This is a genomic window from Parazoarcus communis, from assembly GCF_003111665.1.
Taxonomy (GTDB): Bacteria; Pseudomonadota; Gammaproteobacteria; order Burkholderiales; family Rhodocyclaceae; genus Parazoarcus; species Parazoarcus communis_B.
In genome coordinates this window covers 4,062,873-4,118,586 of sequence record NZ_CP022188.1, presented here as the reverse complement: position 1 = coordinate 4,118,586, position 55,714 = coordinate 4,062,873, and the positions used below count along the sequence as shown (strand labels likewise).

The following is a 55,714-nucleotide window of genomic DNA, read 5'->3' as shown; positions in this document are numbered from 1 at the left end:
CTGCGGTCGAAAAGCTTGGTCGTGGTACCGAAATCACGCTGCACCTGCGCGAAGACCAGGATGACCTGCTCTCATCGTGGAAGCTCAAGAGCCTGATCCGCAAGTACTCTGATCACATCGTGCAACCGATCGTGATGAAGAAGGAAGAGTGGGACGAGGAGAAAAAGGCCCAGGTCCTCACCGACGAAGACGAAACGGTTAACCAGGCCAATGCCCTGTGGGCACGTTCGCGCAACGAGATCACTGAAGAGGAATACAAGGGCTTCTACAAGCACGTCGGTCACGACTACGACGAGCCGCTGGCGTGGACCCACGCCCGCGTTGAAGGTCGCCAGGAATACACCCAGTTGCTGTACGTGCCGTCGCACGCGCCCTTCGACATGTGGGATCGCAATGCACGCCATGGCGTGAAGCTCTACGTGAAGCGGGTCTTCATCATGGATGACGCCGAGAAGCTGATGCCGACCTATCTGCGCTTCGTGCGCGGTGTGGTCGATTCGGCCGATCTGCCGCTGAACGTTTCGCGTGAAATCCTGCAGGAATCCAAGGACATCGACACCATTCGGGCAGGTTGCACGAAGAAGGTGCTTGGCCTGCTCGAGGATCTCGCGACCAGCGACGAAGCCGGTGATCAGGAAAAGTACGCAACCTTCTGGAAAGAGTTCGGCAAGGTACTCAAGGAAGGTGTGGGCGAGGATTTTGCGAACAAGGACAAGATTGCCGGCCTGCTGCGTTTTGCTTCCACCCACGCGGACACCCCTGAGGAAGTGGTCTCGTTCAAGGACTACATCGGTCGCATGAAGGAAGGTCAGGACAAGATCTACTACGTCACCGCAGAATCCTTCAATGCGGCGAAGAACAGCCCCCACCTTGAGGTTTTCCGCAAGAAGGGCATCGAAGTGCTGCTGCTGTCCGACCGTGTCGACGAATGGGCGCTGGGCAACCTCACCGAGTTTGACGGCAAGCAGCTGCAGTCAGTGGCGAAGGGTGGTCTCGATCTCGGTTCGCTGGAAGACGAAGCCGAGAAAAAGGAAGCCGAGCAGGCGGCCGACGAGTACAAGGAGCTGATCGAGAAGATGAAGACCAGCCTTGGCGAGCGCGTCAAGGACGTCAAGGTCACCCTGCGTCTGACCGACTCTCCCGCGTGCCTGGTAGCCGACGAGCACGATCTCGGCATGAACCTGACCCGTATTCTGAAAGCAGCAGGTCAGAGCGCACCGATGTCGAAGCCGATCCTCGAGATCAACCCGAAGCATCCGGCGGTGCTGCGTCTGAAGTACGAAGACAAGAGCTTCGACGATTGGGCGGCCGTGCTGTTCGACCAGGCTCTGCTTGCCGAAGGTGGCGCACTCGATGATCCGGCGACGTTTGTGAAGCGGATCAATCAGTTGATGATGGCAATGAGCGGTAACTGAGGGGCGTGCCGCCGCCCGTGAAACGGGTGTGCAGCAAATTCCGGGAAGAGGGCCGTCCGCGATGTTGCGGCGGCCCTTTTTTTGTCTCCGAACGCAACGCGAAACAGGCCTGGAATGACGCGCAAGTGCGGGTTTACGATACTTGTTGCGCGTGGGAGATGACGCAAAACTACGAGTACAAGAACAAACAATCAAACGCAGTTACTGCGCGCAGTTCGACGCGATTTCTGCATCAACGCCGGGATGGAGCATGAGCGAGTTCATACTCGAAACAAACGGCCTGACCAAAGAGTTCAAAGGGTTTGCCGCTGTGTCCGATGTCGACCTCAAGGTCAAGCGTGGTCACATCCATGCATTGATCGGTCCCAACGGCGCTGGCAAGACGACTGTCTTCAATCTGCTCACCAAGTTTCTTCCGCCGACCTCGGGCAAGATCCGCTTCGACGGCAAGGATATTACCCACGAAGCGCCTGCGGTGACGGCACGCCGGGGAATGGTGCGCTCCTTCCAGATTTCGGCCACCTTTCCGCATCTTACGGTGATGGAGAACGTGCGCATCGGCCTGCAGCGCAAGCTCGGCACCGAGTTTCATTTCTGGCGCTCGGAGAAGTCACTCGATGTGCTCAATGACCAGGCGATGGCCCTGCTGGAGTCGGTCGATCTGACCCAGTTTGCGGACACCGTGACGGCGGAAATGCCCTACGGTCGCAAACGTGCGCTCGAAATCGCCACCACGCTGGCGCTCGATCCCAAGATGATGCTGCTCGACGAGCCGACGCAGGGCATGGGCAACGAAGACATCAGCAGGGTGGTGGAGTTGATCCGCAAGGTGTCGGCCAATCGCAGCATCCTGATGGTCGAACACAACCTGTCGGTGGTCGCAAACCTGTGTGACCGCATCACCGTACTCACTCGCGGCAGCGTGCTTGCCGAAGGCACGTACGACGAAGTGTCCAAGAATCCGAGCGTGCTCGAAGCCTATGTCGGTTCCGACGACATGAACGACGCCCATCACTGATCCCGGCCCATCAATCTATGACCAGCGCCTTCAAGCCCCATCCCGAAATGCTGCGGATCCAGGATCTGCATTCCTTCTACGGTGAATCCCACATCCTGCATGGCATCGATCTGAAGGTGGCGCGTGGCGAGTGCATCACGCTTCTCGGGCGTAACGGCTCGGGGCGCTCGACTACGCTGAAGTCCATTCTCGGTCTGGTCGGGCGGCGCAGCGGGTCGATCATGGTCAATGGCAAGGAGGTCATTGACGAGCCGACCCACCGCATGGCCCGCTACGGCATCGGTTACGTGCCCGAAGAGCGTGCCATTTTTGCCTCGCTCAGCACCGAGGAAAACCTGATGCTGCCGCCTCAGGTGGCAACTGGCGGCATGTCGCTCGACGAGATATACGGCATGTTCCCCAACCTGCTCGAGCGCCGCACCAGTCCCGGTACCAAGCTCTCTGGTGGCGAACAGCAGATGCTGGCGATGGCACGTGTGTTGCGTACCGGTGCCAAGCTGCTGCTGCTCGACGAGATCACTGAAGGTCTCGCGCCGGTCATCGTCAAGAAGCTTGGCGAGGTGATCACCGAGCTCAAGAAACGCGACTTCACCATCGTGATGGTGGAGCAGAATTTCCGCTTTGCTGCACCGCTCGCCGACCGGCACTACGTGCTCGAACACGGCGAAATCATTGCCACCATCCCTGCGGCCGAGTTGCCGGAGAAGATGGACTGGCTGCACCAGACGCTCGGGGTTTGACTCGCGCGAACAACAAACAGGACGGAGACAATACAATGCACATGAAGAAACTGACGACGCTGGCCTGCGCCGCCGCAATTGCAAGCCTGTCGGGTGTTGCGAATGCACAGATCTCGGACGGCATGGTCAAGATCGGTGTGCTGACCGACCTGTCGGGTACCTATTCCGACCTGGCAGGCTCCGGTGCGGTGCTTGCCACCCAGATGGCAATCGACGACTTCATCGCCGAAGCAAAGCCCGATTTCAAGATCGAAATGGTTTCCGCCGACCACCAGAACAAGGCCGACATTGCGTCGACCAAGGCCCGTGAGTGGTTCGAGCGCGAAGGTGTCGATACCGCAACCGAACTGGTGACCACGTCGGTGGCGCTGGCGGTGATGAAGGTCGCCAAGGAAAAGAACCGCATCGCGCTGATGAGCGGGCCGGCTTCGACTCCGATCACCAACGAGCAGTGCAACGACGTCAGCGTGCATTACACGTATGACACCTACTCCCTGGCAAACGGCACGGCCAAGGCGGTGACGAAGCAGGGCGGCAAGACCTGGTACTTCCTGACCGCTGACTACGCTTTCGGTCAGTCGCTCGAGAAAGACTCCTCGGCAGTGGTCACCGCCAATGGCGGCAAGGTGCTCGGCTCGGTACGCCACCCCTTCCCGGCGTCCGACTTCTCCTCCTTCCTGCTGCAGGCGCAGGCGTCCGGGGCGCAGATCATCGGTCTGGCCAACGCCGGTGCCGACACCACGAACGCGATCAAGCAGGCGGCCGAGTTCGGCATCACGCCGAAGCAATCGCTCGCAGGTCTGCTGATGTTCATCACCGACGTGCATTCGCTCGGTTTGAAGAGCACCCAGACCATGTACCTGACGACGGGTTTCTACTGGGATCTCAACGACGCCACCCGCGCCTGGTCGAAGCGCTATTTCGACAAGCAGAAGCGCATGCCGTCGATGGTGCAGGCCGGTCAGTACTCGTCCGTGCTGCACTACCTGCGCGCGGTCAAGGCAGCCGGTACGGATGAGGCCGGCAAGGTCATGGCGCAAATGAAGAAGATGCCGATCAACGACTTCTTTGCCAAGAATGGTCAGATCCGCGACGACGGCCGGATGATCCACGACATGTACCTGGTGCAGGTGAAGAAGCCTGAAGAGTCCAAGTACCCGTGGGATTACTACCATGTCCGCCAGACGATCCCGGCAGCCGAGGCCTTCCAGCCGCTGTCTGAGTCGCGCTGCTCGCTGGTCAAGAAGTGATCGGTTCGCGCTGATTCATTAATCACATCGTACCCGGGGCGCCCAGCGCGTCCCGGTACGGGAGTCGCAAATGGAAATTTTCGGTGTTCCGAGCGCGCTGCTCGGCAGCCAGTTGCTGGTCGGCCTGATCAATGGCTCGTTCTACGCCATTCTCAGTCTCGGTCTGGCGATCATCTTCGGTCTGCTCAACATCATCAATTTCGCCCACGGTGCGCAATACATGATGGGGGCCTTCGTGGCTTGGATTGCACTGACGAAGTTCGGTGTCAATTACTGGGTTGCCCTGCTGTTGGCGCCGATCACGGTCGGTGCGCTGGGGGTACTCCTTGAGCGCACGATGTTGCGCAAACTGTATAAGCTCGACCACCTCTACGGCCTGCTGCTCACCTTCGGGCTGGCGCTGATCTTCGAAGGCGTGTTCCGCGACCAGTACGGTATTTCGGGGCAGTCCTATCCGGTGCCGGAACTGCTGGAGGGTGGCGTCAATCTCGGATTCATGTATCTGCCCATCTATCGGGGCTGGATCGTCATTGCTGCGCTTGCCGTGTGTTTTGGCACCTGGTTCATGATCGAAAAGACCAAGCTCGGCGCCTACCTGCGGGCCGGTACGGAAAATCCTCAAATCGTGCAGGCCCTCGGGATCAACGTCCCGCTGCTGATTACCTTCACCTATGGTTACGGTGTTGCCCTGGCCGCCTTTGCAGGCGTGCTGGCTGCGCCGGTCTATCAGGTCAATCCGCTGATGGGGTCGAACCTGATCATCGTCGTCTTCGCCGTAGTGGTAATCGGCGGCATGGGGTCGATCATGGGGGCAATCCTGACCGGCCTCGGTCTTGGACTGATCGAGGGACTCACCCGTGTCTTCTATCCCGAAGGCTCTGCGGTGGTGGTGTTCATCATCATGGTGATTGTCCTGCTGGTTCGACCTGCCGGCCTGTTTGGCAAGGCCTGACGCGGTTCCAAGGAATAGGCACATGAAGAATAACGATTCCGTTTTTACCCGCATCATGCCCTTTCTGTTCGGGCTGCTTTTTCTCATCGGTCTGGTGGCGCCGTTTGCGGTGTATCCAACCTTTCTGATGAAGATCCTGTGTTTTGGTCTGTTCGCCTGCGCATTCAACCTGTTGCTGGGATTTGCCGGTCTGCTGTCCTTCGGGCACGCGGCCTTTCTGGGGACGGCAGGTTACGTCTGCGGCATGCTGGTGCGCGATGTGGGTGTCACCCCAGAGATCGGGCTGATCGGCGGCACGGTGGCCGCAGGCCTGCTGGGCTGGTTGTTCGGTGTGCTGGCCATCCGGCGCACTGGCATCTACTTCGCGATGATTACGCTGGCGCTGGCGCAGATGGTGTACTTCGTCGTGTTGCAGGTGCGGGCGACCGGCGGGGAAGACGGCTTCCAGGGGGTCCCGCGCGGCAACCTGTTCGGCCTGATCGACCTGTCCAACAACATTTCGATGTATTACCTCGTGTTTGCGGTGTTCTGCATCGGCTTCTTCATCATCTACCGCACGGTGCATTCGCCCTTCGGCCAGATCCTGAAGGCCATTCGTGAGAACGAACCGCGCGCCATCTCGCTTGGCTACGACGTCAACAAGTTCAAGCTGATGGCTTTCATCATCTCCGCTTCGCTTGCAGGTCTCGCAGGTGCAACCAAGACCCTGGTGTTCCAGCTTGCATCGCTGACCGACGTGCATTGGCATACATCGGGTGAGGTGGTGTTGATGACGCTGCTCGGCGGTCTCGGCACCATTCTCGGGCCGCTGGTCGGGGCTGCGACGGTTGTCTCGCTGCAAACCGAGCTTGCCGACACCGTGGGTTCGTGGGTGACGGTGATCATGGGCGGGATCTTCGTGGTCTGCGTGATGCTGTTCCGTCGCGGTATCGTTGGCGAGATTCAGGCTCTGATACAGCGCGCCGGAATACGCTGATGCGCTGCGGGCGCCCCCGGCCGGTCGGATTTTTGCGACCGGCGGGGTGTGCCCGGGCAACTGAATAATGATGGAGTCCTTTCCTCCAGGCGGATTGGCAGTGGTCGTCGGCGCCAGCGGCGCGATCGGTGGTGCGCTCGCCGACGCGATCGAAAGCAGTGGTCGTTTTGCCGACGTGCTTCGTCTGGGGCGCACGACATCCCTGCCGCTCGACCTGCTCGACGAAGTGTCCATCGTGGCTGCGGCGCGTCAGGTGGGCGAGCATTCAGCCCCGCTCAGGTTGCTGATCAACGCATGTGGATTTCTTCACGACGGAGAGCGCATGCCCGAGCGGAGCTGGAGGCATCTCGATCCAGCCAGTCTGGCTCACAGCTTCGCCATCAATAGCATCGGCCCGGCCCTGCTGGTCAAGCACTTCATGCCCCTGTTTGCACGCGACGGCAAGTCGGTTTTTGCGGCGCTGTCCGCACGCGTCGGCAGCATCGGAGACAACCGGCTCGGTGGCTGGTATGGGTATCGGGCGTCAAAGGCTGCACTGAATCAGATTCTTCACACTGCCGCGGTCGAACTGGCCCGCAGTCATCCTCAGTCAATCTGCATTGCACTTCATCCGGGTACGGTTGAGTCGGGACTGTCTGCGCCTTTCGCCCGTAACGGGCTCGATGTTCAGCCGCCGGCGGTGGCCGCAAGCCGCCTGCTGGCGGTAATCGAAGTGCTCACCCCGACTGACTCCGGCGGGTTCATGGACTATCGGGGCGATTCGATCGTCTGGTAGCGGCACTGCTGTCTTCGTATCGATACAGCGCCTTCCTGCAATCTTTTGTCGCGACCGTGGCATGTTATGCATCCCATGATCTTATTCGCTGGTGTTCGGTTGAGCTCATCCACTATCCTTTGGTCATGAGGAGCGCCGTCTTGCTGCCCACTTGAGCAGCTGCAAGGCGCCGGTTTTGAGCTGGAGGCGCGTATGGTTGGAGCGATTCGCATGCATCGACGTGTGTTTTGCCTCGTAGCGGCCATGTGGGGGGCTGATGCGATTGCGTCCACCGGGCCGTTGGCGAAGCTTGTCGAGACAGACGTGCTTACCTTGCCCGTGCTGACGATGTTCAGCCTGCTCGTGATCGTATTCTGGTGGGGGCAGCGCAGGATCCGCCTTGAGCGTCAGCGCGCCGCAAAGAGCATGTCCGCCTGTGCCGAGAGCGAGCGCCGCTTCCGGAATCTGTTCGAGCACACGCCCGAGATCTCGGTACAGGGCTATGACCGCAACCGGCGCGTCATCTTCTGGAACCTGTTCAGCGAGAAGCTCTATGGCTACTCGGCACAGGAGGCGATTGGAAAGCGTCTGGAAGAGCTGATCATCCCGGACTGCATGCGTTCAGGTGTGATCGAGGCCGTGGACAACTGGGTGAATGGCGGAGAGGGCATTCCTGCCACTGAGCTGACGCTCAGACGGCGGGATGGCTCGCCGGTGCACGTGTTCTCGAGTCACGTCATGCTGCATGGGCGTGATGGAGAGCCCGAGATGTACTGCATTGATATCGATCTTTCTGCCCGCAAGACTGCCGAAGACCAGTTGCGCAAGCTTTCCCTTGCCGTCGAGCAGAGTCCTGAAAGCATCGTTATTACGGATCTCTGGGGCAGTATCGAGTACGTTAATCGCGCGTTCGAGCTCACGACGGGTTATTGCGCAGACGAGGTGATCGGGCAGAATCCGCGCGTGTTGAATTCCGGCAAGACGTCTCCCGAGGTGTACAAGGGCTTCTGGGCCACCCTGATGCGTGGCGAGAGTTGGCGTGGTGAGTTCATCAATCGGCGCAAGGATGGGAGCGAGTTTGTCGAACTGGCCGTCGTGGCGCCGGTGCGCGGCAAGGACGGCACCGTCACCCACTTCCTTGGGATCAAGCAGGATGTCACCGAGCAGAAACGGGCCGCGGCCGAGATCAACCGACTTGCCTACTACGACGGACTCACCGGGTTGCCAAACCGCTCGCTGCTGATGGACCGGCTCGGACTTGTGCTGGCTGTGTCGCGCAGGCAGCCGCGCCAGGATGCCTTGATCGTGTTCAACATCGATCGTTTCCAGACCCTCAACGATGCCCGTGGGCATGCGATGGGCGACCTGTTGCTGCAGGCGCTGAGCAGACGACTTTCTGCTCTGCTGCGCGAAGGCGATACGCTGGCCCGAATCGCGGGTGCCGATTTCGCGATTCTGCTTCAGGCGCTCGACATCCATCGCGAGGATGCGAGCCGGCGCGCGCTTTCAGTGGCAGAGAAGCTCCACGCTGCATTGCGTGAGCCGTTCGATCTTGGCAGCGAGACGGCCGTGATCACGGCCAGTCTCGGAATCACAACCTGTCCCGACGATACCGATGACACGCCGCTTGAGATCCTGCGTCGTGCGGATATCGCGCTTCATCGCGCCAAGGATGCGGGGGGCAACCAGAGCGCCTTTTTCGAAACCGCGATGGGCGACGTCGCACGGCAGAAATTCCGCACAGAACGGGAGCTCAGACGAGGCATTCCGGCGGGCGAGCTGCGCTTGTATTTGCAGTCTCAGGTCGACGAGAGGGAGATCATTCAAGGGGCCGAAGTTCTCGTGCGCTGGGAGCATCCGGAGCGCGGGCTCGTGCCGCCGGGGGTCTTCGTGCCGGTCGCGGAGCAGTCAGACCTGATCTGCGAGCTTGGCGTGTGGGTGCTCGAAAACGCCTGCCGTCTGATGGCTGAGCACGGTTCGGAGGGACGCAAGCTGAGACTGTCGGTTAACATCAGCCCGCGTCACTTCAGACAGCCCGATTTCGTGCCCTGGGTCTGCGAACTGCTGTCGATCCATGGCGTCGACCCGTCCTGGCTTACGCTTGAGGTCACCGAGGGTCTGATGATCGAGGATATCGACGGTGTGGTCGCCAAGATGCGGGCATTGACTGCGTTCGGCATCCGCTTTTCGGTCGACGACTTCGGGACGGGGTACTCGTCGCTCGCCTACCTTAAGCGCCTGCCGCTGCATGAGTTGAAGATCGATCGCACCTTCGTGCAGGATGCGCCCGAGAACAGCGACGATGCTGCGCTGGTCGAAACCATCCTGGCTGTTGCCCACAGCCTGCATCTTCAGGTGGTGGCCGAAGGGGTGGAGACCGTTCGGCAAGCGGCCTTTCTCAACGCGCGTGGTTCGATGATTCATCAGGGATATCTTTACGGCAGGCCGCAAGCCGCGTCGGAATGGATTCCGCAGTGGCTCAAACAGCTCGAGGGTGTCTTGCCTTAGAATGCGGCGGCTGAACAGATCGCCGGAACGGAGCCTTGACCAACAGCAAACACGAAGCAGACGTCGCAGCGCGGCGAATGGACCGCGCGCAGGGCAGGGGCGGGGTGTTCGAACTTCCGAGTCCCTTCCCCGGCGAGCCGGGAATTGTCCGCTTGCTTGAGCCGGCATTCAGTCAGGCGGAAGAATTGAGCGAGCGTCTCGTCTCCGGTGAATACCGGAAGCCGTTCGTCCTCGAACATGAAGGTATGTGCGCGCTCTATTTCGGCTCGCTGCGCTTCCAGCAAAGCGCCATGCAGATGGCTGCGCCACATGCGCTCGAGGTAGCTTATACGCAAGGCATGATGGCGTTCCTGCTGTTCAATCCGCGACCGCGGGCGATGACCCTGCTGGGCCTTGGCGGAGGCTCCCTCGCGAAATTCTGTTATCGCCACCTGCCGGCGACTTCGATCACGGTTCTCGAACTCGACCCCGACGTAATCGCGTTTCGCGATGTCTTTCAGGTGCCGCAGGACGATTCACGCTTTCGCGTCGTGTGCGCCGATGCAGTTGATCATGTCGGCGCGGGTGCGGAGCGCTGCGATGTGCTGATGGTTGATCTGTTCGACGAGGATGGCGTTGCCGGCGCGCTGACCCGTTCCGGCTTCTATCGGGATGCGCGCGCGATGTTGTCCGGAAGCGGCGTCATGGTGATGAACATTGCCGGCGACAAGGCCTCCTACGCCCCTCATGTGGCGCTGGTTCGAGAAGTCTTCGACGACAACGTGATCGCGATGTCGGTGCGCGAAGACGGCAACTACCTGCTCTTCGCATTCAAGAACGCCGGGTTCGAGCCGCGCTGGAAGTGGATGAAGTCCATTGCCCGCGAACTGCAGGGGCGGATGGGCCTGGATTTTCCGCGCTTTGCCCAGCTCCTCGAACGGGGCCAGGCAATGCGTCTGGCGCAGCGCATGTCCTACTGACGTGGCGCGCCTCGGTGGCGCGCCGGCGTGTCACTGCTCTGTCGCGGGTTTGGTGTCCTGGGGGCTGGTGGTGTCGTGCGGCGCGGCTGGCTTGGTGCGGGCGTGATGGCGACTGGCCTTGTGCTCGGCATTACGCAGCAGTGAGTGCGCAATCGTGTGATAGATCGGCAGCGGACATACCGACTTCGAGACCGCATTCGCGACCACGGCTGTTGCCATCAGCGGGAGCAGCATCTCGTGATTGGCGGTCATCTCCATGACGATCACCAGCGAGGTAATCGGGGCCTGCGTCATCGCTGCAAGGAAGGCCACCATGCCGAGTACGAGTATCGCTGGATCCTGCCCGTCACCGATGAAGGGCGCCAGGTCTGCGCCCAGGCCGGCGCCCACGGCGAGTGCAGGTGCGAAGATGCCGCCCGGGATGCGCGCCACAAAGGCAAGCCAGATCACCGCCAGCTTCGCAATCATGAAGTAGGCGGGCAGTTGCGCCGTGCCTTCCAGCGCAGCCTTGGACTCGGCGTAACCTGTACCGTAGGTAAGGCCGCCGGTGGCCAGTCCGATGAGCGCGGTAGCGAGTCCGCAGCCGGCAGCGAATGCGACCGGGCGTGACACCGAGAATTCGCCGATGCGCCCGGGTAACTGGCGCGAGGACGCAATCAGCAGGCGCGAGAAGCCTCCGCCCAGCAGTCCGCCAAGCACGCCGCAAAGCAGCACCAGCCACGCACCGTCAGGCCAGCTGACCGAGGCCGGTGTTTGTCCGAAATAGGTGTAGTTGCCAAGTACCGCAAGTGACATCAGACCTGCGAAAATCACCGCGATCAGGGTTGTGCTGTTGGCGCGGAATGGGTGGTGCCGACAGATTTCCTCGATGGCGAACATGATGCCGCCCAGCGGGGTGTTGAATGCTGCCGCAATGCCCGCGCCGCTGCCGGCAATGATCAGGTCGCGGCTGGATGCGATCCTGCCAAAGCGCTTGCCGGCGAGCATGTGCATGGCAGATGCGCCGACCTGGACCGAGGGGCCCTCGCGACCGATTGAGGCGCCGGAGAGCAGGCCGCCAAGGGTCAGGAACACTTTTGCGATGGCGATCTTGAAGGACAGGAATTGCCGTCGCAGCTGGCCGTCATCAGTGAGCGACGCGGCGATTGCCTGCGGAATGCCGCTGCCTTCGGTGCCGGGAAAGAAGCGACTGGAGACCCAGGCCATCGCGGCGAAACCAGCCGGTGCTATGAGGAGGGTCAGCCAGGGGCTGACATGCATCAGCGACTGGTGGTAACCAATTGCCAGTTCGGCGCCAATGGCGAAACCGATGGCAATGATGCCTGCAAGCAGTGCGGCGCCGACAAGCAGCAGCCTTTTGCGCCAGCGTCTGATTGAGAGCCAGGGCAGCGCGTAGCGACGGCTGCCGCGAGCGATATGCTTGAAGGCTCGGTGAGGGATATTGTGCGGCTGTTCCGGGGGGGCGTCGGGGGGCGGCATTTTGGGGGATGAAGAGGTCGTCTTTGCAAAGACCGGCCTGAGTTTGAAAAAAACAGCTGAACCTTATTCACTTTGAAGCATTGTTTCGAGCGAAAAGCTCACCTTCCGCGGGCAGCAAACCCGCAAGATGGTTACGATACGCGAGACCGTCCCTGTCTGCGAATTTTTTGACAATCATTGTTTGAGAAAATATAGTCGGAGCCAATATTGATGCCCCAGCCACAGAATCCCTTGAATAAATCTGCTGAAAAACCTGCAGAGAAGAATCGTCAGGTCACACCCTTGTCCGTACTACAGCGTTTTCGCGTGCTGATCCGCACCGCACAGCGTCATTCTCAGTGGATTGAGCGCCAGAGTGGTGTAACCGGTGCCCAGCTCTGGGCCCTGCAGGAGCTGAGCGAGGTTCCCGGACTGCGGGTTGGTGAACTGGCCAACTGCATGGCACTGCATCAGTCGACTGCGTCGAACATGATTGACCGCCTCGAGACCGGCGGGCTGATCCGCAAGGAGCGTACGAGTGCAGACCAGCGCGTCGTGCGACTGTATCTGACGGATGAGGGTGAAGCACTCCTCGCAAGAGCACCGTCACCCGCACGAGGCATTCTGCCCGAAGCCCTGCGGCGGCTTGATGAAGACGATCTTCTCAGACTGCAGACCGAACTCGATGGTTTGCTTCACAAGATCAAGGTGCTCGATGACGGATTCGGCATGCAGCCGCTACCCTTCACCGAATAGCAAATACCCGGGCCGGCGGGTTTTCCGGCCAACCGTTTCGCACTAGTGCGGACAGCAGCTTGAGGGCGGCCCCGAAGGGGTCGCCCCTTTTTTTTGTCCACTTTCCTGCCCGCTTGTTGATGGCGGATGAATGGTTTTTGATCAACATCAAGAATGGCCCGCTTAGTCGGCACGGTGGCCGATGTCTGAGGTAGAGTTCCGCGCTTGTTTCCCGCTTTCTGCGGGCTCTACTTTTGCGGGGCACCCGGATCATGGCAGTTGAGCTTTACAACGACGGCAAGCATGTGTGTTTGGCTTTCTACGATCTTGTCGACGAAGAGGCCGACCACGCGGTGCAATGCAACCAGTTTCTGATCGTGGATGGAGATCATGGCGCCCTGATCGATCCGGGTGGCAACATGACCTACAACGGTTTGCTGATGGGCATGCAGCGCTACTTTCCGTCGCGCAATCTGGACTACATCCTGGCCTCGCATGCTGATCCGGACATCATCGCGTCCCTGAACAAGTGGATGGTTACCACGCGCTGCCGGGTGCTGATTTCCAAACTGTGGGCGCGCTTCCTGCCGCACTTCACGACCGGACGGGACTATTCGGATCGAATTATCGGAATTCCCGACGAAGGCATGGTGGTGCCGCTGGGCGAGAGCAAGATCAAGGCCGTTCCCGCACACTTCATGCACTCCGAAGGCAACTTCCAGTTCTACGATCCGGTCTCAAAAATCCTGTTTACCGGAGACATGGGCGCATCGCTCATCGATCACGACGTGGCACTGAAACCGGTGACGAACTTCGACGAACATATTCCCTTCATGATCGGCTTTCACCGCCGCTACATGATCTCGAACAAGATCTGCCGCTTCTGGGTGAACATGGTGCGCCAGCTCGATGTCGAGATGATCGTGCCGCAGCACGGTGCGCGCTTCGAGGGCAAGGTGATGGTCAACCGCTTCCTCGACTGGATCGAGAACCTGCAGTGCGGTGTCGATATCATGACGCAGGATAACTATCGCGCACCGTGATGCTGCCGGTGCTGCAGGGTTTTTGCCCTGACGGCGGCACCGCTTCAGTGTTTTTTCGATAGCGACTGCATCGTCCGGGTCAGGCCATCCAGGGTCATCGGAAACATTCGTTCGCCCACGAGTTGGCGAATCAGCTCGATGGACTTGCGGTAGTCCCAAAGGCGCTCCGGTTCCGGGTTGAGCCAGGCTGCTGCGGGGTAGGCATCGAGCAGGCGGCGTAGCCATGCAGCGCCCGGTTCGGCGTTCATGTGCTCGATCGACCCGTGCTGGTGCACGATTTCGTACGGACTCATGGTGGCGTCGCCAACGAATATCAGCTTGTAGTCGGGGCCAAAGCGATGAATGACGTCCTGCAAGGGGATGCGTTCGGTGTGGCGACGCGTACTGTCGCGCCACACGGTTTCATAGACACAGTTGTGAAAATAAAAATACTCGAGATGCTTGAACTCGCTGCGACAGGCTGAAAACAGCTCTTCGCAGACCTTGACGTGGTCGTCCATCGATCCGCCGACGTCGAGAAACAGCAGCACCTTCACTGCGTTGTGGCGCTCGGGCCGCATCATCAGGTCGAGCCAGCCTGCATTACGCGCGGTGGCGGCGATGGTGCCGTCGAGATCCAGTTCCTCTGCCGCGCCTTCACGGGCAAAGCGACGCAGGCGACGCAGTGCGACCTTGATGTTGCGCGTGCCGAGTTCAATGCTGTCGTCCAGGTTCCGGAATTCGCGCCGGTCCCACACCTTGACCGCCGTTCTGTTGCCGGCCGATTCTCCGCCGACGCGGATGCCTTCCGGGTGTGTGCCGTTATTGCCGAATGGCGAACTGCCGCCGGTCCCCACCCATTTCGACCCGCCCTGATGACGGCCTTTCTGTTCTTCAAGACGTTTGCGGAATGTCTCCATCAACTTGTCCCAGCCGAGTTTCTCGAGCTTGGCCTGTTCTTCGGGGGAGAGGTGCTTCTTCATGGCAGCCCGAAGCCATTCCTCAGGGAGGTTGGCGTCGAGACCGGGCAGGGAGGAGACTTCCCGGAAGTAGGTCCCGAATGCCTGGTCGAAGCGATCATAGAGCGCTTCGTCCTTGATCAGGCAGGTGCGCGACCACAGATAGAAGTCGTCCAGAGAATGACCGCAAACGCCCTCGCGCAAGCCTTCGAGAAGGCTCAGAAACTCGCGGGTGGAAACCGGTAGGCGGCTGGCCTTCAGATGGAGAAAGAAGTCGATCAGCATTACGCCTCGGCCTGCTGTATCTCCAGCGCCCAGGCGAGCGCTTGCAGATGGAACTCGGCAGCCTCCTCCGGGGTTGTCTGGCTGCGCTCGGCCGCGCTGCGGATAGCCTCGGCATCGGCACGTTCGCATGCCTGGGCCAGCATGAGTTGCGGTGCGTAGGGCCCTTCACTGCGCATGATGGCCGCTTCGATCTCGGGTGCAACGGCAAGCGATGTCATTGCACGTTCCATCGGCACCTGCAGCACGACATCGATGAGCGACAGCAGTCCGGTCAGAAAGAGGGACTCGCGTTCGGGCGCACTGAGCCTTGAGCCTGTCAGTTCCATCATCCGGGCGCGGACGAGCGCGGTCTCAAGAACGGCCGAAGCACGCCCTTCCTTGTCGTCCGTGCTGCACATCAGCAACATCACCCAGCGGTAGAGTTTGTCGCGGCCGAGCAGAATCAGCGCGCGCTCGATCGAGGAGACGTGCTCGGACAACCCGTTCGCCGCAGAGTTGATGTATCGCAGCAGGCGGACCGCCAGTGCGGCGTCCTGCTTCAGAAGCGTGACGATCTCGTCGGTCTCGGCCTGCTTGCGCAGCTTGCCGGCCAGCATTGCCAGGCGTGTGAAATTGGGACCGAGATTGTGGTCTTTCCAATCCTCACGGCTGGTGATGAAGGGGCCTTGGAAGAGGCTGGCACCCAGCTTGAAGCAGAAGTTGAAGTCTTCCAGGCCGGGCAGTTCGCGCACCAGCAAGGTGGCCCGGGGAGCGCGTTCGACAATGCTTGCGGTCAGCGCGAGGGCTGCTTCGGCGGTGAGTTGCGGGGCACGGACGATAACGACGTCGGCTTCGGGTAGCAGGTCGGCAAAGCCTGGTTCGGATACCGGGTCGGGCAGGCCGATGCGATATCCAATGGCACGCAAACGGCGGATCGTCGCCAGCAGGGCATCGGGCGCCGGTGTGCCCGCGTCGGGCAAGCGGGTCAGGACAAGGACCGTATTGGCCGCCGGCAGGTGCAGGATGCATTCGTGGTCAATGAAGGAGTCGGGGATGTCGATGTATGCCGACCGCGGCCCGAGCAGCTTGCCAATGTCGGCATGTGCCAGGCTGTTGACCAGCACTTCGGCGTAGAGGTGGTGAACGCGCCGGGAACTGTTCCGGATGTGGTTGCGTGCTGCTTCCTGCAGCAGGAACTGGTAGCCCGCGATCTTCTGTTTGCGGTTGAGCACCGCTTCCCGGCAGATGAAGGTGGCGCCAATCTCTTGGGGGGCCGCTGCGGGCTCTGTGGCTGCTGCGGCGGGCGGGCCTGCACGCAGCGGCGCCTGGCGGTTGAGTTTCTCGAAGCCTGCAGCCTGGGTGACGGGCTGCTGCTGTACAGGTGTTGGTGTGCGACGGCCGAAGAGCCAGTTTAGGAGTGTCTTGAACATGATTCGGATCTCAGCGGTTCTGGCGAGCCATATGGACGAGGCGTTCAAAGAGGTGCATGTCCTGTTCGTTCTTCAGCAGCGCGCCTGCAAGTGGCGGAACGATGGTCTTGTTGTCCTGCGAGCGCAGGGCCTCGGGCGGGATGTCCTCTGCGACCAGCAGTTTGAGCCAGTCGATGAGCTCGGACGTCGATGGCTTTTTCTTGAGGCCGGGTACATCGCGCAATCCAAAGAAGACCTCCATCGCCTCGGTCAGCAGGGCCTTGCGAATGCCGGGGAAATGCACGTCAACAATCTGCTGCATGGTATCGCGGTCGGGAAACCGGATGTAGTGGAAGAAACACCTGCGCAGGAAGGCGTCGGGCAGTTCCTTCTCGTTGTTCGATGTGATGAAGACGATGGGGCGATGGCGTGCGCGAACGGTCTTGCGCGTCTCGTAGACATGGAACTCCATGCGGTCGAGCTCACGCAGGAGATCGTTCGGAAACTCGATGTCGGCCTTGTCGACCTCGTCGATCAGCACGACGGTGGGATTCTCGGCTTCGAAGGCCTGCCACAGCACCCCCTTTACGATGTAGTTGGAGATGTCCTTGACGCGATCGTCTCCGAGCTGTGAATCGCGCAGCCGCGACACTGCATCGTATTCATAGAGGCCTTGCTGGGCCTTGGTCGTGGACTTGATGTGCCATTGCAGCAAGGGCAGGCCGAGTGCCGTCGCCACCTCTTCTGCAAGCATGGTCTTTCCGGTGCCCGGCTCTCCCTTGATCAGTAGCGGTCGCTGCAGGCGAATGGCTGCATTGACCGCAAGCATCAGGTCGGGTGTGGCAACGTACTGCTCGCTGCCTTCGAAGCGAAGTTGGGACATCCGGGAATCCTCTGATTAATTTTTCTCGATTATAGGGCTAGGGTTCCCGATGAATCACGCATGACATAAAACCAGATGCAAGATTGCGCCGGGTGAGAACGGTATGCAGTCGGAAAAATGCGCTTCAGCCTGCTTCACACAGAGGAGACACCATGCAGGGACGACATCTGCTTCTGGCTGCCATGATGGCGGCGTCGAGCATAGGAGTACAGGCAGCGGGGGGGAGTGCCGAGGCTGGAAAAGAAAAGACCTCGGCCTGTATTGGCTGTCACGGCATACCGGGTTACAGGACGAGTTTTCCCGAGGTGTACTCCGTGCCGAAGCTGGGCGGGCAGCATCCGGAGTACATCGTGCGCGCACTCCAGGCCTACAAGGCGGGCGAGCGAAGCCACCAGAGCATGCAGGGTATTGCAGGTTCGCTCTCTGAGCAGGACATGGCAGACCTCGCAGCCTATTACGGAGGTGAGCGATGAGTGCTCAAATCCGACGTTGTCTGGTCCCGCTGCTGGTGCTCGGCCTGTTTTCGGCTGGTCTCGCACAAGGCGCCGATCCCCTCAAGGGCAAGGAGAAATCAACGGTCTGTGCGGCCTGTCACGGTGCGGATGGCAACAGTCAGACACCGGAGTTTCCGCGCATTGCCGGGCAGCACGAGGATTACCTGCTGCGCGCACTGCTGGACTACAAGCGCGGTGAGCGCAAGAACCCGATCATGGCGGCCCAGGTCGAGAACCTCGAAAAGCAGGATCTGGCCGATCTCGCTGCGTGGTTTGCGAGCCAGAGCGGGCTGGTACTCAAGCGTTAGCGCAGCGTCGAGGCTGGCGCGGGCACGGGCTCACAGAAGGCCGGCCCGCCGGCGTACGCAGGTGAGGTAGGCCAGGCCATCCGGTGGGGCGTTATTGCGCTGGGCGTTGAAAATGGTCTCGCCGAGGCATTCAAGTACGTCGTGAAGCGCATCGTGGCGATTGCCTCGTTGTGCACAGGCGGCGTCGAAGGCTGCGCGCAGCCCGGGCGGCTGGTCGATCGAGAGCTGTTCCTCGATCGCAAGATGAAGAGACAGATGCAGGAAGGGGTTCACCTGCCCGTCCTCGGGCGCGAAATCGCGATCGACCGCTTCCGGGTCCTCGACCAGCGCATGGTATTCGGGGTGGTTCTGCAGGATGTCGGCGGCGATGGTCTCGAGTGGGGTCAGCACCTCGCGCCCCGTGTGCTTTCGCCAGGCGTCGATGAAAAAGGTGCGAACCTGGTCGCGTGAAGGATTGAACATGGGCGCTCTCTGAGTTTGGGGTGCGGCCGTATCAGACCGTCTTGTCGCGGAATCCGCACAGGTCCCGCACGATGCAGGCTTCGCAGGCGGGCTTGCGTGCGGTGCAGGTATAGCGTCCGTGCAGGATCAGCCAGTGGTGTGCATCGAGCAGATATTCTTTCGGGATGCGTTTCATCAACGCATGTTCGACTTCCAGGACGTCCTTGCCCGGGGCGAGGCCGGTGCGGTTGGAGACACGGAAGATATGAGTGTCCACTGCCATTACGGGGTGGCGAAAAACGGTGTTGAGGACCACGTTGGCGGTCTTGCGTCCAACACCTGGCAGGGCTTCCAGCGCCTCGCGGCTTTGCGGCACTTCGCCGCCATGCCGGTCGAGCAGGAGGCGGGACAGGGCGACGGTGTTCTTCGCCTTGTTGCGGAACAGGCCAATGGTCTTGATGTGCTCGGCAACCGCCTCCTCGCCGAGCGTGATCATTGCCTCGGGTGTCGGTGCGGCGGCAAACAGTCGGCGGGTTGCGAGGTTTACGCTCTTGTCCGTTGCCTGCGCCGAAAGCACGACTGCAACCAGCAGCTGGAATGGCGATGCGTATTCAAGTTCGGTTTCCGGCGCCGGGTTGGCTGCCGAGAGGCGGCGAAAGAACTCTTCGATGGCCTCGCGCTTCATCTTGGCCATGTTCAACCGGCGGCAGGGCTTGCTTCCGGCGCTGCGCTGTCGGCGCTGGCGGTCGCGGCTGGTTTCAGCCGGGCACGAGCGGCGATCCGGGTGTTGATCGTGTTGTACATCGCGATCAGGCAGCCAAGCGCGAAGAAGGCGCCCGGCGGCAGGATGGTGATCAGGAAGCCGGGGTAGTCGTCGCCGAAGATCACCAGTGCGGACGCGTCCGGGAAGATCATCTCAATGCCCGAAAACAGGGTGCCGGTGCCGATAAGCTCGCGGATCCCGCCGAGAACGGCGAGTACCCACAGCAGGCCGAGCCCCATCAGCAGCCCGTCGATGGTCGAGGACAGGGCATCGTTCTTTGCTGCAAAAGCCTCTACCCGGGCCAGCACGATGCAGTTGGTGACGATCAGCGGAATGAAGATGCCGAGCACGAGGTAAAGGCTGTGCAGCCAGGCATTGAAGGCCAGGTCCACCACCGTGACGAGCGCGGCGATGATCAGAATGAACACGGGAATGCGGATCTCGTAGGGGATGAAGTTGCGCAGGCTTGCCACCGCAAGGTTGGCCAGCGACATCACCAGGATGGTGGCCAGCCCGAGGCTGACCGCATTGACCATATTCGTGCTGATGGCAAGAATCGGGCAGAGGCCGAGCAACTGGGCAAGGCCGGGGTTCTGTTTCCACAGGCCGTTGAAGGCACTTTCGCGAAATGTCTGCATGTTCATGGCAATGCCTCTCTTACAGCTTGCTGCCTGCGTCAGCGGCGAACAGCGCGTCTGCCCGTGTCACGCCGAATGCGACGGCGCGGGCGATTGCGCCGGTCATGGCCCGGGCACTGATGGTTGCGCCCGTGTGGAAGTCGAAGGTGCCGCCATCCTTGCGAACGGCCCACTTTGCGTTACCGACCTCGGACCAGCTTACGCCCTCGAACTGGGTGATCCAGGGGCGCTTCTTGTTGCGGTCCTTCTTCGGGTCGATGTAGTCCCCCAGTCCCGGGGTTTCCTTGTGGTTTGTCACCCGGACGCCGATGACGGTTCCATCCCCGCGTAGCGCAACGATGAAGGCGATACGGCCTGCGTAGCCGTCGCTGGCCGCAGCTTCGAGAATCATGGCCACCGGTTCGCCCGCTTTGCGAGCACGCCATACGCGCTTGACATCATCGGGGCCGAGCGCCTGTTCACCGGCGACTGTAATCGCGTCGGCGAGCAGATCGTTGTCGTAGCTGTCGGGCGGCAGCACCTCGTTGATGAGGCGCATCTGCTCTTCCTGTACCGAGGCCTCGATTGCCGGGCGGGTCGTGTCATAGGTGAAGGCCATCACCGCCGTGAACACAACGGTGAACACGATCATGATCGCTGCGGTCCGCAGCGAAGTTCGCATGGCGGAATACTTGTTGCTCACGACTGCGGCCCTCCGCGATGGCCGAAGACAGCGGGCTGGGTCTTCATGTCGATGAGGGGGACACAGATGTTCATCAGCAGTACGGCAAAGGCGATGCCTTCCGGGTAGGCGCCGAAAGCGCGGATCAGGTAGGCGATCAGCCCGATGCTGGCTGCGAAGATGAGCTTGCCGCGTGGCGTGGTCGCGCCCGATACCGGGTCGGTGACGATGAAAAACGCGGCCAGCATTGCCCCCCCGGTGGCGAGGTGGAACAGGGGCGAGGCGAACTGGTCGGGGTGGAAGAGCCAGAATACGCCGGAGGTGACCGCCAGGCCGGCAAGAAAGCCGGTGGGCAGGTGCCAGGTGATGGTCCGGGTCAGCAGCAGGAACAGCCCGCCGAGCAGATAGCCGCCGCCAATCCACTCCCAGCCACGTCCGCCCAGCAGACCGTAGGTGTTGGTTTGCAGCAGTGCGCTGACGTTGGTGTCGCCACGCAGGCCTGTGCGCAGGGTATCGAGGGCGGTCGCGCCGGTGACCGCATCAAGTTCGCGCAGTCCGCCGAGAATGAGCTGAAGCTGGGTGTCGAAGCTCACTGCCCCGGCAGCAGGCCACTGCGACATCAGGGACGGGTAGGCCACGATCATCGTGCAGTAGGCGGCCATTGCCGGGTTGAAGGGGTTCTGCCCGAGACCGCCATAGAGGTGCTTCACCGCAACGATGGCGACGAGCACGGCGAACATGGTGAGCCACCACGGCACGATGGGCGGAAAGGCGAGCGCTACCAGCCATGCGGTGACGACAGCAGAAAGGTCGGTAGCGGCCAGCATGACCGGGCGCTTGCGCAAAGTGAGCATCAGCACTTCGGCGGCGACCGCAGTGACGGATGCGATGGCCAGATTGACCAGAATGCCGGCGCCAATCTGCCACACATACGCGGCGATGCCGGGGGTGAGCGCGAGCAGCACGTTGAGCATGACGCGCTGAACGCTCGCCGGTTTGCGGATGTAGGGAGAGTGGATCATCGGCTCAGGAGGTGGATTCGGGTGAGCGTTCGGATGGGGCGTCACCGGCGGGCGCAGCAGGATCGACCAGTGCAGCCTTGATCCGGCGTGCGTCGATCTCGGCGATCTCTTTTTCGGTGTCCGGGCTCAGCGCTTCGGTGTTGCGCGCCTGCACGGCGTCCTTCTGTGCCTTGGCACGGGCCAGGGCTGCGGCGATCAGCGCCTTCTTGGGGTCGGCATCGCTACTTGCTGCCGCTTCCGGAGCGGTCGCGTCCTTGTCCGCCAGTTTTGCACGGGTTTCCGCAGCCTTCGCAGCGAGCTTTGCGGCTTTTTCTTCCTTCTCGCGTTCCTGACGGAAATTACGGAACTCGAACCGGTCGCGCGCCTGATCTGCCGCCGACTTTTCGCGCTCGCGGGCCCAGATCTCGCTCTTGGCAAAGCGGTAGTAATCGACAAGCGGAATGTGGGACGGGCAGACGTAGCTGCAGCACCCGCATTCGATGCAGTCGAACAGGTTGTATTCCTGGGCCTTGCCAAAGTTGTGGGCGCGGCTGAACCAGTAGAGTTCAAAGGGTTGCAGTTCGGCAGGACAGGCACGCGCACATTCGCCACAGCGGATGCAGGGCTGCTCGGGCGGTGGTGGCGGAAACAGCGCGGGCGAGGCCGAAATGATGCAGTTGGTGCCCTTGACCACCGGGACGTCCAGGCGCGGCAGTGCGAAGCCCATCATCGGGCCGCCCATCAGGGTGCGGTCGGTATCGGGCTTGGGCTCGCACAGCGTGAGCAGGTGCGAAATCGGCGTACCGATCAGCACCTCGTAGTTGCCGGGACGGGCGACGTTGCCGGTCAGCGTGAGCACACGGGACACCAGCGGTTCGCCGTGAGCCAGTGCCCGGTACACCGCATGGGCGGTGCCGACGTTGAAACACTGGACGCCAAACTCCGCGCCGAGCTTGCCGTAGGGAATCTCGACGCCGGTGAGGACACGAATCAGCTGCTTCTCGCCGCCCGCGGGGTAGAGCGAAGGAACCGCGATCACCGCCACGTCGCCTTCGACGCTGCCTGCTGCCGCCTGCATTGCGGCAATGGCTTCGGGTTTGTTGTCTTCGACGCCGATCACGAGGCGGCGCGCGCCGATGAGTTCGCGAAGGATGGTGGCGCCGGCAAGAATGTCGGCGGCGCGTTCGCGCATCAGCCTGTCGTCACAGGTGATCCAGGGTTCGCACTCTGCGCCGTTCAGAATCAGGGTGTCGATGCCGCTGCCGCGGCCGAGCTTTACGTGGCTGGGAAAGGTGGCGCCACCGAGGCCGACGATGCCGCAGTCGCGCAGCTGTGCAAGCGTCCGCTCTCGCGTCGCTGCATGGTAGTCGAAGGGCTGATGGTCTATCCAGCGATCCTCGCCGTCGGGCTCGATCACCACGCAACGGGTATTGAGACCCGACGGGTGGGCCAGCGGATGCAGGCCGAATTCAACAACGGTGCCGGAGGTCGGCGCGTGCACCGCGGTGCCGAGCGTGCCTTCCGCTTCGCCGATGCGCTCACCCTTGAGCACGTGCTGGCCCGGGCTGACGATGCAGCGCGCGGTTGCACGTGTGCTCTGGCGCAGTGGGACGACCAGGCGGGACGGCATTGGCGCCGGTTGAATGGGGGCGTTTGCCGATTCGTTCTTGTGCGCGTCGGGCTTGACCCCGCCACGGAAATTGAACAGGCGCGCGATCATGCAGATTTCCTGATTTCGATGACCGGATACTTCCATTTCCAAGTCTGCACCGTGTCGGGTACCTGCACCATGGTGATGCAGTCGACAGGGCAGGGTGCAAGACAGAGCTCACACCCGGTGCACAGGGGCTCGACGACGGTATGCATCTGCTTGGCCGCGCCAACGATGGCGTCCACCGGGCAGGCCTGAATGCACAAGGTGCAGCCGATGCAGGTCTGCTCGTCGATCAGGGCCACGGATTTGGGCTTTTCGACGCCATGTTCTTCGGAGAGCGGCTTGAACTCGCGCCCGAGGAGGTCGGCGAGCTTGCGGATGCCCTCTTCGCCACCGGGAGGGCACTGGTTGATGTCGGCCTCGCCCTTCGCGATGGCTTCGGCATACGGCTTGCATCCCGGGTAGCTGCACTGGCCGCACTGTGTTTGCGGCAGGATGGCATCGATTTTCTCGACCAGAGGGTCGCCTTCCACCTTGAAGCGGATGGCGGCATAGCCCAGTGCTGCGCCGAGCACCAGGGCGATCCCGGTCATGATGAGTAGGGCAGAGAGCATTCGGATTCAGTCGATCAGTGGGTGCGAGCGTAATCCGCAGCGCGCTGCACGGGGTTGCGCCAGATCAGGAATGTGCGTCTTCGTCGGTGACGTGGTGACAAACATCAATGAAAACGGTCCAGTCCGGCAAAGCCCATGAAGGCCAGACTCATGAAGCCTGCGGTGATCATGGCGATCGCGGTGCCCTTGAACGGCTGCGGAACATCTGCGCCGTCGAGTCGTTCGCGGATGCCTGCAAACAGCACCAGGGCGAGGGTGAAGCCGATCGAGGAGCCGAAACCGAACAGCAGCGATTCGAGAAGGTTGTGGCGCAGGCCGACGTTGAGCAGCGGGACGCCCAGCACCGCACAGTTGGTGGTGATCAGCGGCAGGTAGATGCCGAGCACCTGATGCAGCAAGGGGCTTGTCTTCTGGATGACGAGTTCGGTCAGCTGAACAATTGCGGCAATCACCACGATGAAGGACAGCGTGCGCAGGTACGCGAGATCGTTCGGTACCAGAAGGTAGTGATCGATCAGGTAGCTGGAGCCGGCGCCCAGTGTAAGCACGAAGGTGGTGGCCGCACCCATGCCAACCGCAGTTTCGAGTTTCTTGGAGACGCCCATGAAGGGGCACAGGCCGAGAATACGGACGAAAACCACGTTGTTGACCAGAACTGCGCCGATGACAACGAAAATATAGCTGCTCATGATCCGATGGCCGGGATTAACCGCTGGATTATCCCCTTGAGCACCGGGCCACTCAAGCCCGGACGCGTTATAGCTTTATGCATTTAAGTGCGTAAGCGCCTCAGGCGCTTGCACGCACGCATTCGCGCACGAGTTCGGGGCCGCGATAGACCAGTCCGCTATAGAGCTGAACGAGGCTCGCTCCGGCGTCGATCTTTGCCTTGGCGCCACGGCCGTCGAGCACGCCGCCGGCGGCGATGATCGGCAACTCGCCGCCAAGCGCCTGTGCCAACTGGCGCACGACCGCGGTTGAGGCTTCGAACACTGGCGCACCCGACAGGCCGCCCTGCTGTTCGCCGTAGCGCACGCCCTGCACCTTGTCGCGTGCGATGGTGGTGTTGGTGGCAATCACGCCGTCGATGCGGTGGCGGCGCAGTGCATCTGCAATATTGATGACCTGTTCGGGTTCGAGGTCGGGCGCAATCTTCAGCGTCAGCGGGACGTAGCGGCCGTGGGTGTCGGCCAAGCGGGTCTGCGCGGCCTTGAGCTTGCCGAGCAGGTCGTCGAGCTCCGACTCGCCCTGAAGTTGTCGCAGGTTCTTGGTGTTCGGCGACGAAATATTGACGGTGACGTAGCTTGCGTGCGGATAGACCTTGTCGAGGCAGATCAGGTAGTCGTCCGCTGCGTTCTCCATTGGCGTGTCGAAATTCTTGCCGATGTTGATGCCGAGAATGCCCTTGAACTTGACCCTGCTGACGTTGGCGACCAGTGCATCAACACCATGGTTGTTGAAGCCCATGCGGTTGATGATGCCGCGCACTTCGGGCAGGCGGAACATTCGCGGACGCGGATTGCCCGGCTGCGGGCGCGGCGTGATGGTGCCGATCTCGATGAAACCGAAGCCCATCAGAGCGAGCCCGTCGATGGCTTCGCCATTCTTGTCCAGACCGGCAGCGAGGCCGATACGGTTGGGGAAGTTCAGGCCCATCACCTCGACCGCTTCGGAAGCGGCCGGTTTGCCGGCAGGCAGGATGCGACCGGCGAGGTTGAGCGAGGCGAGGGTGAACTCGTGGGCGGTTTCCGCGTCGAGCGAAAACAGGAGCGGGCGGGCGATGGTGTAGAGCATGGGGCCGGATTGTAACGATTCGGCCGGTGCTAAGCGATGCGGCTGTCCGCAATGTATCAGTGCAGCGCTTAAGCCTCGACGTCAAGCGGGCCCCATTCCCCGCGCCGATAGGCTTCAATCGGGCGGAAACGCGCCTTGTAGGCCATTTTCTGGCTCTCGGCGATCCAGTAGCCCAAGTATAGATAGGGCAGGCGAAGGCGGCGGCAGACTTCGATCTGCCACAGGATGCCGTAGGTGCCGAAGGCGCAGCGCTCCGCGTCCGGATCGTAAAAGGTGTAGACGCTGGACAGGCCGTCGGTCAGGCGGTCGATGACGCTGACCATGCACAGCTTGCCTTCGTCGCGGAATTCGACGATCCGGGTATCGACATGGCTTTGCAGCAGGAAGTGTGTGTATTGCTCGCGATTGTCCAGATCCATGCCGCCGCCCGCGTGGCGCGATGCCTGGTAGCGCTGATACAGCCGGTAGTGCTCTTCGGAAAACTCTAGCCCGCATTCATTGGTTTCGAGGCCGGAATGACGGGACCAGGCACGGCGCTGGCTGCGGTCGGGGGTGAAGCGGTTGACGGCGATTCGCACCGGTACGCAGGACTGGCAGTGATCACAGTGGGGGCGGTAGGTAAACAGCCCGCTGCGACGGAAACCCCTGCGAACGAGGTCGCTGTACACCTGAGGGTCGATCAGATGCCCGGGCGTGGCCACCTGCGAGCGCGCGACGCGGTCGGGAAGATAGGAGCAGGCATACGGCGCTGTCGCGTAAAACTGGATCAGAGCGTAGGGGTAGTCCTGTTGCATAGATGTTCGCCTGTAGCTCCTGCAGCGGCGTTATGGTTCCAGTCGATTCCCTGCAACGGCCCGGATGGCCATTGTCCCGGCGGCTCGCCTTCCCGCGTCCATCGTTCCAGACCTGCGGCAAACTCGCTGCGACGAATCTCACGCGCTCCCATTGAAAGCAGGTGAGGCGTTGTCATCTGGCAATCTATCACGGCGAAATCGCGCTGTTCAAGCAGGCGGGCGAGGTGTGCGAGGGCCACTTTCGAGGCGTCCGTCTCGCGCGAAAACATCGACTCGCCGAAAAATGCCCGCCCGACCGCCATGCCGTAGAGCCCGCCCACGAGTTCGCCTTCGCGCCAGCATTCCACGCTGTGGGCATAGCCGAGCTCATGCATGCGGTGATAGGCAGCCTGGATGTCCGGTGTGATCCAGGTCCCGCCCTCAGGTTCCCGGGGGGCTGCACATTCGGCCATCACGGCGGCGAAAGCCGTGTCGACCCGGACCTCGAACCGTCTCTGGCGCAGGACTTTGAGCAGTGAGCGCCGAATCCGCACGTCTCCGGGTGTCAGTACCAGGCGAGGGTCGGGGCTCCACCACAGAATGGGTTCGCCACCACTGAACCAGGGAAAGATGCCCCGGTGGTATGCGGCCAGCAGCCATTCGGGTGTCAGCGCGCCGCCAGCCGCAAGCAGGCCGTTCGGTTCCACAAGCGCGGATTCAAGGGGCGGAAATGCCGGTGCGCCGGCCAGCCATGGAATCATCCCGGGAGCTGAACGAGTTGCAGGGTGCCTGCGCCGGCCTCGCTGCCCCTGAAGGTCACGACGTGGTCCACGTCCAGGCGGATGCCGATGCGCTCCCCGATGGCGTGGTTGTGGTGGCTGGGTACCAGCGAGAGCACTTTCGCCCCGCTGGCGAGCTTCAGGGTGTACAGGATGTCCGCGCCGCGAAAGGCCTTGTGCACCACCTCGCCGCGCATCGGGCTGGCGTCGTCATGCACGACATCGTCGGGGCGCAGCAATACGTCGAGGCTGCAATTGCGTTCGCAGTTGTCGCAACTGGTAGTGCATTCGATGGGCACGTCGCTGCGCAGGGTGCCGATCTCGACCTGTACCCGGCCGTCGTTGAGCACCATGCCGGGCAGAAACACGCCCTGGCCGATGAAGTCGGCGACGAAGCGATTCTGCGGACGGTGATAAAGATTGTAGGGGGTGTCCCACTGCTGGATCCGGCCCTCGTGCATGATGCCGATCTCATCGGCGACCGCGAATGCCTCATGCTGGTCATGGGTCACGAGAATCGCTGTCGTCCCGGTGGCCTTGATGATGTCGCGCACCTCGTGCGAAAGACGCTCGCGCAGTTCCACGTCGAGGTTGGAGAAGGGCTCGTCGAGCAGCAGCAGGCTCGGCGCCGGTGCGAGTGCGCGTGCAAGGGCGACGCGCTGTTGCTGACCGCCCGACATCTCGTGCGGATACTTGTTGCCCTGCGTGCCGAGCCCGACCAGCGCCAGCAATTCGTCCACCCGGTCGCGCTTCTCGTCGCGTCCGCGGTCACGCAGACCGAAGGCGATGTTCTCGGCGACGGTGAGGTGGGGGAAGAGGGCGTAGTCCTGGAATACCATGCCCACGCGCCGGCGCTCGGGGGCGAGGTTGTAGCCCTTGCGACTCACGACCGCTCCGTCGAGCAGGATTTCACCCGCAGACACCGGTTCGAAACCGGCGATGCACCTGAGCACCGTGGTCTTGCCGCAGCCGGACGGACCCAGCAGGCAGCCGATGCTGCCTTTTTCGAGGCTGAGCGACAGGCTTTTGACAACACGGTTGCCGGCGTATGCCAGATCGATGTCGACGAGTTGCAGAAGGGACATGATTTAACGGTCCAGTGCAGGTTGTGGGATTATTGCATTGCAGCGATCGAAATGCGATCAATTATAATTTACTTGTAAGATCGCCTCAGCCCATGGCGATACGGGATATCGGGAGCAGGATGAGAGTCAGGGGATGGGAAGGGCGCTTTGGTTTGCGCATGTCGTGGCTGACAGCGGTGGCCGTCGTCATCGCGATGCTGATCGCAGCGCCGGTGCTGTCGGTGTTCTCGAACGTATTCGTTGGCGGGACGACCGCCACGTGGTCGCATCTGGCCGACACGGTGCTGGGCGAGTTCGTGAGCAATACGGTCATTCTGTGCATTGGCGTCGGTCTTGGCGTGTCCTCGATCGGGGTGACCACCGCGTGGCTGACGACCATGCATGACTTTCCCGGGCGGCGCGTCTTCGAGTGGGCGCTGATCCTGCCGCTGGCCGTGCCGGCCTACGTCATGGCCTATGTGTATACGGACTTTCTGCAGTTTGTCGGGCCGGTACAGACCTGGCTTCGCGACACGTTTGGCTGGACCCGGGCCGACTACTGGTTTCCTGACGTACGAACGGTGGGTGGCGCGGTGGTCATGTTCATGTTCGTGCTCTATCCCTACGCCTACATGATTTCGCGCTCTGCCTTTCTGGAGCGGGCCGGCGGCATGCTCGAGGCGGGGCGTTCGCTTGGTCTCGGGCCGTGGGGATGCTTCTTCCGCGTGTCGCTGCCGCTGGCCCGTCCGGCGGTGGTCGCCGGCACTGCCCTGGCCCTGATGGAGACGCTTGCCGATTTCGGCACGGTTGCCTACTTCGGCGTACAGACCTTCACCACCGGTATCTATCGTGCCTGGTTTTCGCTCGGTGACCGCATTGCCGCCGCTCAGCTGTCGGCCGCACTGCTGCTGTTCGTGGTCATCGTGCTGGCGCTCGAACGAGCGACGCGTGGGCGGGCGCGTTTCAACAACACATCGCGCAATGCCGGTTCGACGATACGGCATCGGCTCTCGCCGCTGGCGGGCGCAGTTGCGGCATTTGCGTGCTTCATGCCGCTGTTCTTCGGCTTTCTGCTGCCGGCGGGCCTGCTGTTGCGGATGGCCTTCGGCGATGGCGATGCGCAGTTCGGCGAGCGTTTCGTGCAACTCGCGAGCAACAGCTTCACCCTGGCGGCGGTGACGGCAGTGCTGGCGGTGGTGCTGGCGGTGGTGCTGGCCTACGCTGCACGCATGGCACGTTCGCGGCTGCCGCTGGTGCTGAACCGGATCGTCGGGCTGGGCTATGCAGTCCCGGGCTCCGTGATTGCGGTCGGCGTGCTGATTCCGGTGACGCGGCTCGACAACTGGCTGATCGCGTGGTGGGAAGCCGCGTTCGGTGTGAATCCCGGGCTGCTTCTGACGGGCGGCATCGCGGCACTGGTGTACGCCTATCTTGCGCGCTTCCTGACCGTATCCCTGCAGACGGTGGAGTCCTCGCTGGGCAAGGTCACGCTGAGCATGGACGACGCATCACGCAGCCTCGGCTACGGGAAGTGGGCAACGCTGCGGCGGGTGCATGTTCCGATTCTGCGCGGCAGCTTGCTGACCGCCTCGCTGCTGGTGTTTGTCGATGTGATGAAGGAACTGCCTGCCACGCTGGTGATCCGCCCCTTCAACTTCGATACGCTGGCCACGCAGGCGCACACGCTCGCCTCTGACGAGCGTCTGACCGAGGCCTCGACTGCGGCCCTGACCATCGTCGTCGTGGGGCTGTTGCCGATGTTCGTGATTTCGCAGCAGATCCTCAAGGGGCGGCGCGCAGGCTGAGGCGCTGGAGCGTCGCAGCAGCCTTTCGTCGGAGCCTCGCTCCCGGCAGCTTGATGGGTCGGGCGGGGGCGCGTGCTGCGCTTGCCATGGGCACGCTTCGTCGGCTGTGCGGTGTGCCGGTAGAGCGTGCAGTGATCGATGACCGGGGGGAGGAAGCCGCGCTGCCACGGAAGCGCGATGCGCTAGGCAGGGATTCAAAGGCTGGATGAGTGCTTGTGGATCAGGCCTTGCGCCCGCTGTGCTGGCGAGGCATGAAGAAAAACAGCCCACGTCACCCCGGAAGGGTGGCGTGGGCTGTTTGCGTTCGCGGACGCGTGATCAGCGATAGCCGGCGCGGTCGAAGATCTTCTGCGCTTCACCGACCGTGTCGGCCAGTTTCTGGATTGGCAGGGTGTCGGCCTTGAATGCACCGAGCTTGTCGAGTGCGGGATTGCTGACCTTCACGCTGGCGACCACCGGCCATTCGTTGTTGCCATCGGCGAAATACACCTGGGCTTCATCGGATGCCAGGTACTCGAGGAACTTGACTGCAGCCGCCTTGTTCGGGGACGTCTTCAGCATGCCCGCACCGGATACGTTGATATGGGTGCCCCAGGACTTCTGGTTGGGCCATACCGGCGTGATCTTGGCGACCACGGCCTGATCGTCGGGCTTGGTCGAGTTCATCAGGCGGGCGAGGTAGTAGCTGTTGGCGATGGCAATGCCACACTCGCCAGCGGCAACCGCCTTGATCTGATCGGTGTCGCCGCCCTTGGGTGCGCGCGCAAAGTTGGCGACGATGCCCTTGGCCCATTCCTCGGTCTTGGCCGCGCCGTCGTGCTGCACCAGCGCTGCGCCGAGCGAGAGGTTGTAGGGGTGGCTGCCGGAACGGGTGCACACCATGCCTTTCAGCGCCGGGTCAGCAAGGCCTTCATAGGTCTGCGCCTGCTCGGCCTTCACCATGTCCTTGTTGTAGACGATGACGCGGGCACGGGTGGAGTACGAAAACCAGTTGTCGGCACGCAGATGTGCTGGGATGCGCTCCTCAAGCAGCTTCGACTTCACCGGGGCGAAGATGCCCATTTCGTCGGCGTTGGCGAGGCGCGAAGCGTCTACCGCGATGAAGACGTCCGCAGGGCTGTTCGCGCCTTCGTTGCGGATACGCTCGAGCAATTCGTCTTCCTTGGCTTCGATCCGGTTGACCTTGATGCCGGTCTGCTTGGTGAAGTTGCCGTAGAGCGCTTCATCGGTCTGGTAGTGCCGTGCCGAGTAGATGTTGACCTCGTTGTCGGCCGCAAGAGCCTGAGCACCGTAAATGCCAAAGCCTGCGAGCAGGGCGGATGCGAGAGCCTTTCTGATCATGAAGTGTTTGCCTTACAGAGCGAGTTGTCGATGTCTGGATGGTAACGAGATTAATTCGCACTTGCAAATGGATCTTGTTATGGTCATCATGATTGCGAATCATTCTCAATAAGGACTCGTCATGAATGCCCTGCTCGTTGGCGCCGATCGTCTGGGAAACATTCCCGATGTGTTGCAGCAGTTCGGAATCCGGATCGCTGCGCACGTCAGTGGCAGGGACAGTGCGCACCAGCGGCGCAGTGCGCCCTTGCCCGCGGGCATCGAGATGGTGATTCTGTTTACCGACTTCATCGGGCACAACGTGATGCAGCGCTTCCGCGAGGCGGCCAGCCGCGAAGGGGTGAGCCTGGTCTGTTGCCGGCGCTCGGTGTGCGCACTGCAGCAGGCTTTGGGCAAACGGATTGCGATGGACAGTTGCGATCGCTGCGCTGCCTGCCCCGAGCGGAGCGCAACCGGCCGGCGCAGGCATTGAGCGCGCAGTCGTGCGAAGAATGTTAAGGCTGGGAAGGGGGGAGCGGGGAAGCAGAACCGCTCGCTTGCGTCAGGCGGCAGCGGCTGCCGCCACCGCTCAGTTGGTGAGTGTGGCGCTTGAGCCCGTGCCGGATGCGTCGTCGTCGAGCAGTCGGCGGGCGCCGTTGAAGCGTTTGGCCCAGTAGCTGGTGCTCATGCTCTCGACCCGCACGCTGCCGCCGCTGGACGGCGAATGCACGAAACGTCCGTCGCCGAGATAGATGCCGACATGCGAGAAAGCGCGACGCATGGTGTTGAAGAACACCAGATCGCCAGGCTTGAGTTCCTGTTTCGCTACCTTGTCGCCACGGTTTGCCATTTCATGGGCGGTACGCGGCAGGTCAAGGCCGAGGGCGTTGCGGAAGACGGCCTGAACCAGACCACTGCAGTCGAAGCCGGTTTCGGGCGAGGTGCCGCCAAAACGGTAGCCAATCCCGAGGTAGCCCATGCTCTCGTTGACGAGGTTCTGGGCAGCGCTGGTGTAGCGCCCGATGAGGTTTGTCTGTTCCGTCACTTCGTCCGTGGGTGCCGTCTGCGCGGAGACGGTTGCCGGTAGCGCGAGCAGCGCGCTTAGCAGCAGGGGCAGAAGGTGGACGGAAATTCGCATCGCCCGGACTATACGCACCACGGCGGTGCCTGTAAACCGCGAAGATGACGCAAGACTACCCGGTGGCCCGAACCGGCACGATGAACGCGTGCTGCAGTGCGTCAGGTGTGGCGCTGCAGCTGGCGTCGCGCCCGCTCCATCTCGACCAGCGCACGTGGCGTACTGACGCCTTGTGCCAGCGCACGGGCCTGCGCGGCAAGCATGAGCTGGGCAATCACGAATGCGTCGCCGAGCGCATGATGGCGCTGGAAGGTTTCGATGTCGAAGGCTTCCATCCAGTCGGCAAGCCGCGCGTTGCGGTTGATCCGGTCGGGGAAGAGCGTCGGCAGCAGAATGAAGAGATCGAGCCAGATCAGCTCCGGAACGAAGCCGAGGTGGGTGTCGAAGGCGCGCTCGAGCATGCTGCGGTTGAATCCCGCATTGAAGACCACCAGCGGTTCCTTGCCTGCAAACCTGAGCAACTCGGCCAGTGTTGCCGCGGGGTGTGGTTCCAGGGCCGCGTAGAAGCTGTCGTCGGGGGTGAGGATGCCTTCGTTGAGACCGATCGCGGCAACCGACAGCAGGGTGTCGTGATCGAGGTTGAGACCGCTCGCCTCGGTATTGACGATGGTGTATCTCGCTTCGAAATGCGGGCGGTTTGGGTCGCAGGCGGGGAGGGCTTTCCAGTCCGCTATGGTCTGCAGGACGTTGGTGTCGGGGCTTGTGGCGCCGTCGCGGCCGCCCATGAGTTTGGCCAGCCAGTTCATAGCTGGTAATCCAGTTTGAGGCGCAATTGCAGCTTGCGTGCCTGGCGGAAGGCTTCCTTAAGGATGCGACGGTCGAGTTCGTTAAGCGTCTCGGGGTTCACCTTGTTGTCGGTGACGTCGTCGTGCTCGGTATCGAGATGCTGCGAGCGCAGGCGCAGAAGCTGGATGAAGTGAAAGCCGTCGATGATGGCCGACACTTCTTCGTTGGGCACGCCCATCTTGACCGCTGCCCGTCGCAGGCGCTGGACCGTGCTGCTCGATTCGGCGCCGGTGCGCAGTGCAAGGATGCGGGCGACGTCGACGAAGAGGCGTGCGCCGGACTTCTTCAGGTCGATCATGCCGTCATCGTCGAGCACGAAGTCGCGGATGCGGCCCAGTGGCGGCACGACCTGCAGCGCATTGCTTGCCATCATGCGCTGGAAGGTGGCGTTCGATTTTGCGCTCTTGTTGAGCCAGGCGCGCAGGTGGTCGCCCAGCCGTTCGTTGCCGTAGAGGACGCGGAAGTCGAAAAAAATGGACGCATTGAGCAGGGCTTGCGGATCGGGCTCGCGAATCCAGCTGCCGAAACGGCTGCGCCATTCGTCCAGCGTGAGGCACAGGTCGGGGTTGCTCGCCATGATGTTGCCCTTGCACAGCGGGAAACCGCAGGCGGCAAGATTGTCATTGACCTCGCGCGCAAACTTGACCAGCCGGACCCGCAGTTTCTCGAGCTCCTGCAGTTCGGGGCAGACCCAGATGATGCCGTTATCCTGGTCGGTCGACAGCGTCTGCTCATGTCGCCCCTCGGAGCCGAAGGACAGCCACGCGAAATCAATGCCGTACAGGTCGTGATGTTCAAGTGCGAGGCTGATGATGCGGCGCGTCAGCGCATCGTTGAGCGCGGAGATGAACTGCGTGAGCTGTTCGGCGCCGATGCCCTGGGCGATCAGGTTCAGCGCCAGCTGACGGATGTCCTGGCTTGCGCGTTGCAGTGCCTTGGCGTCGGTTGCACTCTCGATGCCGGCGCGGATCTGACGCAGGCTGATGCGTTGCAGGGAGAACAGATCGCGTTCCGACACCACGCCTTGCAGCCTGCCATCGGCGTCGATGACCAGCAGGTGGCGAACGCCGTGGGTCGCCATCGCGAGGGCGGCATCATAGGCCGAAGCCGTGCTGAGCAGCTCGTGCGGGTTGGCGGTCATGACCTCGCTGATCGGGAGGGACAGGTCTACGCCAGGCAGCAGCAAGCGTGGCAGAAGGTCGCTCTGGGTGAGCACCCCGAGCGGACGCTGCTCGGCATCGGCGATGACCATGCAGCCGATGTGAAGCTCTGCCATCTTTTCCAGTGCTTCACGAGTGCTGCAATCCGGGCCGACGAAGACCGGCTCCTGCTTGACCAGCTGGGCCAGCGGCGTGGTCATGGTCTGCTGTTCTGCCGCACGCTGCGAGAAGGTGGTCTGGAGCTGCTGTCGCGACTGGTTGAGCAGACTGGCAATGTACTGGGTGCAGAAGAGATGGAAGACCGGGCTCATCTGCATCAGCTGCATGAAGTCGTCGGCGGTGATCTGGAAGCAGAAGCTGTCTTCGACCGCCACGTAGGCGTTGGTCGAGGGCCGGCTGGCCGAAATGGCGCCGATCGGGAAGCACTCGCCGGGGCCCATCGACATGCTGGCGTATTCGGTGACCACGGTTGCGCCGGTCTGACGCGACTGCACCTTGCCGCGCTGGATGATGTAGAAGTGCCTCGCCTGCCCCATTTCCGGGGTCAGAATCTCGCTGCCGCGCGCATGGAAAGCCAGCGCAGCCCGTTGCGCCAGAAACGCCAGCGCTTCCGGCTCCATCCGGTTGAAGGGGGAGAAGCGCTTCAGGAAGTCAGAGCTGGCGCCGACCAGCATGTCGGGGGCTGTAACAGTCATGGCCTGTGAATCAGATATCAATCGACGGATTATAGGCTTTGACCCGGCACCCCGGGACTGATCTGCGACAAGCCCGGGTGCCTGAGCGGATTGCGAGCGCCTCAGATCCGCTGTTCGAAGTGCGCCACCAGCAGTTTGAGCTCGCGCGCAGTGTCTTCCAGGCCTGCCGCAGCCGCTTCGACGTCGGCCACCGTGCCGAGATTGCGCTCGGTGATTCCGCTCATGCGCTCCATGATGCCGGCGACGTCGGTCGACGCCTGTTGCTGTTGCGACAGCATGTGCTTCACGTCCTCGGCATTCGATGACACGGCGGTGTTGGCAATCGAGATCTGCTCGAGTTCGCCGGCAAGCGTCTGAATCGCCTCGACGCTGCGACTCACGCCGGACTGAAGGCCGGCCATGCTCTCGGTGACGCTGGACTCACGCTCCGCGATCTCGGTCACCAGGCGGGCAATATCTTCGGTGCTGCGCTGGGTCTGACCGGCCAGTTCGGTGACTTCGCCCGCCACCACCGCAAAGCCGCGGCCCTGCTCGCCTGCACGGGCGGCCTCGATCGCCGCATTGAGTGCGAGCAGGTTGGTGCGCTTGGCAATGCCGCTGATGGCCTCGGCAACCGCCCCGATCTTCTTCACTGAGGCACCCAGCGCCGCCATCATGCGCTGGTTCTCCTCGACGGCGGACACCACGAGGCGCGTGTTCTCGGCTGCCAGCGACATGTTGCGTTGCCCGTCCTGCGTGATCTTCAGCGCCTGACTGGCCTGTTTGGCGCTGTCTTCGGTTGCGCTGGCGATTTCGCCTACCGATACCGCAAGCTGCTCCATCGCCGCGGCGGAGGACGACACCTGATCCGCCTGATCGGACGAGCCCTGATGCAGTTTGTTGGCGCCCCGATGCAGCACGCTTGCTTCCGCTGAAGTGTCGCTGGCGGATGCAACCACATCGCCGATCAGGGCGCGCAGGCTCACCTGCATCGAACGCAGGGCCGAGCGCAGATCGCGGACTTCGCGGCAGCCGGCGTCGGCGACCTCGGCCTTGAGATTGCCTTCGGCAATCTGGCGGAACAGGCCGAGCATGTTCTTCAGCGGCGTGACCACGGCTGCCTTGATCGACATCCACAGCGCGAGAGCGAGCACCGCCTGAACGCCCAGCAGCGCAAACCCCACCCATCCGTCCACGAAGGCCTGAGCCGCGGCCAGTGCAAGGATCAGCGCGAGGCCGACAGCACTTGTTGCGCCGAGCGACACGCCTCCACCGATGGCGGTCGGCTGCAGTGTCTGGCGGCCTTCACTGACCGCACGGTAGAGGGCTTCCGCTTCGCTTCGTGCCTGCTGAGTGGGCGCGCTGCGTACCGACATGTAGCCGATGTGCCGGCCGTCATCGGTTACCGGGGTGATGTAGGCGTCCACCCAGTAGAAGCCCCCGGACTTGGTCCTGTTTTTCACCATTCCGCGCCATGGCGCACCCGCTGCGATGGTTCGCCAGAGGTCGGCGAACGCAGCCCTGGGCATGTCGGGATGACGAACGATATTGTGGTTCGAGCCGATGAGCTCGTCGCGGCTGTACTCGCTGATCTGGACGAAGGCCGGATTGGCGTAGGTGATGACACCCTTGAGATCGGTCTTGGTGACGATGGGGCGTCGCGGGTCGAGAAAGGATTCCTTCCCCGTTGCTCTGGTGTTCGTAGTGCTCATGGGGCGCGCTTCCGTATTGGCGGAGGGCCCGGCAACCCATGCCCGGCCGGGGCCTGGCAGCAGTTGTCGGGCGGGAATGTCTGGTTAACGGCGTGATGCCGGCAAAACTTGAATTTTCAACGGGACAGCATCCCGCAAGGGCGCTGTCGATGAGCGTCCGTGTGCGTAACAAGGACGCAAAACGGAACCGGGGTCACCCGGGCCTGAGCGCCTTCGCGCCCGGCCCGGGTGACCCCGGGTTGTGCCTTACCGGCTGACTTAGAGCACTTCTGCGGCGTGGTCGGCGAGGCGGGAGCGTTCGCCGCGCTGCAGGGTGATGTGGCCCGAATGCAACCAGCCCTTGAAACGATCGACCGCAAACGTGAGGCCGGACGAGCCTTCGGTGAGGTAGGGCGTGTCGATCTGGGCGACGTTGCCCAGGCAGACCACCTTGGTGCCCGGACCGGCGCGGGTGATCAGGGTCTTCATCTGCTTGGGCGTCAGGTTCTGCGCTTCATCGATGATCAGGAACTTGTTGATGAAGGTGCGCCCGCGCATGAAGTTCAGGCTCTTGATCTTGATCCGGCTGCGGATCAGGTCACGTGTTGCGGCGCGACCCCAGTCCCCACCTTCGCCCGTCGTGCCGTTGAGCACGTCAAGGTTGTCCTCGAGCGCGCCCATCCACGGCGCCATCTTCTCTTCCTCGGTGCCGGGCAGAAAGCCGATGTCCTCGCCCACCGGCACGGTGACCCGGGTCATGATGATCTCGGAGTAACGCTTGGTCTCGAGCACCTGGGTCAGACCTGCTGCCAGCGTCAGCAGCGTCTTGCCCGTGCCGGCCTGGCCGAGCAGGGTGACGAAATCGATCTCGGGGTTCATCAGCAGGTTGAGGGCGAAATTCTGCTCACGGTTGCGCGAGGTAATCCCCCAGATGTTGTTCTTCTGGTGGCTGTAGTCGGTGAGGGTTTCCAGCACCACGACGCGACCGCTTTGCTCCTTCACCAGCGTTTCGAGCGGTGTTTCGCCATCCTGGTAAAGGAACTCGTTGACCTGCAGGTCTGCAGTCAGCGGGCCCTGCAGGCGGTAGTAGGTGTGGCCGTCGTTCTTCCACGACTCCATGCCCTTGGCGTGGGTCTCCCAGAAGTCCGCGGGCAGTTCGCGCGTGCCGGTGTAGAGGAGATCGGTATCCTCGAGCACCTTGTCGTTGAAGTAGTCCTGCGCCTCAAGGCCGAGCGCGCGGGCCTTGATCCGCATGTTGATGTCCTTGGACACCAGGATCACGCCACGGCCCGGTTCCTTTTCGGCCAGGAACATGACGACAGCCAAGATCTGGTTGTCGCCCTTGGCCGTGGGCAGCGCTGCCGGCAGGGTGACATTGATCGCTTCGGTCTGCAGGAAGAGCTTGCCGGTCGCGAGGTCGCGCGACGGGCCCTTGAGCTCGATCCCCGCCTCGATGCCGTCGGGCGAGGCGGTGACGATCTCGTCCATCATGCGACTGGCCTGGCGGGCGTTGCGCGCGACTTCGGACATGCCCTTCTTGTTGTTGTCGAGCTCTTCGAGCGTCATGATCGGCACGTAGATGTCGTGCTCTTCAAAACGGTAGAGGCTGGTCGGGTCGTGCATCAGCACGTTGGTGTCGAGGACGAAGAGTTTGGTCTTCGGGGCGGCGCGGCGGCGGGTCGTCTTTTTCGTAGTGGCAGCTGGCATTTTCGAGGACCTTTGGGCGGGATCAGAGCGACTGGACAAAAGCGAGGACTTCCTCTGCATGGCCGGGTACCTTGACCCCGCGCCACTCGCGCGCCACCGAGCCGTCGGTGGAGAGCACGAAGGTGCTGCGCTGAATGCCGCGCACCTGCTTGCCATACATGTTTTTCATCTTGATCACGTCGAAGATGGTGCAGGCGGTTTCGTCGGCGTCCGAGATCAGCTCGAACGGCAGTTCGAGCTTGGCCTTGAAGTTTTCGTGTGACTTCAGACTGTCCCGGGAAATGCCGAACACTTCACAACCGGCCGCCGCAAACGCTGCGTGCAGCGCGCCGAAGTCCCGCGTTTCGTTGGTGCAGCCGGGCGTGTTGTCCTTAGGATAAAAGTACAGCACGACTTTCTTTCCGCGCAAAGCCGACAAGCTCACAGTCTGGCCACTGGTGGCGGGAAGACTGAAATCGGCGGGGGGGATTGCTGTCATTGCGTCTCCTGTCGTGGGTGTTGGCGCAGCGTACCGGACAGAGGGTATTCATGACAATTACCGCAAGATGACTGGGCGTCGCCTCAGGCTTACTGTGCAGGGTCGAAGAGCAGGGCGGCTGCCACCGAACGCCCCTCGCCGACGAGGACGTTGTAGGTGCGGCACGCAGCGGGCAAATCCATGATTTCGAAGCCAATCCGGGCGTCGATGAGCGGGCGCAGCAGGGCGGGCGACGGGAAGCGCTGGCGGGTGCCGGTGCCGATGAGCACGATTTCCACGTCCACCGAGCAGACCTGAGCGAGATCGTCGGCACTGAGCCCGGCAAAGCCGCCCGGCGCCCAGTCGGCGACGATGCGCTCGGCGGTGAGGATCAGGTTGCCATCGTGGCGGACCTTGTTGATCAGGACATGGTCTGCACCGTAGCCGGTCACGGTGTTGATGCTGTCAGGCTGGTCTTGATGTAGCTTCATGGCTTTACATTCGAGAAGTAGGTCGGGGCAAATTGCCGCGCCGGGGCGGCGGGGCTAAGATAGCAACCTTTTCTCCATTTGCGCGAGCAGGACTTTCCTGTCACAGGTGGCGAACCGGCGCTCCGCGGTATTCCGGGGGCAGACATAAAGGACGAAGGACATGAAAGCGGCAACGACTTTGAATCTGGCAACGGCACCCACGGAACCTGTGCTCCGGGCCGAGGCCGCCGCCGCGCGTCCGATTCGCAAGTCTGCCAAGCTCGCCGACGTCTGTTACGACATCCGCGGGCCGGTGCTCGTTCGCGCCAAGCAGATGGAAGACGAAGGTCTCAAGATCATCAAGCTGAACATCGGCAATCTGGCCGCGTTCGGCTTCGACTCGCCCGAAGAAATCCAGATGGACATGATCCGCAACCTGCCCAATTCGGCAGGCTATTCGGATTCGAAGGGCATCTTCGCTGCGCGCAAGGCAGTGATGCACTACACGCAGCAGAAGAACATCAAGAATGTAGGAATCGAGGATATCTACATCGGCAACGGCGTCTCCGAGCTCATCGTCATGGCGATGAATGCGCTGCTCAACGCCGGTGACGAGGTGCTGGTTCCAGCCCCCGATTACCCGCTGTGGACCGCTGCGGTGAGTCTGTCCGGCGGCAAGCCGGTGCACTACATGTGCGACGAGGCCGCAGGCTGGCTGCCCGACATCGAAGACATGCGCGCCCGGATCACCCCCAATACGCGGGCGATCGTGGTCATCAACCCGAACAACCCGACCGGCGCGGTGTATCCGGATTCGGTGCTGAAGCAGATCGTCGCGCTCGCACGCGAACACGACCTGATCCTGTACTCGGACGAGGTGTACGACAAGGTGCTGTACGACGGCATCGAACACACTTCGCTGGCTGCGCTGTCCGAAGACGTGCTCACCATCATCTTCAACGGCCTGTCGAAGAACTACCGCTCCTGCGGCTATCGCGCCGGCTGGATGGTGGTGTGTGGTGACAAGCGTCATGCACAGGATTACATCGAAGGCCTCAACATGCTGGCCTCGATGCGACTGTGTGCCAACGTTCCCGGGCAGTACGCCATCCAGACTGCGCTCGGCGGCTATCAGAGCATCAACGACCTCGTGGCCGAAGGCGGGCGCATGCGCCGTCAGCGTGACCTCGCTTGGGAGCTGATCAACGCCATCCCGGGGGTGAGCTGCGTCAAGCCGCAGGCCACGCTCTACATGTTCCCGAAGCTCGATCCGAAGGTCTATCCGATCGTCGACGATCAGGCCTTCATCGCCGAACTGCTTGAGGAAGAGCGCGTGCTGCTGGTGCAGGGCACCGGCTTCAACTGGCCGCAACCGGACCACTTCCGCCTCGTCTTCCTGCCGCATGAAGACGACCTGCGCGACGCAGTCGGGCGCATTGCCCGCTTCCTCGAAAACTATCGCAAACGTCACGGCACCTGAGCCGTGGTGTTCCAATTCTTCAACGACCAACACGGAAGCACTGAATGAAACCGATCAACGTGGGCCTGCTGGGCATCGGTACCGTCGGCGGCGGCACCTTTACCGTCCTCAAACGCAACGAAGAGGAAATTACCCGTCGCGCAGGTCGGCCGATTCGTATTACCACGGTGGCGGACAAGAACCTCGTTCTCGCGCGCGAAGTCGCGGGTGACGACGTCAAGCTGACCGACGACGCCTTCTCCGTGGTTACCGACCCCGAAATCGACATCGTCATCGAGCTGATCGGTGGCTATGGTGTGGCGCGCGAACTCGTGCTCAAGGCCATCGAAAACGGCAAGCATGTGGTCACGGCCAACAAGGCGCTGCTCGCCGTGCATGGCAACGAGATCTTCGCCGCAGCCCAGGAAAAGGGCGTGATGGTGGCGTTCGAGGCCGCAGTGGCCGGTGGCATCCCCATCATCAAGGCACTGCGCGAAGGTCTGTCGGCCAACCGCATCCAGTGGCTGGCGGGCATCATCAACGGCACCACCAACTTCATCCTGTCCGAGATGCGCGACCGCGGGCTGCCGTTTGCCGAAGTGCTCAAGGAAGCGCAGGCGCTGGGCTACGCCGAAGCCGACCCCACCTTCGACATCGAAGGCGTCGACGCCGCGCACAAGGCCACCATCATGAGCGCCATTGCATTCGGTATCCCGATGCAGTTCGACAAGGCGCACATCGAGGGCATCACCAAGCTCGAGTCGATTGACATCAGCTACGCCGAACAACTCGGCTATCGCATCAAGCTGCTCGGCATTGCCAAGAAGCGTGACGATGGCGTCGAGCTGCGCGTGCATCCGACCCTGATCCCCGAGAAGCGTCTGATCGCCAACGTCGAAGGCCCGATGAACGCAGTGCTGGTGCAGGGCGATGCCGTTGGCGCCACCCTGTATTACGGCAAGGGCGCCGGCGCCGAGCCGACCGCTTCGGCCGTGATCGCCGACCTGGTCGATGTCACCCGCCTGCACACCGCCGATCCCGAGCACCGTGTACCGCATCTGGCCTTCCAGCCCGATCAGGTGCAGGATCTTTCGGTGCTGCCGATCGACGAGATCATCACCTCCTACTACCTGCGCATGCGGGTCGAGGACCAGCCGGGCGTGCTGGCCGACATCACCCGTATTCTGGCCGACAGCGACATCTCGATCGACGCGATGATCCAGAAGGAACCGGCCGAGGGCGAGTCGCAGACCGACATCATCATGCTCACGCATCAGACGGTGGAGAAGAACGCCAACGCCGCCATTGCCCGCATCGAGGCTCTGGACGTTGTCGAAGGCAAGGTCACCCGACTTCGTCTCGAAACGCTCTGATCTGAGTCCCAGAACCGCGCCCCAGGGCGCGGTTCTGCTTTCTGGCGCCACTTTTTCTGACGGCATGCGGTCCATGCCGTGCGTGGAGCGACCCGCATGCGACATGTAGAGAAGCATCACACCCAACGCATCGGCTGGCTTCGAGCGGCGGTGCTCGGTGCCAACGACGGCATCGTGTCCACCTCCAGCCTCATCCTCGGCGTGGCAGCGGCAGAGGCGTCCTCCTCCAGCATCCTGATTGCAGGTGTGGCCGGCATGGTCGCCGGGGCGATGTCGATGGCCGCAGGTGAATACGTTTCGGTGAGCTCGCAGTCCGACACCGAACGGGCCGACATCGAGCGCGAGCGCAGGGAGCTCCTCGCTGACCCCGAGCACGAGCTGATGGAGCTGACCTCCATCTACGTCGGGCGTGGGCTCGATCGCGAGCTTGCGGGGCAGGTCGCCGCCCAGCTGATGACCCATGATGCGCTCGGCGCCCATGCACGCGACGAACTCGGCATCTCGGATACGGTCACGGCGCGGCCGGTTCAGGCGGCGCTGTCTTCCGCCGCAGCGTTCTCGGTCGGGGCGGCGCTGCCGCTGCTCGTGGTGTTGCTGGTGCCGGTGTCGGCGCTGATGTGGTCGGTATCAGGCAGTTCGCTTCTTTTTCTTGCCCTGCTCGGGGCGCTTGCGGCCAATGCGGGCGGGGCGCCGGTTCTCACCTCAGTCATCCGCGTCGGTTTCTGGGGCGCACTCGCCATGGCGCTGACCGCCGGGGTCGGTGCCCTGTTCGGCGTCATGGTCTGATCCTGCCCGGCGGAGCACGGCGGCCGGGTTCATCGCCGTCCGGCAGGTCCGGACGTGCTGCCGACGCTGGAGACCTCACCGAATGAACGTGTTGCTTATCACCTTGCTTGTCAGTGCATGCATCGTGGTCTCGCTTGCGGGGCTGGCGATCGCCTTCGGCGGTCCTGCCGAGCCGCGTCCGATGGACAGCATCGGTGCGCCGTTCAAGGCGGTGGATTACTCGGGCTTGCCTGATCTGCAGCGCTATCGGGCGCGCGACGGCAGCGCGCTCGCGTATCGCACCTACATGTCTGGCGAACACGACCGCAAGGGCAGCGTGGTGCTGGTGCACGGCTCCTCTGCGAGCAGTCAGAGCATGCATGTGATGGCGAGCGCCTTTGCTGCGGCCGGCTATGTTGCCTGTGCGCTCGATGTGCGGGGCCACGGCGAGTCCGGTAACAAGGGCCGGATCGACTATGTGGGACAGCTTGAAGACGACCTCGAGGATTTCGTGCGCGTGGTCGCGCCGCCGCAACCGGTGACGCTGGCGGGCTTTTCTTCGGGGGGCGGCTTTGTGCTGCGTGTTGCGGGAAGCCCGCTCAGGGCGCTGTTTTCCGGCTACCTGCTGCTGTCGCCCTTCATCAGCCAGGACGCGCGCAGTCAACGCCCCAACAGTGGTGGCTGGGTCAGCGTCGGGCTGCCCCGATACATTGCGCTCGGGGTACTGAATGCTGCCGGGGTGCGTGCGTTCAATGCGCTTCCCGTCACCCGCTTCGCGCTGGACGAGGCGTCGAAGGCGCAGCTCACGGCGTCCTACAGTTTTCCGCTCGCACAGAATTTTCGTCCGCAGCAGGACTATCGCGCCAACATCCGTAATACGGCGGATGTGCCGCTCTCTGTGCTGGCAGGTGAAAACGACGAGGCCTTCCATGCCGACCGCTTTGCCGAAGTGTTTAGCAGCGCGGGCAGGGACGTGCCGGTGGTGCTGATACCCGGCCTCGGTCACATTGCGCTGACGCTTGACCCGGTTGCGGTCAAGGCCGCCGTGAATGCGGTGGACTCCATGACCGCAAGCGCCCCGGTCGCGCGCGAGGCCGGCTGAGCCGCCGCTTCAGGCGGACGGTTTGGGGCAGTGGCTGGTGACCCGCTCCATTTCGTGTGTCGCGAGTCCGACACTGGTTGTGGCGTTGCCCTCGCCGGTGCTCCACCACATCGACACCCAGGCGCGGCCGTCCGCATCGAAGCGTTCGATCTCGCAGATCGCGCCCAGCATGAATTCGAACATCTCGCGTTCATCGTCGTCGATGTCGGAATCCATGCTGATGCTGAGAATGCGAACCTCATCGCCGATCTGGACAGGGTTTCCGTGCTTGTCGGTACGGCTGGCAAGTGCCTGCATGATGCGCTCCATTTGGTCGCGAGGGCGCAGACGCCTGCACCCCTCCCGTGACCCGGAAAGCAGGATGAGTGCCAGATCGATGCCTTGCAGCCGTCGAACCGGCGAGCCGGTCAGGTCCGCGTTCGGGCCATCGTTTAGCCGGTGAAGCCCTCGAGCACGATCTTTCCACGTGCCTTGCCGGACTCGAGCAGCGCATGTGCCCGTTTCAGGTTGGCGGCGTTGATGCTGCCGAAGTGTTCGGCGGCCGTGCTGCGGATCGTGCCGGCGTCGACCAGACGGGCCATTTCGTCGAGCAGGCGGTGCTGGGCGATCATGTCCTCGGTGCCAAACATCGAGCGCGTGAACATCAGTTCCCAGTGCAGCGACACGCTCTTGCGCTTGAGCAGGCGGACGTCGATGGGCTCAGGGTCGTCGATGAGACCGAACTTGCCCTGCGGCGCGATGGCTTCGACGATGTGCGGGAAATGCTGGTCGGTCTTGGTCAGGCTGACGACGTGGGTCACCTGGTCAATGCCGATGCGCTTGAGCTCTTCGGCGAGCGGACGGGTGTGATTGATGACGTGATGCGCCCCCAGTTCGCGCACCCAGGCCTCGGTCTCGGGCCGCGATGCGGTGCCGATCACCGTGGCGCCGGTGAGACGACGGGCGAGCTGGGTCATGATCGAACCGACGCCACCAGACGCGCCAATGATCAGCAGACGCTCGTTGGTCGGCGTGGTGTCGGCCTTCAGGCGCAGACGGTCGAAAAGCATCTCCCACGCCGTGATCGAGGTCAGCGGCAGGGCTGCGGCCTGCGCGAAATCGAGCGATGCGGGCATGTGACCGACAATGCGCTCGTCCACCAGGTGGAGTTCGGCATTGGTGCCCGGACGGGTGATGTCGCCGGCGTACCAGACGCGGTCACCGACCTTGAACTGCGTTACGTCAGGACCTGCTGCACGCACAACCCCGGTGGCATCCCAGCCCAGCACTTTCCATCCACCGGCCTCTGCGCTGGCGTTGGCCCGGACCTTGGTATCCACCGGATTGACCGAAATGGCCTTGACCTCGACCAGCAGATCGCGACCGGTGGCAACGGGTTCGGGCAGGACGACATCCTGCAGGCCGTTTTCATCGGCGATCGGGTGGGCGTTCTGATAGGCGATGGCTTTCATGCTGATTCCTTCTTCGTGATCGGTGCGTTGCGAATGTCTGGATGATGCACGACTTCATTGCGCGGAAAAACGCCGATAATGAAGAAGGTATTTCAAACAAGATTTGATAATGATTGCGCTCAAGGATCTCGAAATCTTCGTCCGCACCGTTCAGGGCGGCAGCCTCAGCGCCGCGGCGCGCATGATGGACATCACCCCGGCTGCGGCAAGCGCCTCACTCAAACGGCTCGAAGCCGATCTCGGCGTGCGGCTCTTTGTGCGCTCCACACGGAGTCAGCGACTGTCGCAGGAGGGGGAAGCCTATCTGCAGCATTGTCTGCAGGCGCTGGAGTTGCTTGATCAGGGCAGACGGGCGGCAACGGCCGGACAACTCGAACTCAGTGGCAGCCTGCAGCTATCCATCCCGTCAGACATCGGGCGGCGTCTGCTGTTGCCCTGGCTGGACGAGTTTGTTGCGGACTATCCGCGCCTGCAGTTGCGGGTGCAGGTGTCGGACCGGGTTGCGGATGTGTTTCAGCAGCCGGTGGATATTGCGATCCGCTACGGCAATCCGCCGGACTCGAGGATGGTGGCCTTGCCCCTCGCGCCCGGCAACCGGCGGGTGTTGTGCGCATCGCCGGCCTATCTCGAACGTCATGGCAGGCCCGAGACGCCTGCCGATCTCGTTCGCCACAACTGCCTGTGCTTCATGCTCAGCGATCAGGTGCACGATCGCTGGCGCTTTTCACGTGATGGCGAAGAGAGCCTGGTCAACGTCAGGGGCAACCGCATCGCCGACGATGGCGAGACGGTGAGGCGCTGGGCCGTGGCCGGGCATGGGATCGCCTACAAGTCGCGGCTCGACACCGAGCAGGACCTGCGCGATGGGCGCTTGGTGGCGCTGTGCACTGCATGGTCGGGGGAGTCCAGCCCGCTCAACCTGCTGTGTGCCAGCCGGCGCCAGATCGGCCCTGCGGTGCAGTTGCTGCGCCAGCATCTGCAAGGGCGGATCGATCAACTCGCGGTGGGTGCGTGATGCCAGCCCGCTGGCGAGTGCGCGCGCTGCGGGCGGCAGTGCGCCCGGCAGCATGAGGCGCACTTACTGCGCGTTGCGGATGCGGGCAGGTCCGAGCGCGGCCTCGCTGATCCCTTCGGCCGCAATGTGGGCCGGCAGCGGCAGTTGTCGCACCAGCGCTGCGCAGGCTTCACCCATTGCAGCGGCGGTCTGGATGCCGTAGCCACCCTGTGCGGCCACCCAGAAGAAACCGGGCACCCGATCATCGAAACCGCCGACCAGCCCGCCGTCGGAAGCGAATGTGCGCAGGCCGGCCCACGGGGTTCGCGGGCGGCTTGCGTCCAGCGTGGTCATCTCTTCGACGCGGTACATCGCCAGGGCGATATCCAGGTCTTCGGGCTGTACATCCTGCGGCGGCACCGGGTCGGCGTTTGCGGGTGAGGCGAGCAAGGCGCCTGCATCGGGCTTGATGTACCAGTCCTCCGCTGCGCCGAGCACCATCGGCCAGTGTGCGGTGGGGATGTCGGCGGGTGCGGGCAGGATGCAGGCCGTGCGTCGTTTCGGCACCAGTCCCAGCGGTGCGACGCCCGCCAGCCCGGCGACGATGTCGGCCCAGGCGCCGGCGGCATCGATCAGCACCGGTGCCGTCCAGTTGCGTGTGCCGGCGCTAAGGGTCCAGACCTCGCCGCTGCGCTCGACGGCGCTGAACTCGGCGTCGCACACGACCTGACCGCCGGCGTGGCGTACCCCCTTGAGAAAGCCCTGATGCAATGCGTTGACGTCGATATCGAAGGCGCCCTCTTCATACACCGCAGCCGCGACCTGCGACGGACGCAGGACCGGCACCATTGCGCAGGCCTCGGCCGCAGACAGACGGCGGGCGGTGGATGAGGTGGTCTGCAGCTCGCGCCAGAAGTCATCGAGGTGTGGCAACTGGTCCGGTGTGGCCACGACCAGCACCCCGCGCGGGCTCAGCAAGGGGTGGCCGGTGAAGCCTGCAGGGGGCGACTGCATGAAAGACAGGCTTGCGCGGGTGAGTGCCCGCACCTGAGCGTTTCCGTAACTTGGCACGAAGATCGCGGCGGAGCGTCCGGTGGCGTGATAGCCGGGCTGCGATTCGCGTTCGAGGATGAGGACGCGGCCGAAGGGCGCCAGCCAGTATCCGATCGAGGCACCGGCAATGCCCGCGCCGACAATGATGAAGTCCGCATCGGTTCGAGCCTGCGTTTCCGAGTTCACTGTTGTCTCTGTTGTGTGCAAAGGGTGAACTCTGGCGCAGATCCGGAGCCGCGTCCAACGTCATGCGTGCGGCGCGGTGCCCCCCGGGGCTGCCTCAATGGAAGTCCCTGCTGTGGGTCTCGAGCTGGCCAAGCAGGGCGGAGTGGTCGACCACGCGGCCGGCGATGAGGTGCACCACCTGGCCTTGGCGGCTGATCTGTCCGTACACCCCCAGCAGCTTCGCGCCCAGAAGCTGCCGGCGCTGACGTTCGACCAGCTCGGGGCGAACGATGATGTTGATCAGGCCTGCTTCGTCTTCCAGGGTGATGAACATCGTGCCATTGGCGGTGCCGGGGCGCTGGCGGCAGGTCACGATGCCAGCGGCGCGGGCGAGCATGCGGTCGGGGCAGTGCATGATCTCGGTGGCGTCCAGAAAGCGCATGCCACGCAGGGTTGTGCGCAACAGGCTCAGCGGGTGGCGACCGAGGGTGAAACCGAGCCTGTTGTAGTCGGCACGCAGATCCTCTGCTTCCGAGGGCGGGGCGAAGCGAAGTGCGTTTTCGTAGCCGGCTGCGCCTTTGAGCATGCCGGGCAGCGGGCTGTTGCCGGTGGCCTGCCACAAGGCCTGGCGGCGGTTGCCGGCCAGTGATTTGAGGGCGTCGGCCGCGGCCAGGCGTTGCAGGGTGGCGGCATCCAGGCCGGCGCGCGTGGCGAGGTCGGCCACGTCGGCAAAGGGCCGTGTGGCGCGGGCGGTGGCAATGCGGGTGGCGGTCTCGGTGCCGAGCCCGCGGATCATGCACAGGCCCAGACGCACGGCAGGGTTCGTGTGTGCACGATCAGGACCGGGCTCCTCATCGTCAATCGCCTCCAGTGTGCATTCCCTGTCGCTGGCATTGACGTCCGCGCTGCGGACCTCGACCTGATGGCGGCGTGCGTCCTGTATCAGTTGCGAGGGCGAATAGAAGCCCATCGGCTGGCTGTTGAGCAGGGCACACAGGAAGGCTGCGGGTTCGAAGCACTTGAGCCAGGCCGAGGCATAGACCAGCAAGGCGAAGCTGGCCGCATGGGATTCCGGAAAACCATAGCTGCCGAAGCCTTCGATCTGCTTGCACAGGCGTTCGGCAAATTCTGCTTCGTAGCCGTTGGCGGCCATGCCTTGCAGCAGCTTGTTGCGGTAACGCTCGAGTTCGCCCTTGCGCCGCCATGCGCCCATCGAGCGGCGCAGCTGATCAGCCTCGCCGCCGGTGAAGCCGGCCGCCGCCACCGCGAGCTGCATCACCTGCTCCTGAAAGATCGGCACCCCCAGCGTGCGTTCCAGCACGGCGCGGATCTCATGCCGCAGACCGGCCATCGGATCATCGCCGCGGGCCTTGCGTGTGCGCGCTTCGAGATAGGGATGGACCATGCCGCCCTGGATCGGGCCCGGGCGCACGATGGCGACCTCGACGACCAGGTCGTAGAAACGCGTCGGCTTGAGCCGTGGCAGCATGGTCATCTGCGCGCGCGATTCGATCTGGAACACGCCGATGGTGTCGGCGCGCGACAGCATGGCATACACCGCTTCCTCCTCGCGCGGGATGCTGGCCAGGCTGAGCGGGGTGCCACGCCACGCCGATACCATGTCGAGCGCACGGCGCAGTGCGGAGAGCATGCCGAGCGCGAGCACGTCGACCTTGAGCAGGCCGAGGGTGTCGAGGTCGTCCTTGTCCCACTGCAGCACGGTGCGGTCGGGCATGGCGGCGTTTTCGATCGGGACCAGCTCATCGAGCCGGCCGCGCGCAATCACGAAGCCGCCGACGTGCTGCGACAGGTGGCGCGGAAAGCCGATCAGGGCGTGGGTGAGCGACAGCAGCTGGATGAGCTGCGGGCTGTCGGGATCGAAACCGGCCTCGCGGACCCGTTCGGGAATGATCTGTCCGTCGTCGAACCAGTAGCGGTCGCGGGTCAGGCGCTCGATCTGTGCGGCTTCGAAACCCAGCGCCCGACCCACATCGCGCAGCGCGCTGCGCGAGCGGTAGCTGATGACGGTGCCGGCCAGCGCGGCACGCTCACGGCCGTACTTGCGATAGATGTACTGGATGACCTCTTCGCGGCGCGAGTGCTCGAAGTCGACGTCGATGTCGGGCGGTTCCTGGCGCTCGCGCGAGATGAAGCGTTCGACCAGCATGATGCCAAGCGAAGGGTCGACTTCGGTAATGCCCAGCGCCCAGCAAACCACCGAGTTGGCAGCGGAGCCGCGCCCCTGACACAGGATGCCGGCGCTGCGGGCAAAGCGGACGATGTCGTGCACGGTGAGGAAATACGCTTCATAGGCGAGTTCGCCGATCAGGGCGAGTTCGGTCTCGATCTGGTGACGAACCCTGGCGGGCGCCGGGTCGTCTTCCGTACGGGCTGCGCAGGCGAGGGCGTGTTCGGCTGAGGCTGCCTTGCGGTAGCGCCAGCGCAGCCCCGCTTCGACCAGCTTGCGCAGCCAGGAGGCGGGCGTTTCGGTCGCAGGGACGAGCTCTTCCGGATACTCGTAGCGCAGTTCGTCGAGCGTGAAGTTGCAGCGTTCGGCGAGTACCAGGGTTTCGGCCAGCAGATCGGGTGGAAAGCGGCGCCCGAGCACTTCACGCGCCTGCAACCGGCGCTCGGCATTGGCGGCGAGCGCCAGCCCGGCATCGGCCACGGTGGTGAGCAAGCGCGTCGCAGTGAGTACATCGGCCAGCGGGCGGCGGCTGGCGTCGTGCATCAGCGCACCGGTGCTGGCGATGAGGCGCAGGCCGGTGCGTGCGCCGATCAGGCGCAGTTGCGTCAGACGGGTAGCGTCGCGGCCATCCAGTGTCTGCATGAAGGCCATCCAGGCTGCACCGGGAAAACAACTGGCGAGCCAGTGGGCGGCGGCCTCGGTGTTTTCGTCGGGCAGGTCGGGTGGCAGCAGCACGGCCAGGCAATCGTCCAGCCCGTGTTCGAGATCGCTGCGCAGCAGCCGGTAATGCCCCTTTTCGGCGGCGCGGCGGCCGCGGGTGATCAGCCGCGAGAGCTGACCGTATCCCTTGCGCGTGCAGGCCACGAGCACCAGCGCCGGGCCATCCTCGAGCCGGATCTCGCTGCCGATGATGAGCCGCACTGGCAGCGCATGTTCGCGAATGCAGCGATGCGCACGCACAACCCCCGCCAGCGAACATTCATCGGTGATGGCAAGCGCCTCATAACCGAAGGCCGCCGCCTGCGTGGCCAGCTCTTCGGGATGCGAAGCGCCACGCTGGAAGCTGAAGTTAGACAGGCAATGGAGTTCGGCAAAGCGCGGGATCATGTGTGGACTGTAAATAAATACAGTCACAACGGCAATCCACATGATTCCGTGTGGCGCGGGCCGCCGGACCCGCGCGTACCATCCTGCTCAGCGAGGCCTTATCCGTCTCACGCAACCCGACGCAGCGCGTTCCCCGACCTGAACGCGTGCGTGTTCTCGACCAGCTGATCGACGATGCGCTGACGTGCCTCGCGGCTGCCCCAGGCGCTGTGTGGCGTGACGATCAGGCGTGGTATGTCGTCGGCCAGCAGGGGGTTGCCAGCGACCGGGGGCTCCTGAATCAGCACATCGGTTGCGGCGCCGCCGAGATGTCCGCGTCGCAGCGCATCGGCCAGCGCCTGCTCTTCAACCAGTCCGCCACGCGCGGTATTGATCAGGAAGGCGCCGGGTTTCATCAGTGCGAGCTCGCGTGCGCCGATCAGATTGCGAGTTTGCTCGGTGAGCGGGCAGTGCAGCGTGAGCGCATCGACCTCGGGCAGCAAGGCATCCAGGGACAGACGATCCACCTTCGGCGGACGCCCGGGAAGATTGCCGACCACCACGCGCATGCCCAATGCCTCGGCCAGTCGCGTTACTGCGCCGCCGAGTTCGCCCTGGCCAAGCACGCCAAGGGTCTTGCCCGCCAGTTCGACAATCGGAAAATCGAGCAGACAGAAATGCTTTGCCTGCTGCCATTGGCCCGCTTTTACCGCAGCCTGATAATCCGGTAGCCGGGTCGCCAGCGCCAGCAACAGCATCAGCGTGTGTTGCGCAACGGTGGCGGTGCCGTAGCCCTGACAGTTGAACACGGCAATCCCGCGTGCCTTCGCCGCGTCCAGATCCACGTTGTTCAGACCGGTCGCGGAAACCAGCACGAGTTCAAGCTGCGGGCAGGCCGCAAGCACTTCAGCCGTCAGATTGACCTTGTTGACGATCGCGACCTGGGCCCCCTGCAGGCGGCTGATCACGTGCTCAGCCGGGGTGTGCTCGTAAGTCTGAAAGCCAGAAAATGCTTCCCGCAGCGAAGTAAGGTCGAGATCGTTCTGGTCGAGCGGGGTGATGTCCAGGAAGACGGCGTTGAATGGGGGCATCGATCTGTACCTTTGTGAAATTCCGTGCCGGATTATCTGCCAAGCGCGCTGCACCAACAAAGCGCAGAGTGGATTCGATGCCGGCCCTTTCTTTGATCAACTGTGTTTATCCACGATCAAGGTGAATGAAGCTGTGGACAAGGTGTGGGGGAGTCCACAACGGCCTTGAATCAACAGGCTTTTCGAGGCTTGCCTAAAAATGAGGCAGTCCCATGAAATGGTGGTTTCAAGACCGTTTCCGGGCCTTGTTGGCGATTTGTCCACTGTTTTCTGCTGCGGTTTCTACGTATTTTCTGCGCGGCCTGTGGATTGTGTGTTCGATCAATCCTGTTTATCCCCGTGCGGCGTGGGTGAAGCTGTGGACAAGGTGTGAGGGAAGCCGAAACCTCCTTGAATCGAAAGGGATTTCATCGTCTGCCTAAAAATGAGGCAAGTCCGGAGAAGTGGAGGCTCAGACCTGTCTTTTGGCCAGGTTTGACGTTTGTCCAGTGTTTTTCGTGGCGATTCGCACGAATTTCTTGCCCGGGGTGTGGAAAACAGGCCCGACCCATCGGGTTTATCCCCGAAGGCCGTGGGCGAAGCTGTGGACAAGGTGTGAGGGAGCGTTCAAACGCCTTGAAGCAACAGGATTTTTTCGTGCTGCACAATAAATAGGCAGCTCCTCGCAAAGCGCCTAAAATCGTGACTTCTCCGTTTTCCGGCCGCTGTCGCCCGTCCTGCCCATGACTGCCCCGATCCGCTATTTCATCCGCCCCTCGCGTCCTGAAGCCCATGTGTTCGAGCTGCGCTGCACGGTCAGTGATCCGGACCCCGCAGGCCAGCGTTTCAGCCTGCCGGCCTGGATTCCGGGCAGCTACATGATTCGTGAGTTCGCGCGTCACGTCGTGAGCCTGCGCGCAGAGTCGGGTGACAAGGCCGCGAAGGTCGAAAAACTCGACAAGCACACCTGGCTCGTCACCGGGCTTGCAGCGGGAAAACCGCTGACGCTGCACTACGAAGTGTATGCATGGGATCTGTCGGTGCGCGCGGCTCATCTTGACCAGACGCATGGCTTCTTCAACGGCACCAGTGTGTTTCTTGCAGTGGAGGGACGCACCGACCGGCCCTGTCTGGTCGAGATCGAGAGCCCGGAAGGCATGGCTTATCGCGACTGGAAAGTGGCGACTGCCCTGCCGCGTGCCAGCGGCGAAATCGGTGCGGCGTTTGCTTACGGATTCGGGCTGTACCGGGCGGAGAATTACGACGAACTGGTCGATCACCCGGTCGAGATGGGCACATTCACGCTTGCCGATTTCGAGGCGGGCGGGGTGCGCCACGATATCGTGCTCACCGGTCGCCACGACTGCGATACCGAGCGCCTTGCAGCCGATCTCGAACGCATCTGCCAATTCCAGATCGAGCTCTTCGGTGCGCCGCCGCCGATGGACTATTACGTCTTTCTGACGCAGCTGGTCGGTGACGGCTACGGCGGGCTGGAACACCGCGCATCCACCGCGCTGCTGGCCAGCCGGGCAGACCTGCCGTGGAAAGGCATGACCGGTCTGCCCGACGGCTACAAGACCTTCCTTGGCCTGTGCAGTCACGAATACTTCCACACCTGGAACATCAAGCGCATCAAACCTGCCGCCTTCGTGCCCTACGACCTGGCGGTCGAAAACTATACCCGGCTGCTGTGGGCCTTCGAGGGCTTCACGTCCTATTACGACGATCTGGTGCTGGTGCGCTCCGGCGTGATCTCGCCGGCCGACTATCTTGGTCTGGTGGGCAAGACGGTCTCTGCCGTACTGCGCGGTCCTGGTCGTCATCGGCAGAGCGTGGCGGAATCCTCGTTCGAGGCCTGGAGCAAGTACTACCGGCAGGACGAAAATTCGCCGAACGCAATCGTCAGCTACTACGCCAAGGGCTCGCTGATCGCACTCGCGCTCGACCTGCAGCTGCGCAGCGAGACCGGCGGCAAGCGCAGCCTGGATGACGTGATGCGGCTGCTGTGGCTGCGTCATGGACAGACCGGCGTCGGTGTTGCCGAGGACGGCATCTTTGCCATCGTCGAGGAGGTCGGTGGCAAGGATTGTGGCGCACGGCTGGCGCGCTGGCTGCGCAAGGCGGTCGAAGGTACGGACGACCTGCCGCTGGCACGCCTGCTCAAGCCCTTCGGCGTGGCGTATCAGCCCGAGGCGCCGGGCGCGAAGCCAACGCTCGGCATCAAGCTCGCGGGTGGAAACGGAAAGGGCGAAGCGAAGATTGCGACCGCGTATGACGGCGGCGCGGCTCAGCTCGCCGGGCTGTCAGCGGGTGATGTGCTGCTCGCCATCGACGGGCTCAAGGTCAGCGCTGCCAACCTCGACAGCATGCTCGAGCGTCATCAGGCGGGTGATTCAATCGAAGTCCACGCCTTCCGCCGCGACGAGTTGATGTGCTTCGATGTCGAACTCGCAGCGGCCGCCAGTGATGCGGTCAAACTGGCCGTGGACGAGAAGGCTGCAGCCTCGGTGCGCCGTCTGCGGAAGGGCTGGCTGGGGCACTGAGTCTGATAAAACGACAGCAAAAATCAAAAGGGCCGGCATCCGTGAGGTCGCCGGCCCAGCTTTGCCGCTGCGGGTGATTGAAGCCCCGGAAAGGCGGCTTACACCGCTTCCTTCTTCAGCAGCTTGTTGCGCCAGTAGCGCCAGGCCAGGAGGCCGAACAGGGTGCCCATGATGAGCCAGAAACCGATGCCTTCCCAGAACGCGATCGGGTCGGTTGCGAGGAAGTAATCGCGAGGCGGGCGGGTGAAATGGACGCGGCCCTGGACCAGGCCCATGACGATCGACGCTGCTGCTGCCAGCGCTGGCGAGAACCATACCAGCAGGCCGCCGGCGACGATGACCTTGTCGATCAGCGGTGATGGGCTCCGCCGCGGCAGGTAGACGCTCTCAACCCCATACCAGACGGCCAGCAGAAAACCCAGGCCCGCCACGAGTGGCGTGAGCGCCAGCACCGTACCGAGCACGGTGGCGCCGAGCATGAAGGACGCGCCTTCGAGTTGCATGATCTGCGGCCAGATCATGTCGAGATTGAGAAACAGCCAGGTCGAGGCAGGTGTTGCCAGCAGCGAGAGGAGGAGACAGATGCTGGCGCGGCGGCGTGAAGCATCGCCGGCAAGTGCGGCATCTTGTGCCTGAGGAATGAGCGGCATGTCGGGGTGCCCGTGCGAGGGGCGAAACGAAACAATCCGCGAGTCTACTACGGCAGCGAGGGTTTTGGCGTCCGGCCATGCATGAACACGGCCGGACGTCATTTCACTTCACTCAGACTGCGGCGAGCGCCTGTTCGAGATCGGCGAGGATGTCGTCGATATGCTCAATGCCGATCGACAGGCGAACCATGTCGGGCGACACACCAGCCTTGGCCATTTCTTCCGGCGTGAGCTGACGGTGAGTGGTGGACGCCGGGTGGCAGGCGAGCGACTTTGCGTCACCGATGTTCACCAGGCGCGTGACCAGCTTGAGCGCAT

At 62.7% G+C, this 55,714-nt stretch carries 52 protein-coding genes (2 of these 52 only partly in view); 21 read left to right on the top strand and 31 right to left on the bottom strand.

All coding sequences use genetic code 11. The features are described from left to right. The 9 genes from htpG to CEW87_RS18735 form a co-directional block, all read left to right on the top strand. Window positions 1-1,415: the 3' portion of a molecular chaperone HtpG gene (htpG, locus tag CEW87_RS18775; protein WP_108975442.1), read on the top strand. 517 nt of this gene lie to the left of the window's left edge; 1,415 of the gene's 1,932 nt are visible here — the last part of the coding sequence; its start codon lies beyond the left edge, outside the window; it ends in the stop codon at window positions 1,413-1,415. A gap of 250 nt (window positions 1,416-1,665) precedes the next feature. Next, window positions 1,666-2,433, top strand: coding sequence for an ABC transporter ATP-binding protein (locus CEW87_RS18770; RefSeq protein ID WP_108975440.1), 768 nt, complete (start codon window positions 1,666-1,668; stop codon window positions 2,431-2,433). A gap of 17 nt (window positions 2,434-2,450) precedes the next feature. Next, window positions 2,451-3,173 carry an ABC transporter ATP-binding protein gene (locus CEW87_RS18765; RefSeq protein ID WP_108975438.1) on the top strand — a complete coding sequence of 241 codons (723 nt, stop codon included), beginning with the start codon at window positions 2,451-2,453 and terminating at the stop codon, window positions 3,171-3,173. Between the two features lie 35 nt (window positions 3,174-3,208). Then, on the top strand, window positions 3,209-4,423 hold the full coding sequence (locus CEW87_RS18760; protein ID WP_108975436.1) for an ABC transporter substrate-binding protein: 1,215 nt from the start codon (window positions 3,209-3,211) through the stop codon (window positions 4,421-4,423). A 70-nt stretch (window positions 4,424-4,493) separates the two neighbouring features. Further along, window positions 4,494-5,375, top strand: coding sequence for a branched-chain amino acid ABC transporter permease (locus CEW87_RS18755; RefSeq protein WP_108975434.1), 882 nt, complete (start codon window positions 4,494-4,496; stop codon window positions 5,373-5,375). A gap of 22 nt (window positions 5,376-5,397) precedes the next feature. Next, window positions 5,398-6,351, top strand: coding sequence for a branched-chain amino acid ABC transporter permease (locus CEW87_RS18750; RefSeq protein WP_108975432.1), 954 nt, complete (start codon window positions 5,398-5,400; stop codon window positions 6,349-6,351). Window positions 6,352-6,418: 67 nt separating this feature from the next. Then, window positions 6,419-7,126, top strand: a complete 708-nt coding sequence (locus CEW87_RS18745; RefSeq protein ID WP_234421583.1) for an SDR family NAD(P)-dependent oxidoreductase — start codon at window positions 6,419-6,421, stop codon at window positions 7,124-7,126. Window positions 7,127-7,336: 210 nt separating this feature from the next. Beyond that, a complete protein-coding gene (locus tag CEW87_RS18740; protein WP_159098211.1) occupies window positions 7,337-9,613 on the top strand; it encodes a putative bifunctional diguanylate cyclase/phosphodiesterase in 2,277 nt (758 codons plus the stop codon). A gap of 35 nt (window positions 9,614-9,648) precedes the next feature. After that, complete coding sequence (locus tag CEW87_RS18735) at window positions 9,649-10,572, top strand: spermidine synthase-like protein (protein WP_234421582.1); 924 nt, start codon at window positions 9,649-9,651, stop codon at window positions 10,570-10,572. 30 nt (window positions 10,573-10,602) lie between these two features. Here the strand turns inward: CEW87_RS18735 and CEW87_RS18730 are convergent, their stop codons facing one another. Next, a complete protein-coding gene (locus CEW87_RS18730) occupies window positions 10,603-12,051 on the bottom strand; it encodes a chloride channel protein (RefSeq protein WP_108975426.1) in 1,449 nt (482 codons plus the stop codon). Between the two features lie 210 nt (window positions 12,052-12,261). On the opposite strand from CEW87_RS18730, the gene CEW87_RS18725 reads away from it, so the two are divergent. Together CEW87_RS18725 and CEW87_RS18720 are read left to right on the top strand one after the other, a co-directional pair. Further along, window positions 12,262-12,786, top strand: coding sequence for a MarR family winged helix-turn-helix transcriptional regulator (locus tag CEW87_RS18725; protein WP_108975424.1), 525 nt, complete (start codon window positions 12,262-12,264; stop codon window positions 12,784-12,786). A gap of 251 nt (window positions 12,787-13,037) precedes the next feature. Next, complete coding sequence (locus tag CEW87_RS18720) at window positions 13,038-13,808, top strand: MBL fold metallo-hydrolase (protein WP_108975422.1); 771 nt, start codon at window positions 13,038-13,040, stop codon at window positions 13,806-13,808. A gap of 44 nt (window positions 13,809-13,852) precedes the next feature. Here the strand turns inward: CEW87_RS18720 and CEW87_RS18715 are convergent, their stop codons facing one another. From CEW87_RS18715 to CEW87_RS18705, 3 genes are read right to left on the bottom strand one after another with little or no spacing between them, the layout of a single operon-like run. Then, entirely contained in the window at window positions 13,853-15,031 is a 1,179-nt protein-coding gene (locus CEW87_RS18715) for a vWA domain-containing protein (RefSeq protein WP_108975421.1), read from the bottom strand. After that, window positions 15,031-16,440, bottom strand: a complete 1,410-nt coding sequence (locus CEW87_RS18710; RefSeq protein ID WP_108975419.1) for an EAL and HDOD domain-containing protein — start codon at window positions 16,438-16,440, stop codon at window positions 15,031-15,033. The genes CEW87_RS18715 and CEW87_RS18710 overlap by 1 nt, the downstream gene beginning before the upstream one ends. 10 nt (window positions 16,441-16,450) lie before the next feature. Further along, entirely contained in the window at window positions 16,451-17,302 is an 852-nt protein-coding gene (locus tag CEW87_RS18705; RefSeq protein ID WP_108975417.1) for an AAA family ATPase, read from the bottom strand. Window positions 17,303-17,454: 152 nt separating this feature from the next. Between CEW87_RS18705 and CEW87_RS18700 the strand changes: the two genes are divergently transcribed. Together CEW87_RS18700 and CEW87_RS18695 are read left to right on the top strand one after the other, a co-directional pair. Next, a complete protein-coding gene (locus CEW87_RS18700) occupies window positions 17,455-17,775 on the top strand; it encodes a c-type cytochrome (protein ID WP_108975415.1) in 321 nt (106 codons plus the stop codon). Next, a complete protein-coding gene (locus tag CEW87_RS18695) occupies window positions 17,772-18,104 on the top strand; it encodes a c-type cytochrome (protein WP_108975413.1) in 333 nt (110 codons plus the stop codon). Before CEW87_RS18700 ends, CEW87_RS18695 begins: the two co-directional genes overlap by 4 nt. A 30-nt stretch (window positions 18,105-18,134) precedes the next feature. On the opposite strand, the gene CEW87_RS18690 is transcribed toward CEW87_RS18695, so the two are convergent. The 12 genes from CEW87_RS18690 to CEW87_RS18635 all read right to left on the bottom strand — a co-directional run bounded on the left by CEW87_RS18690 (window position 18,135) and on the right by CEW87_RS18635 (window position 28,307). Further along, entirely contained in the window at window positions 18,135-18,566 is a 432-nt protein-coding gene (locus CEW87_RS18690) for a DUF1841 family protein (protein WP_108975411.1), read from the bottom strand. Window positions 18,567-18,597: 31 nt separating this feature from the next. Beyond that, the gene (gene nth, locus CEW87_RS18685) at window positions 18,598-19,230 is read right to left on the bottom strand and encodes an endonuclease III (protein WP_108977366.1); all 633 of its coding nucleotides are present in this window, start codon (window positions 19,228-19,230) and stop codon (window positions 18,598-18,600) included. Between the two features lie 11 nt (window positions 19,231-19,241). Then, window positions 19,242-19,952, bottom strand: coding sequence for an electron transport complex subunit E (locus CEW87_RS18680; protein WP_108975409.1), 711 nt, complete (start codon window positions 19,950-19,952; stop codon window positions 19,242-19,244). 13 nt (window positions 19,953-19,965) lie between these two features. Continuing rightward, window positions 19,966-20,628: an electron transport complex subunit RsxG gene (gene rsxG / locus CEW87_RS18675; RefSeq protein ID WP_108975407.1), complete on the bottom strand. Its 663-nt coding sequence runs from the start codon at window positions 20,626-20,628 to the stop codon at window positions 19,966-19,968. Then, the gene (locus tag CEW87_RS18670; RefSeq protein ID WP_108975405.1) at window positions 20,625-21,629 is read right to left on the bottom strand and encodes an RnfABCDGE type electron transport complex subunit D; all 1,005 of its coding nucleotides are present in this window, start codon (window positions 21,627-21,629) and stop codon (window positions 20,625-20,627) included. Before CEW87_RS18670 ends, rsxG begins: the two co-directional genes overlap by 4 nt. A gap of 4 nt (window positions 21,630-21,633) precedes the next feature. After that, window positions 21,634-23,328, bottom strand: a complete 1,695-nt coding sequence (rsxC, locus tag CEW87_RS18665; protein ID WP_108975403.1) for an electron transport complex subunit RsxC — start codon at window positions 23,326-23,328, stop codon at window positions 21,634-21,636. Beyond that, the gene (rsxB, locus tag CEW87_RS18660; RefSeq protein WP_108975401.1) at window positions 23,325-23,876 is read right to left on the bottom strand and encodes an electron transport complex subunit RsxB; all 552 of its coding nucleotides are present in this window, start codon (window positions 23,874-23,876) and stop codon (window positions 23,325-23,327) included. Before rsxB ends, rsxC begins: the two co-directional genes overlap by 4 nt. A gap of 104 nt (window positions 23,877-23,980) precedes the next feature. Continuing rightward, window positions 23,981-24,565, bottom strand: a complete 585-nt coding sequence (gene rsxA / locus CEW87_RS18655; RefSeq protein WP_108948527.1) for an electron transport complex subunit RsxA — start codon at window positions 24,563-24,565, stop codon at window positions 23,981-23,983. Between the two features lie 100 nt (window positions 24,566-24,665). Next, window positions 24,666-25,670 carry a quinone-dependent dihydroorotate dehydrogenase gene (locus tag CEW87_RS18650; RefSeq protein WP_108975399.1) on the bottom strand — a complete coding sequence of 335 codons (1,005 nt, stop codon included), beginning with the start codon at window positions 25,668-25,670 and terminating at the stop codon, window positions 24,666-24,668. Between the two features lie 68 nt (window positions 25,671-25,738). Next, on the bottom strand, window positions 25,739-26,464 hold the full coding sequence (locus CEW87_RS18645; RefSeq protein WP_108975398.1) for an arginyltransferase: 726 nt from the start codon (window positions 26,462-26,464) through the stop codon (window positions 25,739-25,741). After that, window positions 26,437-27,204 carry a leucyl/phenylalanyl-tRNA--protein transferase gene (gene aat / locus CEW87_RS18640; protein WP_108975396.1) on the bottom strand — a complete coding sequence of 256 codons (768 nt, stop codon included), beginning with the start codon at window positions 27,202-27,204 and terminating at the stop codon, window positions 26,437-26,439. The genes CEW87_RS18645 and aat overlap by 28 nt, the downstream gene beginning before the upstream one ends. Continuing rightward, complete coding sequence (locus CEW87_RS18635; protein WP_108948523.1) at window positions 27,201-28,307, bottom strand: ABC transporter ATP-binding protein; 1,107 nt, start codon at window positions 28,305-28,307, stop codon at window positions 27,201-27,203. Before CEW87_RS18635 ends, aat begins: the two co-directional genes overlap by 4 nt. Before the next feature lie 158 nt (window positions 28,308-28,465). Between CEW87_RS18635 and CEW87_RS18630 the strand changes: the two genes are divergently transcribed. Then, entirely contained in the window at window positions 28,466-30,091 is a 1,626-nt protein-coding gene (locus CEW87_RS18630) for an ABC transporter permease (protein ID WP_234421581.1), read from the top strand. A 318-nt stretch (window positions 30,092-30,409) separates the two neighbouring features. Here CEW87_RS18630 and CEW87_RS18625 read toward each other — a convergent pair whose 3' ends face one another. After that, window positions 30,410-31,432 carry a Fe(3+) ABC transporter substrate-binding protein gene (locus CEW87_RS18625; RefSeq protein ID WP_108975392.1) on the bottom strand — a complete coding sequence of 341 codons (1,023 nt, stop codon included), beginning with the start codon at window positions 31,430-31,432 and terminating at the stop codon, window positions 30,410-30,412. A gap of 121 nt (window positions 31,433-31,553) precedes the next feature. Here CEW87_RS18625 and CEW87_RS18620 point away from each other — a divergent pair, with 121 nt between their 5' ends. Continuing rightward, entirely contained in the window at window positions 31,554-31,904 is a 351-nt protein-coding gene (locus CEW87_RS18620; protein WP_108975390.1) for a DUF2325 domain-containing protein, read from the top strand. A 96-nt stretch (window positions 31,905-32,000) separates the two neighbouring features. On the opposite strand, the gene CEW87_RS18615 is transcribed toward CEW87_RS18620, so the two are convergent. From CEW87_RS18615 to CEW87_RS18585, 7 genes are all read right to left on the bottom strand, one after another. Beyond that, a complete protein-coding gene (locus tag CEW87_RS18615; RefSeq protein ID WP_199917059.1) occupies window positions 32,001-32,549 on the bottom strand; it encodes a C40 family peptidase in 549 nt (182 codons plus the stop codon). Window positions 32,550-32,650: 101 nt separating this feature from the next. Continuing rightward, entirely contained in the window at window positions 32,651-33,295 is a 645-nt protein-coding gene (locus CEW87_RS18610) for a 3'-5' exonuclease (RefSeq protein ID WP_108975388.1), read from the bottom strand. Beyond that, the gene (locus tag CEW87_RS18605; protein WP_108975386.1) at window positions 33,292-35,190 is read right to left on the bottom strand and encodes a DUF294 nucleotidyltransferase-like domain-containing protein; all 1,899 of its coding nucleotides are present in this window, start codon (window positions 35,188-35,190) and stop codon (window positions 33,292-33,294) included. Before CEW87_RS18605 ends, CEW87_RS18610 begins: the two co-directional genes overlap by 4 nt. A gap of 101 nt (window positions 35,191-35,291) precedes the next feature. Further along, window positions 35,292-36,881, bottom strand: coding sequence for a methyl-accepting chemotaxis protein (locus CEW87_RS18600; protein WP_108975384.1), 1,590 nt, complete (start codon window positions 36,879-36,881; stop codon window positions 35,292-35,294). 258 nt (window positions 36,882-37,139) lie between these two features. Then, entirely contained in the window at window positions 37,140-38,567 is a 1,428-nt protein-coding gene (locus CEW87_RS18595; RefSeq protein ID WP_108948516.1) for a PhoH family protein, read from the bottom strand. A gap of 22 nt (window positions 38,568-38,589) precedes the next feature. Continuing rightward, window positions 38,590-39,045 (bottom strand): peroxiredoxin, encoded by a 456-nt coding sequence (locus CEW87_RS18590; RefSeq protein WP_108948515.1) that lies wholly within the window; start codon window positions 39,043-39,045, stop codon window positions 38,590-38,592. 89 nt (window positions 39,046-39,134) lie between these two features. Beyond that, window positions 39,135-39,515, bottom strand: a complete 381-nt coding sequence (locus CEW87_RS18585) for an Mth938-like domain-containing protein (RefSeq protein WP_108975383.1) — start codon at window positions 39,513-39,515, stop codon at window positions 39,135-39,137. A gap of 160 nt (window positions 39,516-39,675) precedes the next feature. Here CEW87_RS18585 and CEW87_RS18580 point away from each other — a divergent pair, with 160 nt between their 5' ends. The 4 genes from CEW87_RS18580 (at window position 39,676) to CEW87_RS18565 (ending at window position 44,193) form a co-directional block, all read left to right on the top strand. Beyond that, entirely contained in the window at window positions 39,676-40,974 is a 1,299-nt protein-coding gene (locus CEW87_RS18580; RefSeq protein WP_108948513.1) for a pyridoxal phosphate-dependent aminotransferase, read from the top strand. A 44-nt stretch (window positions 40,975-41,018) separates the two neighbouring features. Beyond that, a complete protein-coding gene (locus CEW87_RS18575) occupies window positions 41,019-42,326 on the top strand; it encodes a homoserine dehydrogenase (RefSeq protein WP_108975381.1) in 1,308 nt (435 codons plus the stop codon). Window positions 42,327-42,422: 96 nt separating this feature from the next. After that, window positions 42,423-43,112 carry a VIT1/CCC1 transporter family protein gene (locus tag CEW87_RS18570; protein WP_108948511.1) on the top strand — a complete coding sequence of 230 codons (690 nt, stop codon included), beginning with the start codon at window positions 42,423-42,425 and terminating at the stop codon, window positions 43,110-43,112. A gap of 82 nt (window positions 43,113-43,194) precedes the next feature. Continuing rightward, a complete protein-coding gene (locus CEW87_RS18565) occupies window positions 43,195-44,193 on the top strand; it encodes an alpha/beta hydrolase (protein ID WP_108975380.1) in 999 nt (332 codons plus the stop codon). Window positions 44,194-44,202: 9 nt separating this feature from the next. On the opposite strand, the gene CEW87_RS18560 is transcribed toward CEW87_RS18565, so the two are convergent. Next, complete coding sequence (locus tag CEW87_RS18560) at window positions 44,203-44,490, bottom strand: hypothetical protein (protein WP_159098210.1); 288 nt, start codon at window positions 44,488-44,490, stop codon at window positions 44,203-44,205. A 134-nt stretch (window positions 44,491-44,624) separates the two neighbouring features. Next, complete coding sequence (locus CEW87_RS18555) at window positions 44,625-45,644, bottom strand: zinc-binding alcohol dehydrogenase family protein (protein ID WP_108975378.1); 1,020 nt, start codon at window positions 45,642-45,644, stop codon at window positions 44,625-44,627. 109 nt (window positions 45,645-45,753) lie between these two features. On the opposite strand from CEW87_RS18555, the gene CEW87_RS18550 reads away from it, so the two are divergent. After that, the gene (locus CEW87_RS18550) at window positions 45,754-46,659 is read left to right on the top strand and encodes a LysR family transcriptional regulator (RefSeq protein ID WP_108975376.1); all 906 of its coding nucleotides are present in this window, start codon (window positions 45,754-45,756) and stop codon (window positions 46,657-46,659) included. Window positions 46,660-46,722: 63 nt separating this feature from the next. On the opposite strand, the gene CEW87_RS18545 is transcribed toward CEW87_RS18550, so the two are convergent. The 3 genes from CEW87_RS18545 to CEW87_RS18535 all read right to left on the bottom strand — a co-directional run bounded on the left by CEW87_RS18545 (window position 46,723) and on the right by CEW87_RS18535 (window position 52,221). Further along, the gene (locus CEW87_RS18545) at window positions 46,723-47,877 is read right to left on the bottom strand and encodes an NAD(P)/FAD-dependent oxidoreductase (RefSeq protein WP_108975374.1); all 1,155 of its coding nucleotides are present in this window, start codon (window positions 47,875-47,877) and stop codon (window positions 46,723-46,725) included. Window positions 47,878-47,971: 94 nt separating this feature from the next. Continuing rightward, window positions 47,972-51,151 carry an error-prone DNA polymerase gene (locus tag CEW87_RS18540; RefSeq protein ID WP_108975372.1) on the bottom strand — a complete coding sequence of 1,060 codons (3,180 nt, stop codon included), beginning with the start codon at window positions 51,149-51,151 and terminating at the stop codon, window positions 47,972-47,974. Window positions 51,152-51,258: 107 nt separating this feature from the next. Further along, complete coding sequence (locus tag CEW87_RS18535; protein ID WP_108975370.1) at window positions 51,259-52,221, bottom strand: 2-hydroxyacid dehydrogenase; 963 nt, start codon at window positions 52,219-52,221, stop codon at window positions 51,259-51,261. Window positions 52,222-52,943: 722 nt separating this feature from the next. Between CEW87_RS18535 and CEW87_RS18530 the strand changes: the two genes are divergently transcribed. Further along, window positions 52,944-54,746 carry a M61 family metallopeptidase gene (locus tag CEW87_RS18530; protein WP_108975368.1) on the top strand — a complete coding sequence of 601 codons (1,803 nt, stop codon included), beginning with the start codon at window positions 52,944-52,946 and terminating at the stop codon, window positions 54,744-54,746. Between the two features lie 98 nt (window positions 54,747-54,844). On the opposite strand, the gene CEW87_RS18525 is transcribed toward CEW87_RS18530, so the two are convergent. Both CEW87_RS18525 and CEW87_RS18520 read right to left on the bottom strand, forming a co-directional pair. Then, window positions 54,845-55,396, bottom strand: coding sequence for a hypothetical protein (locus CEW87_RS18525; protein ID WP_108975360.1), 552 nt, complete (start codon window positions 55,394-55,396; stop codon window positions 54,845-54,847). 112 nt (window positions 55,397-55,508) lie between these two features. Then, window positions 55,509-55,714: the final stretch of a bifunctional O-acetylhomoserine aminocarboxypropyltransferase/cysteine synthase gene (locus tag CEW87_RS18520; RefSeq protein ID WP_108975358.1), read on the bottom strand. Its footprint extends 1,066 nt past the window's final position; 206 of the gene's 1,272 nt are visible here — the last part of the coding sequence; the start codon falls outside the window, past its right edge — the gene reads right to left on this strand; it ends in the stop codon at window positions 55,509-55,511.

What these genes read in the sequence shown, in the direction of transcription:
- CEW87_RS18770 (WP_108975440.1), top strand. Translation starts at nt 1,666, where the DNA reads ATGAGCGAGTTCATACTCGAAACAAACGGCCTGACCAAAGAGTTCAAA.
- CEW87_RS18765 (WP_108975438.1), top strand. Translation starts at nt 2,451, where the DNA reads ATGACCAGCGCCTTCAAGCCCCATCCCGAAATGCTGCGGATCCAGGAT.
- CEW87_RS18760 (WP_108975436.1), top strand. Translation starts at nt 3,209, where the DNA reads ATGCACATGAAGAAACTGACGACGCTGGCCTGCGCCGCCGCAATTGCA.
- CEW87_RS18755 (WP_108975434.1), top strand. Translation starts at nt 4,494, where the DNA reads ATGGAAATTTTCGGTGTTCCGAGCGCGCTGCTCGGCAGCCAGTTGCTG.
- CEW87_RS18750 (WP_108975432.1), top strand. Translation starts at nt 5,398, where the DNA reads ATGAAGAATAACGATTCCGTTTTTACCCGCATCATGCCCTTTCTGTTC.
- CEW87_RS18745 (WP_234421583.1), top strand. Translation starts at nt 6,419, where the DNA reads ATGATGGAGTCCTTTCCTCCAGGCGGATTGGCAGTGGTCGTCGGCGCC.
- CEW87_RS18740 (WP_159098211.1), top strand. Translation starts at nt 7,337, where the DNA reads ATGCATCGACGTGTGTTTTGCCTCGTAGCGGCCATGTGGGGGGCTGAT.
- CEW87_RS18730 (WP_108975426.1), bottom strand. Translation starts at nt 12,051, where the DNA reads ATGCCGCCCCCCGACGCCCCCCCGGAACAGCCGCACAATATCCCTCAC.
- CEW87_RS18725 (WP_108975424.1), top strand. Translation starts at nt 12,262, where the DNA reads ATGCCCCAGCCACAGAATCCCTTGAATAAATCTGCTGAAAAACCTGCA.
- CEW87_RS18720 (WP_108975422.1), top strand. Translation starts at nt 13,038, where the DNA reads ATGGCAGTTGAGCTTTACAACGACGGCAAGCATGTGTGTTTGGCTTTC.
- CEW87_RS18715 (WP_108975421.1), bottom strand. Translation starts at nt 15,031, where the DNA reads ATGCTGATCGACTTCTTTCTCCATCTGAAGGCCAGCCGCCTACCGGTT.
- CEW87_RS18710 (WP_108975419.1), bottom strand. Translation starts at nt 16,440, where the DNA reads ATGTTCAAGACACTCCTAAACTGGCTCTTCGGCCGTCGCACACCAACA.
- CEW87_RS18705 (WP_108975417.1), bottom strand. Translation starts at nt 17,302, where the DNA reads ATGTCCCAACTTCGCTTCGAAGGCAGCGAGCAGTACGTTGCCACACCC.
- CEW87_RS18700 (WP_108975415.1), top strand. Translation starts at nt 17,455, where the DNA reads ATGCAGGGACGACATCTGCTTCTGGCTGCCATGATGGCGGCGTCGAGC.
- CEW87_RS18695 (WP_108975413.1), top strand. Translation starts at nt 17,772, where the DNA reads ATGAGTGCTCAAATCCGACGTTGTCTGGTCCCGCTGCTGGTGCTCGGC.
- CEW87_RS18690 (WP_108975411.1), bottom strand. Translation starts at nt 18,566, where the DNA reads ATGTTCAATCCTTCACGCGACCAGGTTCGCACCTTTTTCATCGACGCC.
- nth (WP_108977366.1), bottom strand. Translation starts at nt 19,230, where the DNA reads ATGAAGCGCGAGGCCATCGAAGAGTTCTTTCGCCGCCTCTCGGCAGCC.
- CEW87_RS18680 (WP_108975409.1), bottom strand. Translation starts at nt 19,952, where the DNA reads ATGAACATGCAGACATTTCGCGAAAGTGCCTTCAACGGCCTGTGGAAA.
- CEW87_RS18670 (WP_108975405.1), bottom strand. Translation starts at nt 21,629, where the DNA reads ATGATCCACTCTCCCTACATCCGCAAACCGGCGAGCGTTCAGCGCGTC.
- rsxC (WP_108975403.1), bottom strand. Translation starts at nt 23,328, where the DNA reads ATGATCGCGCGCCTGTTCAATTTCCGTGGCGGGGTCAAGCCCGACGCG.
- rsxB (WP_108975401.1), bottom strand. Translation starts at nt 23,876, where the DNA reads ATGCTCTCTGCCCTACTCATCATGACCGGGATCGCCCTGGTGCTCGGC.
- rsxA (WP_108948527.1), bottom strand. Translation starts at nt 24,565, where the DNA reads ATGAGCAGCTATATTTTCGTTGTCATCGGCGCAGTTCTGGTCAACAAC.
- CEW87_RS18650 (WP_108975399.1), bottom strand. Translation starts at nt 25,670, where the DNA reads ATGCTCTACACCATCGCCCGCCCGCTCCTGTTTTCGCTCGACGCGGAA.
- CEW87_RS18645 (WP_108975398.1), bottom strand. Translation starts at nt 26,464, where the DNA reads ATGCAACAGGACTACCCCTACGCTCTGATCCAGTTTTACGCGACAGCG.
- aat (WP_108975396.1), bottom strand. Translation starts at nt 27,204, where the DNA reads ATGATTCCATGGCTGGCCGGCGCACCGGCATTTCCGCCCCTTGAATCC.
- CEW87_RS18635 (WP_108948523.1), bottom strand. Translation starts at nt 28,307, where the DNA reads ATGTCCCTTCTGCAACTCGTCGACATCGATCTGGCATACGCCGGCAAC.
- CEW87_RS18630 (WP_234421581.1), top strand. Translation starts at nt 28,466, where the DNA reads ATGTCGTGGCTGACAGCGGTGGCCGTCGTCATCGCGATGCTGATCGCA.
- CEW87_RS18625 (WP_108975392.1), bottom strand. Translation starts at nt 31,432, where the DNA reads ATGATCAGAAAGGCTCTCGCATCCGCCCTGCTCGCAGGCTTTGGCATT.
- CEW87_RS18620 (WP_108975390.1), top strand. Translation starts at nt 31,554, where the DNA reads ATGAATGCCCTGCTCGTTGGCGCCGATCGTCTGGGAAACATTCCCGAT.
- CEW87_RS18615 (WP_199917059.1), bottom strand. Translation starts at nt 32,549, where the DNA reads ATGCGAATTTCCGTCCACCTTCTGCCCCTGCTGCTAAGCGCGCTGCTC.
- CEW87_RS18610 (WP_108975388.1), bottom strand. Translation starts at nt 33,295, where the DNA reads ATGAACTGGCTGGCCAAACTCATGGGCGGCCGCGACGGCGCCACAAGC.
- CEW87_RS18605 (WP_108975386.1), bottom strand. Translation starts at nt 35,190, where the DNA reads ATGACTGTTACAGCCCCCGACATGCTGGTCGGCGCCAGCTCTGACTTC.
- CEW87_RS18600 (WP_108975384.1), bottom strand. Translation starts at nt 36,881, where the DNA reads ATGAGCACTACGAACACCAGAGCAACGGGGAAGGAATCCTTTCTCGAC.
- CEW87_RS18595 (WP_108948516.1), bottom strand. Translation starts at nt 38,567, where the DNA reads ATGCCAGCTGCCACTACGAAAAAGACGACCCGCCGCCGCGCCGCCCCG.
- CEW87_RS18590 (WP_108948515.1), bottom strand. Translation starts at nt 39,045, where the DNA reads ATGACAGCAATCCCCCCCGCCGATTTCAGTCTTCCCGCCACCAGTGGC.
- CEW87_RS18585 (WP_108975383.1), bottom strand. Translation starts at nt 39,515, where the DNA reads ATGAAGCTACATCAAGACCAGCCTGACAGCATCAACACCGTGACCGGC.
- CEW87_RS18580 (WP_108948513.1), top strand. Translation starts at nt 39,676, where the DNA reads ATGAAAGCGGCAACGACTTTGAATCTGGCAACGGCACCCACGGAACCT.
- CEW87_RS18575 (WP_108975381.1), top strand. Translation starts at nt 41,019, where the DNA reads ATGAAACCGATCAACGTGGGCCTGCTGGGCATCGGTACCGTCGGCGGC.
- CEW87_RS18570 (WP_108948511.1), top strand. Translation starts at nt 42,423, where the DNA reads ATGCGACATGTAGAGAAGCATCACACCCAACGCATCGGCTGGCTTCGA.
- CEW87_RS18565 (WP_108975380.1), top strand. Translation starts at nt 43,195, where the DNA reads ATGAACGTGTTGCTTATCACCTTGCTTGTCAGTGCATGCATCGTGGTC.
- CEW87_RS18560 (WP_159098210.1), bottom strand. Translation starts at nt 44,490, where the DNA reads ATGCAGGCACTTGCCAGCCGTACCGACAAGCACGGAAACCCTGTCCAG.
- CEW87_RS18555 (WP_108975378.1), bottom strand. Translation starts at nt 45,644, where the DNA reads ATGAAAGCCATCGCCTATCAGAACGCCCACCCGATCGCCGATGAAAAC.
- CEW87_RS18550 (WP_108975376.1), top strand. Translation starts at nt 45,754, where the DNA reads ATGATTGCGCTCAAGGATCTCGAAATCTTCGTCCGCACCGTTCAGGGC.
- CEW87_RS18540 (WP_108975372.1), bottom strand. Translation starts at nt 51,151, where the DNA reads ATGATCCCGCGCTTTGCCGAACTCCATTGCCTGTCTAACTTCAGCTTC.
- CEW87_RS18535 (WP_108975370.1), bottom strand. Translation starts at nt 52,221, where the DNA reads ATGCCCCCATTCAACGCCGTCTTCCTGGACATCACCCCGCTCGACCAG.
- CEW87_RS18530 (WP_108975368.1), top strand. Translation starts at nt 52,944, where the DNA reads ATGACTGCCCCGATCCGCTATTTCATCCGCCCCTCGCGTCCTGAAGCC.
- CEW87_RS18525 (WP_108975360.1), bottom strand. Translation starts at nt 55,396, where the DNA reads ATGCCGCTCATTCCTCAGGCACAAGATGCCGCACTTGCCGGCGATGCT.